The following is a 57,075-nucleotide window of genomic DNA, read 5'->3' as shown; positions in this document are numbered from 1 at the left end:
GTTTTGTCCTTTTTATAGCTTTTTTTAAAGAGGATAAACTAAAATAACGTATTCTTTTTCTTCCTCATTTTTTTCTACTTTAAATTGCTCAAAGCCACACGAAGCCAGAAATTGTAGCCAGCCTGTTCTTTCAACAGGACAAGCACAAAAAAAAGCTTTATGATTTCCCCGAAAATGCTCGGCAATTCTTGTAACAATTTCCTTTCCAATTCCTTGTCCTCTTCGTGATTCTTTGACAAGTAGTGTGCCAAGCCAAGGTTTTTCATTTGATGGTGCCCAAGGCAAGCTATAAGAGAGGCCTACCTTTTCTCCATCTTGTTCATATATCGTCCAATGGCCTTGAAGCATTTCATATTTTCTTAAGTAAACAGGGAGATTCTCTACGGAGCATTCTTCACTTTCCCATTCTTTGCTTGCCAAAACTAACTGCTGAAAAAACGGGAAGTCTTCATTTGTGTATGAACGAAACGACAGTTTTTCCATAGTTATCTCTTTTTATTAATGTACGTTTGAAGGACTTCTTTATGAAATGCTTTTTCACCAGCAAAAACACTATTTTTTTCTAAAATATTAAGTTCTTCTCCGTAAACATTAGTAACTACTCCTCCTACTTCTTCAATCAATACAAGACCACCGGCAAAATCCCATGGAGCAAGTCTCATCGTTATATACCCATCAAGACGTCCAGCGGCAATATAAGCAAGCTCTAGAGCAGCAGAACCATATGATCTCGTTCCTCTAACATCTTTTACAAGAGGAGAAAGAACCGCTGGATCAATGCGGTGATTATCTGTTACCCATGTAGCATTTAGGGAAAGGATAGCTTCTTTTACAGGTGATTCAGTAAGCATTGGAAGCTTTATATCATTCATATAGGCTCCGTTTCCACGAATTGTATGATAAAGCTCATCATGCATAACATCATAAATCAATCCAATTTTCCCTACGCCATTTTCAAATATACCAATGGAAATAGCAAAATTACGTTGCTGATGGACAAAATTCATTGTACCGTCAATAGGATCAATAACCCATAAGATCCCTTCTGCTGATGTAACATCTGTTCCATGTCCCTCTTCTCCTACAATACGGTGCGTTGGAAACGTCTCTTGAATTTTTTCGTATAAAAACGTTTCAACATCTTTGTCCATATTTGTAACAAGGTCATTTGGATTTGATTTTGTTTCAATAAGAAGCTCTTTACTAAACGAATCTTTAATCATTTCTCCCGCTTCTTTTACCCATGATGTAGCATATGTATAAATATCTTCCCAAAAATCTTCCATTTTGCAAACCCCCTTAAAAGTCAAACTAAAATTAAGTTATAAAAGTAGCTTATGAAAATCAGCGCCACAAATCAAGTTTCATCCTTTTTTATAGTTGTTATTCTAAAACCTTCATAACAAGAGACTATACAGACCTGTATAGTCTAAACAAGTTTTATTTTTTTATAACGCTCATACTATTGTTTTTTTTCGCTGTACTTCAATAGTTCTTGGCGAAGTTTTTCTAATTTTTGTTTACTTTTTAGTTTTTGTTCCTCATTTTCTTCAATCATTGCTTCGTACAAAGTGGCAAGCTCATAATCAAGTTCCATCCTCAACACTGCTAAACGGTTTGTATATTCGGTTTTTTTGTGAATATTTACTACTTGCTTCATTGTTGAAGCCCCCTCTCTTAACATAACAAGCTTGACGAAAAGTTTTAATATTCAGAATATATTATTTTTATATCGTATGTAGAACATTTATATCTTGTAACTACATTTGTAAGAAAGTTTTAAAAATAGGCTTTAAGGGTTTTAACTTCTATTGTTCAATCTAAGTTGTGATATGATTACTTATTAGTTACCCTCACCTATTCTAAAAAAAACATTCATCTGGAGGTACACCATGAAATTTGAGAGATTTACAAAAGAAGACTTTAATGTTTTTACAGTGGATGGTCTTGATGAGCGTATGGGCGAATTAAAAAAACAAGTACGTCCAAAGCTAGAAAGCTTAGGCGAAATATATGCTCCATTTCTATCTTCTCTATGTCAGGAAGAAATGTTTGCACATGTTGCAAAACACGCCAGACGCTCTGTCAATCCGCCGAAAGATACGTGGGTTGCTTTTGCAGCAAATAAGCGCGGATATAAAAGACATCCACATTTCCAAATCGGACTTTTTGAGTCTCACGTCTTTATTTGGTTTGCTGTTATTTATGAAGCAGATATTAAAACAGAGTATGGAAAAGTTTTAAAAACACATATTGAAGAAATCGAAAATAGGATCCCAGCTTATTTTGTTTGGTCAAAAGACCATACAAAGCCTGATACTATCTCAATGGAGGATTTATCAAGAGAAGATTTAATAGCTCTCTTTGACCGCTTAGAAAATATAAAAAAAGCAGAAATCCTTTGTGGTTTACGTATTCCACAAAAAGAGGCTATAGAGATGTCAAAAGATGAATGGGACCAAACGTTTAAAGATGCCTTTACAACACTACTTCCTCTATATAAATTAGGAGATACAATCTAAAAAAGAAGAGCAAATTGCTCTTCTTTTTTATCTCATACGAATAAAAGTTTCTTCTGGTGCATCTTTTGCTTTTTTGACCGTTCGATACGGTGAATAATGACTTTGTTCTTCAAATTCATTGCAAATTTGTTTTTCCTCTGATTTGCTTGGGACAATTTCTTTAAAGCGTCTATATGTGCTCATAAGCTGTTCACGTGAAATTCCTTTTTCATATGCTTTTTCAATTGCTTCAAAAAAGCGAACAACATCAACAATTTCATCTGTACTCCAATCAATTGAAATTGGATATTGATATTCCATATCTTTCATCTCCTATCATTTACTTCTCTTTTAACATTGTGCCTTACAATATAGAATAAACGCAACTTCTTTTCATTTTTTAGAACTTCTTTTTATTTTTCCTTTCAAAACGGAAAAGCTATGAAAAAGAGCTTTGCAAACCATTCTATAAGTGCTATAATTCATTTGTTTTTTAAGTTTGATAATTAAGGTGGGATTAGTATATTGTCTTCACAGTTTGAAACACCCCTTTTTACAGGTCTTATTGAGCACGCTAAAAAAGACCCGATTCAATTTCATATTCCAGGTCATAAAAAAGGTCGTGGAATGGATGAAGAATTTCGCTCGTTTATTGGGGAAAATGCCCTTTCTATAGATTTGATTAATATTGCACCGCTTGATGATCTCCATCAGCCAGGCGGAATGATTCAAGAAGCTCAAGAACTTGCTGCTCGCGCTTTTGGAGCTGATCATACATTTTTCTCTGTGCAAGGTACAAGCGGAGCCATTATAGCGATGGTAATGTCTGTTTGTGGACCTGGAGACAAAATTTTAGTTCCACGTAACGTTCATAAATCTGTTATGAGTGCTATTATATTTTCAGGAGCTACACCTGTTTTTATTCATCCTGAAATTGATCCTGATCTAGGAATTTCACACGGCATTACAACAGATGCAGTAGAAAAAGCACTTTATCAACATCCAGATGCAAAAGCTGTTCTTGTTATTAATCCAACGTATTTTGGAATTGCAGCAGATCTAAAGCGAATTGTTGAGCTTGCTCATTCATTCTCAATTCCTGTTCTTGTTGATGAAGCCCATGGAGTGCACATTCATTTTCATGATGATCTTCCCCTATCAGCTATGCAAGCAGGAGCAGACATGGCTGCTACAAGTGTGCATAAGTTAGGCGGATCTTTGACAGGAAGCTCTATTCTTAATATGAAAGAAGGACTTGTTTCACCAAAGCGTGTTCAGTCCATCTTGAGCATGTTAACAACAACATCAACATCTTATATTTTACTTGCTTCATTAGACGTTGCTCGTAAAAGACTTGCGACAGAAGGAAAAGAGCTTGCAGAGTATGCTATTGACCTTGCTGAGACAGCACGTAAAAGAATTAATGAAATTGGATATATTCGTTGTATTGGACGTGAAATCCTTGGCACGAAAGCAACGTATGATATGGATCCGACAAAGCTTATTATTTCAATTAAAGAGCTTGGCATTTCAGGCTATGATGCAGAAAAATGGTTGCGTGAACGCTTCAATATTGAAGTAGAACTTTCTGATCTTTATAACTTGCTTTGTATTATTACCCCAGGAGATACAATAGAGAATATTAACACGCTTATAGAAGCACTAACAGAACTTGTTAACGAGCGTAAGGACAACGTCCAAAGCTCTGAAGATATCTCTGTGCTCTTACCAGACATCCCTGTGCTCTCTCTAACACCTCGAGATGCTTTTTATGCAGAAACAGAGGTTGTTCCTTTTGAAGAGTCATCAGGACGTATTACAGCTGAATTTATCATGATTTATCCACCAGGGATTCCTATTTTTATTCCTGGAGAAATTATTATGGAAGAAAACCTCCAATATATTAAGAAAAATCTAGAAGAAGGTCTTCCTGTTCAAGGACCTGAGGATCACACATTAAAGACACTTCGAGTCATTAAAGAACATAAAGCAATAAAATAAAAAAAGCTCTGCAAATGCAGAGCTTTTTTATTTTATTATTCTATTATTCTATTTATCTTTTTCCTCACAATATTGGCACGTTCCGTAAAGCGTTGATACTTTCTCATCATCAAAATACTCAATTGTGTCACTGCATGTTTGACAAATAATTGTTCCCATCTTATAGCGCTCCTTTTTGCCTTTTGAGGTTATTTTTGAAAACGTTTTATCTTCTTGTTTTCTATAATATTATGTCACATTTAAAATGTCAACGCTTATTTGTATAACACATTAATAAATTTTATAAACCTTTTTCTTTTCATAACATCAGCCTAGAAAAAAGAAAACACTAAAGTTTGCATACTAAAAAAAGTGATCATAGAGACTGCAGTGAGAAAGAAAGCGCTTTTTTTATGTTTTAGATACATTTCAGCAATGAGGTATCCCAAGTATACGAAAACAATGAAGAGTAGCGCTTTGGCTCCAAGATGGTCTCGGTGAGAAAGATGCTCAACAAATGTAAATGTACACCATATAAAAAATTGTAAGATATAAATATGATACAGCACCTTAACCTTCTCCTCCTCTCTCACCAACAAAACCCTTGTCCTATATATATGCAAGCTTTCTTATTGTATACAAAAAAATCCCTTAGTCATTCGACTAAGGGATTTTCCTTCATCTATCTTATAGCATATGAATTGGAGTACCAAGAGCAACTTCAGCTGCTTCCATTGTAATCTCTCCAAGAGTTGGGTGAGCGTGAATTGTTAAAGCAACATCTTCAGCTGTCATACCAGACTCAATTGCAAGGCTAAGTTCTGAAATAATATCAGAAGCGCCACTACCTGCGATTTGAGCACCGATAATTACACCGTCTTCTTTACGAGTGATTAGTTTTAAGAAACCGTCTGTGCTGTTAAGAGAAAGAGCACGTCCATTTGCTGCGAATGGGAATTTCGCTGCTTTGATTTCAATGCCGTCTTCTTTTGCTTGTGCTTCTGTGTAACCAACAGATGCAAGTTCTGGATCTGTGAAGCATACAGCAGGAATTCCAAGATAATCAATCTCAGAAGGTTCACCGCTAATTGCTTCAGCAGCAATTTTTGCTTCATAAGAAGCTTTGTGTGCTAATGGTGGTCCTTCAACAATATCACCAATTGCGTACACGTTGTTGACGTTTGTACGACATTGTTTGTCAATTTTGATAAGACCGCGATCAGTCATTTCAATACCAAGTTGTTCAAGACCAAGCTCGTCAGTATTTGGACGACGACCAACTGTTACAAGAACATAGTCTGCTTCAACAGTTTCTTCTTTTCCGCCTACTTCAAACGTTACTTTTACGCCGTCTTTAGTTTCTTCAACGCCTTTAGCCATAGCTTTTGTATGAACTGTAACGTTTCCTTTTTTCTTAAGTTCACGTTTAACGATTGAAGTCATTTGTTTTTCGAAACCAGCTAAAATATCATCAGCAGCTTCAACAATTGTTACTTCTGTTCCGAAGTTAGCGTAAGCAGTTCCAAGCTCAGTACCGATGTAACCTCCACCGATTACAACAAGCTTTTTAGGAATTTCTTTAAGAGCAAGAGCTCCTGTTGAGTTGATTACGCGCTCAGAGAATTTGAATCCTGGAATTTCAACTGGGCGAGAACCTGTTGCAATGATTACATTTTTGAATGTATATGTTTGCGCAGAGTTTTCGTCCATAACTCGAAGTGTGTTTTGATCTACGAAATAAGCTTCACCTTTTACGATATCCACTTTATTTCCTTTAAGAAGACCTTCAACACCGCCAGTTAGTTTGTTAACAACGCCAGCTTTCCACTCTTGAACTTTTGTGAAGTCAACTTTTACGTTTTCAACTGTGATTCCCATATCTTCAGAATGCTTCGCATGCTCGATACGGTGACCTGCTGTGATAAGAGCTTTTGAAGGAATACAACCAACGTTTAAGCATACTCCACCAAGATTAGCTTTTTCGATAATTGTTACTTTTTGTCCTAATTGTGCTGCACGGATTGCTGCAACGTATCCACCAGGACCTGCTCCAACTACAATAGTATCTGTTTCAATCGGGAAATCTCCTACTACCATGATATTACGCCTCCATTAATAATAGTTCTGGATCGTTAAGTAAACGCTTGATGTTATTTAATGCATTTTGTGCTGTAGCACCATCAATCATACGGTGGTCAAAGCTTAGAGAAAGAGCTAATACTGGAGCGATAACAATCTCACCGTCCACTACAACTGGTTTCTCAGCAATACGACCAATACCTAAAATAGCTACTTCAGGATGGTTGATAACTGGAGTGAACCATTGTCCACCAGCTGAACCGATGTTTGTGATTGTGCAAGAAGCACCTTTCATTTCTGCACCAGAAAGTTTACCTTCACGCGCTTTAGTTGCTAGGCTGTTGATCTCATCTGAGATAGAGAAAACAGATTTGCGGTCAGCGTGTTTTACAACTGGAACAACAAGACCTTTTTCAGTGTCAGCTGCGATTCCGATGTTGTAGTAATGTTTTTGAACTACTTCATCTGTTGCATCATCAATAGATGTGTTAAGAGCTGGGAACTTCTTAAGAGCAGATGTTAAAGCTTTAACAACGTAAGGTAAGAACGTTAATTTTGTTCCTTGCTCAGCTGCAACTGCTTTGAACTTCTTACGGTGAGCCACAAGTTTTGTTACATCTACTTCGTCCATAAGTGTAACGTGTGGAGCCGTATGCTTAGAGTTCACCATTGCTTTTGCGATTGCACGACGCATGCCGCTCATTTTCTCGCGAGTTTCTGGGAAGTCGCCTTCTGGAGCTACTACTGGTGCACTTGGTGCTGCAGAAGCTGCTTCAGGAGCTTTTTCTTCTGTTTGTGCAGCAGGTTGTGCTCCACCAGATACAAAGCTATCAATATCTTCTTTTAGAATACGACCATTTTTACCGCTACCAGCTACTTGACGGATGTCAATGCCTTTTTCACGAGCATATTTACGTACAGATGGCATTGCGATAACGTTGCGATCAGTATCTACTGCTTCAGTACTAGCTGCTGGTGCATCTTGTACTTCTTCTTTTTTCTCTTCTTTTGGTTCTTCTTTGGAAGAGCTTTCACTATCGCTACCTTTAAATTGTAAGTCTTCGTAGCCAGGTGCGTCAAATGTTACGATAACTTGACCAACTGTCGCAACTTCACCTTCACTAACTTTTAACTCTTCAACTGTTCCGTCTACTGGAGATGGGATTTCAACAACAGCTTTGTCGTTTTGTACTTCTGCAAGTACATCATCCTCACTAATTTTGTCTCCTGGCTTTACGAACCACTTAACGATTTCACCTTCATGGATACCTTCACCGATATCTGGAAGTTTAAATTCAAATGACACGAGCATTCACCTTCCTGTAAGAAATTATGTTTTATGATTTAAAGTACATAGATAAGCACAACAGCTACCTTGGCTGCGCGAAGCAGTCAAGGAAAGCCATTTTGTGCTTTTTTTACTTTATTAACAATTAAAATTCAAGAACTTCTTTTGCTTTTTCTACGATGTCATTGTTGTTTGGTAACCAAACACCTTCAGCTTCTGAGAATGGGAATACAGTATCAGGAGCTGCAACACGTAGTACAGGCGCTTCAAGGCTAAGGATAGCGCGGTCGTTGATTTCAGCAACAACGTTAGCACCGATACCTGCTTGTTTTTGAGCTTCTTGAACAACAAGTGCACGACCTGTTTTCTCAACAGAAGCAATAATTGTGTCAATATCTAATGGGCTTACTGTACGAAGGTCAACAACCTCTACAGAGTAGCCTTCTTTTTCAAGTTCTTCAGCTGCTTTTAATGAAGAGTGAACCATTGCACCGTAAGTGATGATAGAAAGGTCTGTTCCTTCACGTTTAACATCAGCTTTTCCGATTTCAATTGTATATTCTTCTTCAGGTACTTCCGCACGGAAAGAACGATACAATTTCATGTGCTCAAGGAAAATAACAGGATCGTTATCGCGGATCGCTGCAATTAAAAGTCCTTTTGCATCATATGGAGTTGCTGGAATAACAACTTTAAGACCAGGTTGTTGAGCAACTAATCCTTCTAAGTTATCAGCGTGAAGTTCAGGCGTATGTACTCCACCACCGAATGGAGAACGGATTGTAACTGGAGAAGTCCAACGACCACCAGAACGGTAGCGCATACGAGCCATTTGACCAGAAATTGAATCCATTACTTCGTATACGAAACCGAAGAATTGAATTTCTGGAACTGGACGGAATCCTTCTAGACCAAGGCCAAGCGCAAGACCGCCGATACCAGATTCAGCAAGCGGTGTATCAAATACACGATCTTCGCCGAATTCTTTTTGAAGACCTTCAGTCGCACGGAAAACCCCACCGTTTACACCAACGTCTTCACCGAATACTAAGACGTTTTCATCGTTTTTCATCTCTGTGCGTAATGCATCAGTGATTGCTTGAATCATTGTCATTTGCGCCATGTCTTACTTCGACTCCTTCTCTTGATAAATTTCATATTGTTCCTCTAAATTGTAAGGCATTTTATCATACATGATAGACATTAAGTCTGTTACTTTTTGTTTTGGTTCAGCATCAGCTTTTTTGATTGCTTCTTTAATGTCTTCTTTAGCTTGATCAATTACTTCGTTTTCTTTTTCTTCATTCCATAAGCCTTTAGCTTCTAGGAACGCACGGAAACGAACTAGTGGATCTTTTTGCTCCCACTCAGAATCAAGCTCAGCTGTACGGTAGCGAGTTGGATCGTCACCAGCCATTGTATGTGGACCATAACGGTAGCAAAGTGTTTCAATTAATGTTGGACCTTCGCCACGAACAGCGCGCTCACGAGCTTCGCGAACAGCTGCATATACTGCTAAAGCATCCATTCCGTCTACTTGAATTCCAGGAATACCTGCTGCAACTGCTTTTTGAGCTACAGTGCTTGCTGCAGATTGCTTTTCAACAGGAGTTGAAATTGCGAAACGGTTATTTTGAACAACGAAGATTGCTGGAGCTTTGAATGCACCTGCAAAGTTAATACCTTCGTAGAAATCCCCTTGTGAAGCTCCGCCATCACCAGTGTAAGTGATTGCAACTGCTTCTTTACCGCGCTTTTTAAGTCCAAGAGCAACACCTGCTGTTTGGATATATTGAGCACCGATAATGATTTGTGGAGAAAGCGCATTAAGATCCTCAGGCATTTGGTTACCTTTAAAGTGACCACGAGAGAATAAGAACGCTTGATATAATGGAAGACCGTGCCAGATTAATTGTGGAACATCACGATATCCAGGTAAAATCCAGTCTTGTTTTTCTAATGCAAATTCAGATGCAAGTTGAGAAGCTTCTTGTCCAGCAGTTGGAGCGTAGAAACCTAAACGTCCTTGACGGTTTAAAGAAATTGAACGTTGATCTAAAATACGTGTATAAACCATACGACGCATTAATTCTACTAATTGTTCATCTGTTAAATTAGGCATTGCTGCTTCATTCACAACTTCGCCCTTCTCATTTAGAATTTGAAGCGTTTCAAATTGCTTTGAAATTGCCTCACGCTGCTTATCAAAATTTAAAACTGATTTCTTAGTTTTGGCAGCCATTCTCGTCACCTCTTCCTTTCGTTTTAAACGTTTGCAAATTTAGTGTAAAAAACTAGTGTTAAAATAGTTCCTGTCTTAGAGTAACCAAAAAAGGCAAGCTGAACTCATTTTGTTTTCTAGCTTCTCATTCTTTATGTATTCTTCCCCTATTTTTTTGACAAAAACAGCGTCAGAATGAAAACAAACATTTTGTTGTAACGTTTAACTGTATTAATTCCTACTGAAGAAATAGTAATACAATTTTTTCTTTCCGAGGACTAGTTTACAACAACTATAAAGAATTCGTCAATCTATTTACATCAACATTTTCTACCCTTTTTATTTCCAACTTCCTCTTTTAAAAAACACGTCCTTCTGTACTAATACAACATTGTTCACTGTACTATTATAGTAGTCTATTCAACAGACAATGCTCATTACACAGCGGAACGTAATCTCGGCAAAATTCAGGTTATAGCGACAAAATGTACTCTTGTGTATTGTTCACGTAGTTGTTTTTTCCTTTTTTTCCTCCGTGTTATATAAAAGGAAAATCCCTATTTTTAAGATATCTTTTCTTTTTAAAATTTTTTAATACTTATATTTTTTTAAAAATGCAAGCTTATTTTCTCTCCATAGGCAGCAACCTACACCACATAGAGCATTTGTCATAATGTATAGTAATCCGGTTTTTTTTAAAAGTCGGTAAAGGGATTTAAAAGGAGGAAACAAGATGTACGGTTATGGGGGACACGACTGCTGTGGTTATGAAGGATATAGTTATGGTGGAGAATGTGGAACAAACGATGGATTTGTTTTAATTGTTGTTCTATTCATTCTATTAATCATTGTTGGAGCTTCTATATTCTGTTAATTAAATTACAAAGGAGGATGTCTAAAACGACATTCTCCATTTTTATCGATTTTGAATGTATGCTTTAAAAGGAAGTTGTTACATAATTAAATTGTCAATGTTATAATAGTGTCTTGAGTAAAGGAGTGTGGAAAGATGATTACAATGAATGATATCGTTCGAGACGGACATCCAACGTTAAGACAAGTTGCTGAAGAAGTTCAGCTTCCAGCTTCAGAAGAAGATAAGCAAACGTTACAAAGTCTGTTGCAGTACGTTATTAATAGTCAAAACCCTGACACTGCTGAAAAATACGGACTTCGTCCTGGTATTGGACTAGCAGCGCCACAAATTAACGTTCCAAAGCGAATGATCGCTGTTCATGTGACAGATGAAAAAGATAAGCTTTACAGCTACGCATTGTTTAATCCAAAGATTGTAAGCCATTCTATTGAGCAGACTTATCTTTCAGGTGGAGAAGGCTGCCTTTCTGTTGATGAAGAGATTCCTGGATATGTTCCTCGTTACAAGCGTGTGACGATAACAGGAACAAATATTAATGGAGAAACGGTCAAGCTTCGACTTAAAGGGCTTCCTGCCGTCGTGTTTCAGCACGAAATCGACCATTTAAATGGTGTCATGTTTTATGACCATATTAATAAGGAAGAGCCATTCACTGCCCCTGATGGATCAACGCCTATTGAATAAAAAAACAGCGCTGCGTTTCAGCGCTGTTTCTCATTAAAGAAGGCCAATCATCTTCAGGCCGTGTAAAATTCCATCCTCACTTACATCTTTTGTTTCATATCGCGCTGCTTCTTTTGTCTCTGGCTCCGCATTTCCCATTGCTACTCCGTGCTCTACGTATCCAAGCATTTCAATATCATTTAATCCATCACCAAATGCGTAAACATCTTCTTTGGAAACTTTAAGAGCTTCAATTACTCGCTCAATCCCTTTCGCTTTTGAAGCTCCGCTTGGTAAAATATCTGTTGAAACAGGATGCCAACGTACAAATTTAAAAGCATCAAACTCTTCTTCATACTGTTTTTCTTCTCCAACTTCACAAAATAAAAGAGCTTGGTAAATCTCACGCGTTAAAAAATAGTCGGGGTCATGCTGTGGATGGGAGAATTTTAATGTGCTTATACTATCCTCAATATATTGGTGATGAGGAGTATTTGCTTTCATATCGTCATGATCCATATATACGACAGGATGTTCTAAGCTAAGAGCTTTGTCTGTCAGTTGACCTAGCGCTTCACGTTGAAGAGGATTCTTATAGAAAACTTCACCGTTTAATACAATGTATTGACCATTGAAGCTTATATAAGAATCAATCTCTAACTCTTCTCTTAATTCTTTAAACATAAATGGCGCTCTTCCTGTTGCAATAGCAACTATGTACCCTTTATCTTTCAGACTTTGCACAGCGCTTTTAGTTGTCTGTGGCAAATTTTTCTCATGGTCAAGTAAAGTTCCGTCAATATCAAAGAAGATAATTTTCTTACTCATTCATTCATCACCTTGCTCCCTTAGTATATGATTTACCTTATGCTTCTTCTAGCTTCTCACATTAGATATGTCTCTTTCAGTATAACAAAACGCCCTTTCTCAAACAAAATGAGATTGAGTTCTCCAATGTTGCTAAAATAATAAATTCCCAAGATCAACCATGCGAGAAACCGGACAACCTTGCATATAATAGAAATAAACATTTTTGTCATAAGGAGTTGAATCATCTTGCTAAAACGACTGAAGAAACGCCTTGTACGCCAATGGAACGACATGTGGCGTCAGAAAACCATTGCCTAATTTTTTTTATTTTACAGCTGCGACTTCTTCGAAGAAGTCGCATTTTTACTATAATTATTAAAACGCTTTACACGATAGATTGACTTCACGTCAAAAGACAACTAAAATATAGACACAGAGAAACTTTATGTAAGTAAGGGTATACGTTCCCTTCAGTACGGATCAATACATTCACAGAAGCTTTGAGTATTGCTTTTTCTAGAACGCCCTAGCGATATATCAAGCTTTTCATACCAGAAAATGAGCTATAATAGCCTTTTGATTTCCCTGCGATAGGGGTATACATAATTATAAAGTTCTTTGATAGATACTATAGCTATACCTAATAAAGATGCTTCCCATTCTGCTATAATGTATTTTCAGTTAGAAAAAACATTAGATATTAGCGGATTTTATAATATTATAATAAAAAAATGATTTGAATTACGGAATTAAGGAGAGATGAAACAATGATTTTCAAAGTGTATCACCAGCAAGATCGTTATGAAGTACCTGTACGTGAGAAAACACAAACTGTTTATGTAGAAGGTGATTCTGAGCGCGACGTACGCTATAAGCTCAAAGATCATAATATAAACATCGAATTTATCCAACGTATTGAAGGTGCACATCTAGAATATGAACAACAGAACGAAGATTTTAAAGTATTGGAGTTATGATAGAAATGAAATTTGTAAAAAACAATCAAACAGCAGTGTTCGCTTTAGGCGGACTAGGTGAAATCGGGAAAAACACCTATTGCATTCAATTCCAAGACGAAATTATCGTTGTTGATGCTGGAATTAAATTTCCAGAAGATGAATTATTAGGAATTGATTATGTTATTCCTGACTATACCTACTTAATTAAAAACGCAGATAAAATCCGTGGAGTTTTTATCACTCATGGTCATGAAGACCATATTGGAGGAATTCCATACTTATTAAGAGAGCTTAATGTTCCAATCTACGGCGGAAAACTTGCTCTAGGTCTTATTCGCAATAAACTTGAAGAACATGGTTTACTTCGCCGTGCAAAACTTCATGAAATTCATGAAGATGACGTTATTAAATTCCGTAAAACGTCTGTAACGTTCTTCCGCACAACACACAGTATTCCAGATTCTTATGGAATTGTTATTAAAACACCGAACGGCCAAATTGTTCACACAGGCGATTTTAAATTTGATTTTACTCCTGTAGGTGAGCCAGCAAACTTAACTAAGATGGCTGAAATCGGAAAAGACGGAGTTCTTTGCTTACTTTCTGACAGTACAAATAGTGAGGTCCCTAACTTCACAATGTCTGAACGTCGCGTAGGAGAGAGCATTCATGATATCTTCCGTAAAGTTGACGGACGTATTATATTTGCTACATTTGCCTCAAATATTCATCGTCTTCAGCAAGTAACGGAAGCAGCTGTTCAGCACAATCGTAAAATTGCTGTATTCGGCCGAAGCATGGAAGCAGCCATTCAAATTGGTCAAGATTTAGGCTATATTAGCTGCCCTAAAGATACGTTTATTGAACCAAATCAAATTAATCGCTTACCTGCAAACAAAGTAACCATTCTTTGTACAGGAAGCCAGGGAGAACCAATGGCAGCTCTTTCTAGAATCGCTAGCGGTACTCATCGTCAGATTCAAATTATCCCTGGAGATACTGTTGTTTTCTCTTCTTCACCAATCCCGGGAAATGCGATTAGCGTAAGCCGTATTATCGATAAGCTTTTCAGAGCAGGTGCTGAAGTTATTCACGGACCATTCAGCGATATTCATACATCAGGACACGGTGGACAAGAAGAACAAAAACTTATGCTTCGCTTAATTAAACCAAAGTTCTTTATGCCAATTCACGGGGAGTTTAGAATGCAACGCATGCATAACAAACTTGCTCAAGACTGCGGTGTAGAAGCTGAAAACTGCTTTATCATGGACAATGGTGAAGTACTTGCACTAAGTGAAAACGAAGCATCTGTTGCAGGAAAAGTACCATCTGGCTCTGTATATATTGACGGAAATGGTGTTGGCGACATTGGAAATATCGTTTTACGTGATCGCCGCATCCTATCTGAAGAAGGCCTTGTTATTGTCGTTGTAAGCATTAATATGAAAGAATTCCAAATTGCAGCAGGCCCTGATATTATTTCAAGAGGATTTGTATATATGCGTGAATCTGGAGATCTCATTAACGATGCTCAGTCACTTATCACAAAGCACCTTAGCAAAGTAATGGAGCGCCGTACAACACAATGGTCTGAAATTAAAAATGAAATTACGGACACGCTTTCTCCTTTCTTATATGAGAAAACAAAACGTCGTCCAATGATTTTACCAATTATTATGGAAGTGTAATAAAAAAAGACCCTGGATGTCCAGGGTCTTTTTTTATTAATCACTAACAAGACGGTTTTCAAAACGATTAATATCCACATCAGCTCCAATAACAATTAAAATGTCTCCTTGACGAATTGTTTCAGATGCTTGAGGAGATACAATGATGTCATGGTTGCGCTTGATAGCGACAATGTTAATTCCGTACTTGGCACGGATGTCTAAATCAATTAAAGAGTTTCCATCTATCTTCTGGCCTGCTACAAGTTCTACAATACTATGTTCTTCTGACAGCTCTAAGTAATCAAGAACAGTGTTTGACATAAGGCTATTGGCAATTCTTCTTCCCATGTCTCGCTCAGGATGCACGATTCGGTCTGCGCCAATTTTAGAAAGCACTTTTTCATGATATTCGTTTTGTGCTTTTACCGTAATATGCTCTACACCAAGCTCCTTTAAAATGAGTGTTGTTAAAATACTTGCTTGAATGTTATCTCCAATTGCCACTATGACATTTCCAAAATTACGAATTCCTAAACTTTTTAAGACATTCTCATCTAGAGAATCTCCAATAACAGCATGTGCAGCAATGTTGGCATATTCGTTTACTTTGTCTTCATCAATGTCAATTGCTAGAACTTCCATTCCTTGGTCACTTAATGTTTTACAAATGCTTCCTCCAAAGCGCCCAAGTCCAATAACGGCAAATTCTTTTTTCATTTTGACAACCTCCATTATGTACCGATGTTTCTCATATAAATTTAGCCTATGCTTATTTACTATAAGGGAAAATAGATTAGAAAGCAAAGAAGGAATCTTCAAAAAAAAAGCGTCCAATATGGACACTTTTTTTATTATTCACTTTTTTCTGTTTCGCCAAGCACGCGGTTTACGCGTTTTTCAAGCATCTTCATGCCACTTCCACCTGCTTGGAAATGACGAAGCTGACCTGTTTTATCGAAAACATAGTATGCTGGAACATATTGATTTTCAAACGAATCTGTTAGCTTATGCTCGCTGTCTACAAAAATAGGCTGCGTAATTTCATGTTCTTTAGCTACTTTTTCGATTTGTTCAACGTTAAGATCATCTTCAGAACGAGGCATATGTACAGCAACAACGTTAAGCTGATCTTTATATTCATCGCGAAACTCATTTACTTTTGGCATTGCTTCTTTGCACAGATGACAGCTGATGGACCAAAAGTGAATAAGTGTTGGTTTTTCACCAACTAAATCTTCTTTTGAAACTTGTCCATTTAACCAAGTTGTTGCACCTTCGAGTTCAGGCATTGGAGCACGTAATTTCATCGTTTATTTCCTCCCTATTAACAAGCAGTTCACTTGCAAATTAAGTTTAGAAAGAGGTCTAACGCTCTGTTAGACCTCCATGTCATCATGTATAAATTAAAGAGTTTTTTGACCTGGTTTCCAGTTTGCTGGGCAAAGACCACCAGTTTGAAGTGCTTGAAGAACACGAAGTGTTTCATCAACGTCACGACCAATGTTGTTGTGGTTAACAACCGCATATTGTAATTCACCTTCAGGGTTGATGATGAATAGACCGCGAAGTGCTACACCTTCTTCTTCAATTAACACACCATAGTCACGAGAAACTTGGTGGTTTGTATCAGCAGCTAATGGATAGTTAAGATCTCCAAGACCGTTATCTTTGCGATCTGTGTTAATCCACGCTAAGTGTGTATGGATTGTATCTGTAGAAACCCCTATCACTTCCGCATCAAGGTCTTCAAACTCATCGTAGCGATCAGATAAAGCCGTAATTTCTGTTGGACAAACGAAAGTAAAGTCCATTGGATAGAAAAACAATACTGTCCATTTGTCATTTTTCATGTTTTCTTCAAGACTTACTTTACCAAATTCTTTGTTAGCTAGTACTGCTTCCATTTCGAAACGTGGTGCTTGTTTACCTACCATGCGTTCTGCCATTAATAATCCCTCCAACAATATAGTTAAATGAGAATACATAGAAGTTATTCTCATTTACATCTCTTTTCAACAAGTTCAATTATAGAGTAGACAGGGTCACCAGTCAACTATTAATAGTTAATACTATTTTAAAATAAATTTAAATAACTGACGATTTTAATGAGCTTGTCCATATGAAACAAGCTTAGCTTCTCTCTCTTTATTTTAATACAACCCTACCCTAACTTTCCAATAATATGATTGATTCTTTTCATACTTATTATGCATGAAACTTTCGTTGACAATTCTACTTAGTAGTTTATCATGGACAAATGAGGGAAAAGGTTAAGAAGTAAATGCTGTGTCCCCTACTGTTTGGACGAGAAAGGATGATTTTATTGTTTGATGTAAATCAGTTTGATTGGGAAGGACTTTTAGTTAATGCAGGACTCATTGCCCTTAAGGTTATTGGGCTGTTGATTGCCTTTTATATCGTAAGAGCTATCGGTAGTCGCGTTATGAACAAAGCTTTTCAAGAAGTTGCAAAGCGTAGAAATATTTCAGAAGGCCGGTCCTTAACTTTACATAAGCTAGCCGAAAATATTTTTTCCTATGTTTTAATATTTATGCTTGTTGCCACGCTATTTGGTATTTTTGGTTTACCAATTGCAAGCTTAATCGCTGGAGCAGGTGTTGTTGGACTTGCCATTGGATTTGGAGCTCAGGGGCTTGTCAGTGACGTTGTGACTGGTTTCTTCTTACTGTTAGAGAAACAAATTGATGTGAATGATTATGTAACAGTTGGAAGCTTTGATGGAATTGTTGAATCTGTTGGACTTCGTACAACACAAATTAGAAGCTTTGACGGTACGCTAAACTATGTGCCAAACCGTGAAATTACAAGCGTTAGTAATCATTCTCGAGGAAATATGCGTGCGTTGGTTGATATCGGAATTTCTTATGATGATAACATTGATCATGCAATGGAAATTATGCAAGCTGTATGTGACCGTGTAGCCGCTTCTAACCCCCTTGTTGTTGAAGGCCCTAATGTTATAGGAGTTCAAGGTTTAGGAGCCTCTGATGTAGTGCTACGCGTTATTGCTAAAACAGAAAATATGGAACAATGGGGTGTTGAACGTCAGCTTCGTAAAGAAATTAAAGAAGCGTTTGACGAACATAATATTGAAATTCCTTTTCCACACCAGGTTTATATTCACAAAAACCAAGAAGGAACAGAAACATCTTCCTATTAATTAACAAAAAAGACGTCTTCAAGACGTCTTTTTTGTTTGATGATTATTGTTGGTTAATATGTTGGCTTACTTGCTGACAAAGCTCATCAGCTGTATATCCTGATGCCGTAAGGATTGGGTTTTTTGTTGTTGTATCCATAATTCCCATCACGTTTGATTCGCTTCCTGTGACAACACAGCAGTCACAGCCGTTTGCATCGTTTTCATTATGAAGCTCTACAACTTCATGTCCTTGCTGTCTTAGGGCTTCTGCCACATCTGTTAAGCCATTTTCAACACCAATTCTTGCCATCACTTTCCACCTCCTACATACACGTACTATTTCCTTAAGAGGGGAAAGTTATTCCAATATTTTAGTTTTTTCTCTTTCCTTTATAAGTTACGTAGCGGGATAGAAGAGAAATGGCTTTTTCAATTGCCTCCTCATTTGGCAGAAGCTTTGAATGATGAAGGCCATTTTCTGAATCAACACCAAGCCAAAACATAACTCCAGGAATTTCTTTTAACATATAACCAAAATCTTCTCCTGTCATTGCTTCCTTGCAGTGAACAAGGGACATTTCTTCATCTTTTTGAATGAAATCCATAAATTCTTTTGCAAGGTTTTCATCATTATATACTTGATGATACATCGCTCCGTAATCGATTGTTGCTTTGCACTCATAGCCAGTTTCTATACCTTTTACAATAGCTTCAATTCGGTGTTTTACCTTTTGCATTGCTTCTGGTGAAAGAGTACGAATTGTTCCTTCGATACGCGCATTTTCTGCAATTACGTTTTGAACTGTACCACCTGTAATTTTACCAACAGTAATAACTGCACTATCTAGTGGATCTACATTACGCGCGACAATGCTCTGCAACTGTGTTACTAAAGAACAAGAGGCAACAACCATATCATTTGTAAGATGTGGATATGCAGCATGTCCGCCGCGTCCCTTTAAATCAATAAAAAGCTCTGACGTGTTAGCAAACAAAAGGCCTGGTTTCGTTGCAACCGTTCCAACAGGATATTCAGGAGCGATATGAAGAGCAAGAATAATATCTGGTTTCCATTCTCGCATTTCTTCGCTCTTTAGCATTGGCTCCGCCCCACCTGGTCCTTCCTCTGCTGGTTGAAAAATAAATACCATATTATCCTCAATTGGATTTTCAACAACATATGTAAGAAGACCCAAACCAATGCTCATATGAAAGTCATGTCCGCATGCATGCATATTTCCTTCATGTTCTGAAGAAAATGGTAGATTGGTTTCTTCTGTAATTGGTAACCCATCAATATCTGCTCTGTATCCAATCGTTTTTGACGGATTTGATCCTTTAACACGTACGAAAAGCCCTGTTTTCCAAGGTTTGATTTCGACCCTTTCACCTGGAAGAGTTTGCAAATACGTCAGTAAGTAGCGCTGCGTTTTAAATTCTTGAAAGCCAAGCTCAGGGATTTTATGTAGATCACGACGAATTTTTATAAACTGATTCATGTCTCAACATCCTTTAATATAAAATGGCGATGAAAATAAACAGAAAGGAAAGCGTGGCAAATAAGCATACCACGCTTTCCTTCTTAAAATGAGCTTCTTCTAACTCTTATTTAGTTTTCTTCGTTAAGTTGACGAAGCTCTTGCTTGATCTCAGTTTTTGATTTTGTTTTTTCATCAATTTTCTTAATTACGCGTGCTGGAGTTCCAGCTACAACAGAAAATGGAGGAACATCTTCAACAACAACAGCTCCTGCTGCAACAACAGAACCTTCACCAACTGTTACGCCTTCAAGAACAACTGCATTTGCTCCGATTACAACGTCGTCTTCCACAATAACAGGTTTTGCTGAAGGAGGCTCAATAACGCCAGCTAAAACAGCGCCAGCTCCAATGTGACAGTTCTTACCTGTCGTAGCACGACCACCCATTACAACGTTCATGTCAATCATTGTACCTTCGCCGATTACACAACCGATATTAATAGAAGCACCCATCATAATAACGGCATTATCACCGATTTCAACTTGGTCACGAATAATTGCACCTGGCTCAATACGTGCTTTCACACCTTTAAGATCTAATAAAGGAATAGCAGAGTTGCGGCGATCGTTTTCTAATACGTAGTCTTCGATTTTTCCTTCATTGCTTTCAAGAACTGTTTTAATATCTTTCCATTCACCAAATACAACGCCTGTATTGCCTGTAATGAAAGCCTTTGAAGCACCAAAGTCAATTGACTCTAGCTCACCTTTCACATAAACTTTCACAGGTGTTGATTTTGTGCTGTTTTGAATAAATGAAATAATTTCATTTGCATCCATCATTTTCATCCTTAGTTCCTCCTTAAAATGCTTATGTATTTGTTTAATGTAACAAATCCGACCTAAGTTGACAAGCTTTATTCACTTCTCATAAACCTAGAATGTGTTAAGGTGAACATTCTTTCCCTTTGCTTAATGAAGAACAAACATATCTTTTTTGCATCCAACATATTTGCTTTCATACAACCCTGCAACCATGAAATCTTGTTCACCATTTGCCACACGGAATCCGTGTCCTTTAACAGTTTCACACTGATGAAGAGCACTGTTATAAACATCAACAGAATAAATATTAGAGAAGCCTTGTCTATTTTGAGTAGATGATGCATAAATTTCACCATTATGTTCTGATAAATCTAAATAGCAAGACTCTGTTCCAGGGCTCTTACATTCTTTAAAAATCCATCTCTTCATTGTAAGGATTGGCGTGTATTCAATTTTCCCCCGTCTTCCTTTACTTGATCCTTTTGCAGCTACTAAATAGCTATCATTTAAAGTAAGAAGAGATGAAATCATCGCTTTTTCCTCTTTGTTAATATGTGTGAGACTTCCTGTTTTTAAACTATACATCCATATACCACCATACAGGCTATGAATCTGTGTTCCAATAAATAAAAAATGACTTGTAATACAGAGTGAACGAATCGTTGGCTTGTTTTTCAGATTCTCAAAAGGCTTAATTGTTCGCCAAGAAGTACCCGCATTCTCTGAAAGATAGATCGTATGCTGACCATGAGTAGCGACGATGTTCTCGTCGCTACCTGTAACAGACCATACTCTTGCTTTTGTTGGTAAGTGCGCAAGGTTCCACCTTTCTCCACTATCCGTTCCTTTAATCATTGTGCCATCGTCACCAACTCCAAAGAGATTGCCACCGACTTTTTTTAAACTTAAAATACGATTTCCAATTGTTAGCACTTTCTTAAATTGACCGTTATAAAAACGATAAATTCCTTCTCCTTTTACGGCTAAGTAATAACTCCCTTCTCCATCGTATACAACAGAGGTAGCTCCTTTATGAAACATGGGAATCCACTTTTCCTTTCTCTACCCATTTCAAAAAGTTTCTAGCAAATGTTTGGCATTCTAAAATCTGCTCATCTGTTTCTGGATAAAGCTCGATCTTCAGCTTTTCAGAGAAGACGTCGCCACCCGCTTCTAAAGCTCGCTCGGCAAATAAATTTACAGCTTCACAATACTGAGGATAGTCTCGATCACCAGAGCCAAAGCAGCCAATTTTCTGACCTTGTAGCGTACCCTTCTCAAGCTCATCGTAAAAATCTTCTGCCTCATATGGTAAATCTCCATCTCCCCATGTATAAGAACCAATTAAAATATTGTCATAGTTTTCTATATCTTCAATAGATATCTCATCCATAAATGCGTAAGAAACATTTTGTCCTTCACTTTCCAATGTTTCTTTTAATATTGTTGCGATATCTTCTGTATTTCCCGACATACTTACAAATGTAATAAGCGTACGGCTCATTTCCATCACCTCTTGTAATTGATAATGATTATCATATGTTCATATTATTGAAAATGATTATCATTGTCAACATTATTTCTTTATTCTTTCTTCCTATAAAAAAAAGTTTGCCTGTTATTCAGGCAAACTTATACACCTTTATATTCTGATATTACTTCTAAAAAAGCTTGTACTTGCTTTAATTTAAAGGAAGAGTCATAGCCAAGAAGCCACGTATCTCTTGCGATAGGCTTTCCTTTTTCATCTAACAGTGGAAGCTTATAAACAGAGTCATCTTCTTCCTTTAGAGATACAGAAGGTAATATCGCATACCCAATTCCATGTAAAGCCATTTGTTTACACGTTTCAATCTGGTCTACCACAATTGTTCTCTTTGGACTCGTTTGAAATTGAGTATGCCACCAGTCCTGAATTTCTTGATAATACGTTGAGTCACTTTTAAACTGGATAAAAGGTTTCTCTGTTTTTAAAACATCTTGGAATTCTTGAATTTCTGTATCAACAAGATAGAGCTGATCTGTAAGAAGGTACTCTTTAACTCCTTTCCAATCAGGGTTCCCTCTGATAATCCCAAGGTGCACGCTATCATCATACACATATTGCAACATTTCACTACTCCAGCCTGTTACAAGCGATATTGTCACGTGCGGATATTTTCTTACAAACTCTTTTAGTACATTTGGAAGCCAGTGCTGACCGATAATAGATGCAACAGCAAGCTTCAATGTTCCATGGACTTCTGTTTGCAAAGAGCCGAGCTCTTCTTTTACTTTTTCTTCTTTCTCGACCATCTCAGTTGCAAACTCAATAATTTTTTCTCCTGCTGGTGTAAGGGCAAGTCCTTTTTGTGAGCGTATAAAAATTTGAGTTTCCCAAGCCTTTTCAATTGTTTGTAAACGCTGTGAGAGCGCCGGTTGTGAAACGAAAAGCCGCTGAGATGCTCTGCGCATATTAAGCTCTTGTGCTAACACAACGAGCATTTTACATTCAACAAGCTGCATAATTCCCCTCAATTTCTTTTGTTTTTATTTATTATAGTCTTTCAAATAATTTTTGAACATATAAAAGCAAAAAAGGCAAGCGAATATGTCTTATTCGCTTGCCTTTCTTCACTCTATTATTTTGTATTATATGTATTGCTATGATAATTCTCGTAAACGACTATATAAAGAAGCAATTTCTTGATATTGCTTTGTTTCTACTGTTTTTAATCCATGTTCAATATCTACAAGATGACTGCTTACAACTTCTAACGCATATCCTTGTTCAAATAATATATGAAGTAAAAGCTGCTCTTCTTCCTTTGCAAGCGAAGCTGTCGCCTTCATTCGTCTCCCCTCCTCTCTTATCCTATATATAAAAGTCTAAAAGGTCTATATCGCTCTGTCAATATAACATCTTGGCATTTCATTCCTCTTTTCCTGAGCTCTTTCTACATTTTTCGACGCATACAAAAAAGAGCCAAAACAAATGTTTTCGCTCTTTTTAAACTTTAGGAAAAAATATAACATATAACCTTTTTTTCACAAAAAGCTTTTTTAAAATATTTCTTATACAAGTTGAAGTAAATCAAAGATTTCAATTGTGATAATATCAATATTATCGAATTCATACGTTTTAGGCTTTTCACCTTTGTTGAATACTTTTAATTCAAAAAGGTCCCCTTTTGCTTCATATGTAACGCTACAGATGCGCTCTCCGTTTATTTCAAAAAAGCGCTGTGGCTTTTCAAGCGTTTCTGTTTGGTTTTTCAAGCTTTCTAATCGGCTAATAATCGCTTTTAATTGTGACATTTTTAAACTCCCTTATGTTTATTTATTGTTATTCATTATCGTTTGGCAGAATACGAACAGTCATTCTTCTTTTCATTCCACCTATAACGGTGCTAAGCTATGATAACATGTACCACATTAAAAATCACCTTAAGGAGGAACAAAAATGAAAAAAGTAGAATTATACACTCAACAAGATTGCCCACCATGTCACATTGTAAAACAGTTTTTAACACATCACAACATTTCATTTATAGAATTTGATATAAAACGTGATGCAAAAGCGCGAAAACACATGATAAATACGTTAGGCTCTTTTTCTACTCCAACCGTTGTTGTAGAAGATGAGATTGTGACTGGCTTTAATATTGAAAAACTTGAACAGCTTCTATTATAAACAGTATTACCCTTATTATGAAACAGAAGACTATAAAATATAAAATCCCCTTACCTAAAAAGGAAAGGGGGGACATTTATAAGAGCGCATCTTTTTCATATAAGTAATCATAAGACAAGTCTATAAACAAATACTGTGTTTGACCGAGCGGGAACGAAAACGTACGGACGGTTTCACCTACTTCAATGTCGCTGTACAAGTCTGAAAGAATTCCGCGCTGATTCAAGCTCATTTTCATTACATTTTCTAAGAAGTAAGGACGCCAGCTCCAGTTTTTATGAAGATATTCAGGCTGAAAAATCCATTCTCCTTCTCTTTTTAATCTGTTCCCTGAAAGCTGAAAACCATTTTCATCGCAAACGTACATTCGAAAGCACATTTTATCAAGCTCCTCACACATAAAAGCTAAAAGCTCGTCATATGTTTCGTAATGCTTATGCTTAGATAACACATCTTCGACTTTTCGATGAATTTTATTTGTTAATTCATGAAGAAAACGCAACTTCTTTTTTTCATGATTAATAAACATTTCAAATTGGTTTTTTAATTTTTCTTTTAAAATCCCTTGCTCAACTCGTTTTCTTTCTGGTTTATGTAAGTAAAACCCTTGAAAATACCTTCCTCCATTTCGCCATGCATATTGGAGCTGAAAAGAAGACTCAATATCTTCATAAAGAAGGGTTGCTCCTATCTTATGAGCAAGCATTGAAAGAGAATATAAAACATCGCGGTACGACTGTGGAACAGATGTTTTTAGAAGCATATGTAGATCAACTTTTAAAATATCTGGCTGAAGCAAACCAATACGATCTAAGTTACTTCCTTCTTTCCCAATATTATCCACAGCAAGTTTAATACCATATGTACGATAGTATAAAAGTAAATGCTGAAGATGCTCAATCTCTCCTTCAAAATTATGTTCTGTAATTTCCATCACAATACGAGAAAGGGAGAGTCCTTTTTCTTCATACGTTCTTAAAAGTGAAAGAAGCTCTTCCCCATGATCAAGCATTAGCAAGTTCGGGTTTTGATTAAAAAACAAAAGATAAGGCTCTTCACTTTCTACAGCATCTTCCAGAGCTTGCACAATAATTGATTTTTGTACTTCATTTCGATATTCTTCTGGAATTGTTTGGTCATAAAAAAAAGACCCTAAGCTTACAACCTCACCATTGTTATCAAAGCGAGCTAATGCTTCATAACCAACAACTCGGTGTTCATCCGCACTAAATATAGCTTGGTAATAAGGGAAAACTTTGTCCATGTTTGTTAGGATGTCAAGTGGATCCATTATGAACACCTCCTTTAGTTTTAATGTTAACAAATAGTATAATATGAGTTTTATATTTGCGCTAGTATATTATCTCACCATTTTTCATTTTTTAAGAAAAAAGTGAAAAATAAAAATAAACAATTATCTTCTCTATCCTTATTTAAATATCCTACATCTAAATAAATAAAAAACAAGGTGTGTTAGTAAAATGAAAAAGATAACGAGAAGAACCTTTTTAAAAGGAAGCGGTGCTCTTATACCATTTTTAATAAGTGGTTTTGGATATATGTACATTCGCTATATTGAACCTTTTTATGTGCACACGGTTTTTAAGACCCTAAGCTCAACAACACTCCCTAAGGAACTTAGTGGAAAAAGAATTGTTCAATTTAGCGACATTCACCTTAATTCAACATATACACTAAAAAAGCTTCGTAGACTTGTTAAACAAATAAATTCCCTCTCTCCTGATCTTGTCTTTTTTACAGGCGATTTAATAGATGCTCCACAGCAATACAAAGAAGCTGGAGAAATTCCCCCTATTCTAAAACAAATTAAAGCCCCTCTCGGTAAATTTGCTGTTTATGGTAATCATGATCATGGAGGGTTTGGAACTAATTTATACGAAGAAATTATGAAGAAAAGCCATTTTCAGCTTTTAAAAAACAGTTCTGTACGAATTGAAGGGAGTGATGAAAAAGCACTAGTAATCTATGGACTTGACGATGTGATGCTCGGTAAGCCAAATCTTACTCAAACGCTTCAGAATGCTTCTCAAGACTTTTTCTCTATTGTCCTTGTTCATGAACCAGATATCGCTCCAGAAGTAGCACGCTACCCAATTAACCTTCAATTATCGGGTCACACACATGGTGGACAGATACAACTGCCTTTTATAGGTCCTATTGTTACTCCTCCATATGGCACTAATTATGTAGAAGGTCTTTATACAGTTCAACATTCAGCAATGAAACTTTATGTAAATCGAGGCTTGGGAACAACTCGTCTTCCTTTTCGTCTACTTGCTCCACCAGAACTCACTATCTTTACACTAAATCATATACGTCCATAAAGAACAGGCTCATTATTCTTCATCTTGTCATACACTGCTAAGGACTAGAGTTTATGAGGAGGAATTTCACTATGCAATATTATCCACCACACTACTACCGTAATCAGCCAGATGAACGCTTTTTCTTTGGTGCTCCGTTTCTAGGCGGTCTTGCTGGAGGATTGTTAGGTGGATTGACTATTGGCGCAATTGGCGGAGCATATCGACCACCTTTCTATGGACCAGGACCTTTCTATGGACCAAGACCTTTCTATGGGCCACCTGTTCCATATTATGGAGGCTATCCTTACTATCGTTAACTAAACTTGTTGTTTTAAGATAAAAAGCCCCCAAACTTCCGTTTGGCGGCTTTTTTAGCTATTCCTCGTCTTCCCCTACACTATAGGCAAGCTGAAATAAGGTTTGCTGGCTATCTATAATTGGTTCATCTTCAGTTCTTTTTACATAATGGTACGTTCCATCTGGAGACTGTTCACGTGCTTTTACATTATCACTCATCATAATTTGCATCCATTGGGTGATACGTTGCTTCAAATACCCGCTAAAAATTGGAAACATAATTTCAACACGTTTTTCCATATTTCTCGTCATTAAATCCGCAGAAGATAAGAAAAACTTTTTCTCTCCGTTATGGTGAAAATAATAAATGCGTGTATGCTCCAAGAAACGCCCCACAATACTTCTCACTGTAATGTTTTCGCTTACGCCTTTAATACCAGGGCGAAGGCAACAAGTCCCTCGTACAATTAAATCTACTTTTACACCTGCATTTGAAGCTTCATAAAACTTCATAATAAGCATTTTATCTGTTAGAGAGTTCATTTTAGCAATAATATGTCCATTTTTGAACTGATGGTGATAACGAATCTCTTCTTCAATTAAATGAATAAAATCTTTACGAATGTCATATGGAGCGACAGAAAGGTGATTATAATTCGGTTTTTCGGTATAACCACTTAGGTAGTTAAAGAAGTTAGTCGCATCAATCCCAATGCGATGGTTCGATGTAATAAGACCCGCATCTGTATATATTTTAGCTGTAGCATCATTATAATTGCCTGTACCAAGGTGGACAAACCGTTCAATGCGATGATTTTTTTTACGTACAACAAGCGTAATTTTACTATGTGTTTTAAGGTATGTCATACCGTAAATTACATGACAGCCTGCCTTTTCGAGTTCCTTTGCCCATTGTACATTATTTTCTTCATCAAATCGAGCTTTGAGCTCTACAAGTACTGTAACCTGTTTGCCTTTTTCAGCTGCTCTTTTTAAAGCTTTAATAATTGGCGAGCCTCCGCTGACACGATACAGTGTTTGTTTAATTGCCAATACATCGTCATCATCTGCTGCATCGTTCACAAAATCGACTACAGGTTCAAATGATTCGTATGGATGATGAAGTAAAATATCACGTTCTAATGCTTTTTCAAAAATATTTTCATTATAATACAAATCACGAGGAGGTTGAGGAATGAGCGCTTCATAAATTAAATGATCATGCGTCATTGATACAGTTTTATAAAATGAGAATAAAAATGTTAAATCAAGCGGTGCATTAATGCTATAAATATCTTTATTGTGGACTTCAAGTTCTTTTTTCAAGTAATTTAAAACATGGTGATCATACTGTTCTCCTTTAACTTCTAATCGAACAGCAGCTCCCCACTTACGTTTCCGAAGCTCTTTTTCAATTTCCCGTAGAAGATCTCTTGCTCCCTCTTCATGAATGGTCATATCGGCATTACGGGTAATTCGAAATTGTGTAACACTCTTAACTGTAAAACCTGTAAAGAGCTTGTGAATATAAAAAGATATAACATCTTCTAAAAAAATAAATAAGCGCTTATGTTCAGATTGTGTAGGAAGTTCAATAAAACGATCTAGCACACTCGGAACTTGAACTAATGCAAGTTTTCCTGTTGGAAGAACCATTTCTTCATCCTCTGATTCTCCTTGTTCTAATACAATAGCTAGGTTTAGCGTTTTATTTAGAAGCATTGGAAAAGGTCTATAAGCATCAACAGCCATAGGAGTTAAAACAGGAAAAATTTGCTCATCAAAATGATTTTCTAAAAAAGCTCTCTGTTCTTTTGTTGCTTGATCCATTGAAATAAAGCTTATTCCTTCTTCTTCTAGTAATGGAATGAGCGAATTGTATGTTTCAGACTGGATACTTACTAATGACTGATTCTTCTCAGCAATTTTTGAAAGCTGCTTTTTAGGCGTGAGTCCTGCTTTATTCTCTGGTTTGTTGAAACCTGCTTTTACTTGATCTTTCAATCCTGCTACTCGAACCATAAAAAACTCATCAAGGTTAGAGCTGAAAATAGCAAGAAATTTCAAAGATTCTAGAAGAGGATTATATGTATCTATCGCTTCTTCTAATACCCGTTCGTTAAAAGCGAGCCAACTTAACTCACGGTTGTTGTAATACTCAGGATTCCCTAATCCTTCTACCTTGTTATTTGCACTTAATAGTTCCACAGTTTTTTACCACCCTTACTATTTCTCTATCTCTTTATATAAGGAGCGTAGAAAGAATTATCATCTTATTTCAAATTACCACTTAATTGTTAAGCTAATGTAAATTTTCTGTTAACATTCTTTAAAATTCAAAGAATAATTCCTTTTTTGTCACATAATGTTAAGTGAACATATTTCTTTTTGCGCATATAACAATAAATATTAATAAGGCCTTTAGGCCTGTAATCTCCTTTTGCAATTACAAAAAAAGCCTCTTTATCCAAAGAGGCTTTTTTAATATGTCTAAACTTCTGTTTTGTTTACAAATTCAAGCTTTAAATTTCTTTTAATTACTTTTTCTAAATGCTTTTTTTGTTTTTCTGCCTGATATTCTTCCGCTCGATATTCATCCCTACAGCTTATATAAAGCTCAACTGTATTGCTGTTGTCTTGTTTTACTTTTATCTCTTCAACAATATTTCGTTTTGTTGCATTTAAGCTATAAGAGAATTTAAGAAGAGCTCCTAAAAAGCGAAGTTTTCTTTGCTCGTCCTTTGTAAACCAGCCTCCATAAGGCTCCATATATTGTCTAAAAACACCCTTGCCTTTATATGATGAAACAAAAGCAAGTTTCAACCGATCTCGGTGACGTATCCCCTCAATCGTTCTATTAGCTATAATGTTAAATGTATGCTGACTGCTTGATTCAGAATCGATATATTGACCAAAGTGGAATAAGTAAGCGCCACGCTTAAGTAGCAGCCAATCTTCTTCTTCCCATGATAGTTGAAGCACTTCTTTTAAAGAGTCTAACATGCTCATTGCAATCGTAAGCACTTGCTTAGCGTGCTCTGTATCAATTTCAAAATCATAAATAAGGGCTTGGAAACTTTCACGGGCAACATGCGGAAAAGATTCAATATTAAGAGGTCTCATAATTTCATCAAAAAATACTCCTTCACGCAGCCCTTTTCTACTCAACATAAATAAAGGTGCATCTGAATATTCGCAAATTTGTCTAAATACCTCAATTGCTGGAAGGATCGTATCTGCTCGATCTTTTGAAAGCCCGTCCATTCCTTGTAACTGTTCATAAGAAAGTGGACAAAGTTTTTGGCTAACATATGTAATATCCTCAGGCTTCATTTCATACTGATGAAGTCCTCCTAGTGGATAATTTATAAAGCTTTGATGAAGCTGTGCAGCATTTCTTGCACTTCCTCCAATAGCTATTATCGGAAGTCTTCGAGAACGGAGCCATGGAATTTCTTCAAGCTGACTATGGAGATAATGTTTCATCTCTTCGTACTCAGCAATAGTTGGAACATCTCCTTGAACAAAATTTAACTTTAAGGAAAGAGCTCCAAACGGAAAACTATGAAACTCAACGAGCTTTCGATTTTGGAAATACGTAACTTCTGTACTTCCCCCTCCAATATCAATTGTAATACCTTCTGTAATTTCAGTTGAATTAATAACAGCTAAAAAACCATAGTATGCTTCCTCAAATTCCGTAATTACATTCATATGAAAGTCTGTTTCAAGCGCAACTCTCTTTTTTATTTCTTCAACATTCTTTGCTTGGCGAACAGTTGCTGTTGCTACACATTTTACATGGTTTAAATCATGATGTTTTGTAATCGATTCAAAGCTCTGCAGTGTATTCAACAAAACAGAAATGCCCTCTTCTGTTAACACGTTTTCTTTATTGAGATAATTTCGTAACCGAGCTACTATTTTTATATTTTCAATTTCTTTAAATCTTAAGCCTTTATTGTGCTCATAAATGACTAATCTCATTGTGTTTGATCCAATATCAATCATTCCATATTTTGTTTTCAACGTTTCTTCTACACCCTTTACCATTTGTTTTCTTTATCTTCCCTCGCTAAATCGTTCAATTGAAAAGAAACTTCCAAATCTGGAAGTTTCTTTTTTATTTATGTCCATTTTAGCTGAAGTTTTTAGAGGAGACAACTATATTATCCTTTACCAGCTTGGAAACCTGGATAAAGCGTCATGCCTCCATCTACGTGTAAAGTTACCCCTGTTACATACTTCGCTTCTTCTGAAGCAAGAAAAGCAGCAATTGAGGCTACTTCTTCTGATTCTGCTACATATCCCATGGGAATAAGCTCAATTACGCCTTTTTTCTCTTCTGGATCTGAGAATTTTTCAGCATTGATTGGCGTATTAATAGCTCCTGGACCAATAGCATTTACACGAATTCCTTTTGGTGCATACTCAAGTGCCAGCGTTTCCGTCATCATACGAATTCCGCCTTTACTTGATGCATAGTGAACAAAATGCGGCCAAGGAATTGTATCATGAACGCTTGACATGTTAATAACTGTACCTTTTTTGTCATTTTTAACCATGTGATCAATAGCATTGCGAGCGCACATAAACGTTCCAGTTAAGTTTACTGAAATAACTTTATTCCAATCTTCAAGCGACATCTCATGTGATGGAATTTCTTTTTGCACCCCAGCATTGTTCATCATAACGTCGAGTGTTCCGAATTCAGATATTGCCGTGTCGATCAGCTTTTTCACATCGTCTTCTTTAGAAATATCTGCTACAACACCTGTTGCTTCTCCACCCGCTTTTTTCACTTCTCCTACCACTTCTGCTAAAGCCTTTTCGTCATTTGGTCCATTTACGACAACTTTCATTCCTTCTTGTCCAAAACGAATAGCAATAGCTCGTCCAAGACCTGAAGTACTTCCTGTTACAACAGCTACTTTTCCTTTTAAGTCATTGTACATCATGATGTCCTCCTTCTATTTCGTAAATCCTAGCATAACTCCGCCAACGATAATTAAAATGGAGCCAATAATAACAAATACCATTTGTGTTTTAGTTTTCTTCTCTCCGAGGAAGAATATTCCTCCCAAAGTAGAAATAATAATTCCTGTTTGCGATAAAGAGAAACTGGTGGCTACACCAACAAGTGGAATGGACAATAGTAATGCAAGGTTTCCCGTACTCCACCATATTCCTGTGAAAATATTTCGTAATGTGTACTTATCATATGGTTTATGTTTAAGAGACATAATGAAAGCTCCTACAACCATTCCTATTGACTGAGGTAGAATAGCTGTCCACCCGTCAATTTCAAACCACCGGATAATAACAACATATGCGACATATCCCACTGTTGAAAGAAGGAGAATAAGCAGTCCTTTTGTGAAATTAGACTTCCCGTTTCCTTCACCACCATTTGCTGATTTATCATAAGAGTTACAAATGGCTCCAATGATAATCGCAACGAGGGCAATGATTCCTATTGTTAACTTTTTCCCTGTATCCCATTCCCCAAAAACAAGCACCCCAAACAATGATGTTCCAACAAGCTGCATTCCAGTTGAAAGTGGAACTGTTTTAGATACACCGAGATATTCAATGGAACGGAACTGATTCATCTGTCCAATTGACCAAAAAACTCCCGAAATAAAGCCAATAATAAAAATAAGCGTTGTAAAATCTGGAGTAGTGAAAAAATATACGACAATAGAAAATAAAAGGGCGCCTATTGTTGTCCCGAGAACCTGACTATAAGGTCCTCCTCCTAACTTTTCACTTAGGAAAACAAGGCTTCCCCACGTAATAGCTGGTATAAGAGCAACAAGAATATCTAACATAAGTTCACCTTCTTTTCTTAAGGTTTTAAAATTCAAGCTGAAATTATTATGTGAAGTGTGCTAACCTTTTATGTACAATGTTGCAAAATTAACAATAACGGCTATAATAGAGGAAAATGTTTAAAGGACAAGGAGTGAAAATATGTCTGCTCATGAACAAAAGACATTTTCAACATTGCAGCTTGCACAGGCTCTCTTTACTGTAAATCGCCATGCGAAAACAGCTACAGATCCTAAATATCTTTATATGCTGAAAAAACTTGGCTTGAAGAAGCTAATCTCTGAAAAGAAAGCCAAAAAAGAAGGCCTTCATTTTTCTCCCAACCCTAAAAATAGTCAACAGCGTTCAGATTTACTTGTTTCGGTTGCTGACTATTACTTTCATCTTCCTCCTCAGAAAGAAGACTTTGCTACCCTGCCACATCTAGGTTTACTAGATCAACAGTATCGAAATCCACCTACTAAAATGTCGCTATCTCATGCCAAAAAAATTCTTGTAGCCTATACAGGATATGAAGAAGAAAAGAAAAAGGACGAGCGCTCTCCTTACAAGAAAAAATATCAAAAGCCCGTATTCAAACCGCTCGGGAAATAAAACAAATGAAAGCTTGTTCGAAAAACAAGCTTTCATTTGTTTTTATCTGCTATTAAATTGGTTGAAAGGTTGGTGAGACGCTGAAGATCGAGAAACTGCACAATCCTATCTTCTACTATGCCTATACTTTTTGTTAGCGTATCTTCTCTTTTTCCGAATGATGGCATCTCCATAATATCTTCCTCTCTTATCTCCAATAAACCAACTACTTCATCTACTGTAAAAACAAGAGAATAATGCTCTTGTCGAGTAAATAAAACAGTATTTTCCTCTTCTCGTTTTTCACCAAGTCCAAGCAACTCTTTCCCACTATATAATTTCAGCTCTTTTTCTCGTTCTTCTGTAAGCTCTTTCTTATCTTTAATTTTACAAATGGACGATAAGGAAACTGCCATATGTAAATTTTCTATTTTAAATTCCAGCCAGTTATGTGTCATCATTTCTCCTCTTTTCCTTCTTCTCACTATCTCACGTATCGGCACTTTAAAAGCTTTATGAATAGAAAAAGAAAAAACCTCTTAATTCACAGAAAACTTTGGATATAGTTCAAACGGTAGACGAACAAGCAAAAATTTCTTATACTAACTAAAGCTTATGACGAAAGTAAGGTGTTGAGTTCAATGAAAGGCTCAATCGTTGTTTTTAATAAACAGAACGAGATGAGAGTTATTGAAGATATAGAAGAAACTTTGTTGGAGGACATTCGTCGTCAAACAAAACAAGAGCATTGTCTTGTTCAATTAGATGATGGAAAAGTTGATTTAGGATATATTTCAAATGCCTTTTTCCGTGAAGGAGAAATTCATACAGATTAATAAAAAGAGCTGTAGTCCATGGACTACAGCTCTTTCTTCTAGCGAAACCATCCTTTACGACGGAACCAGATTGTTAATACAATAGCAATAACCGCCATTACTCCCAGTAAAATAAAATAGTTGTATTTCCCTTTGAGTTCAGGCATAAAAACAAAGTTCATTCCATACAGTCCTGCAAGAAAGCTAAGAGGCATGAAGATAGTCGTAATGACGGTCAACGTCATCATAATGCTGTTCATTCGGTCTGAATTCATAGAAATATAGTTATCTCGTATATCGGAGGTGAAATCTCGGTTTACTTCAACAAGCTCCGTTAATTTAAGAAGGTGATCTGCAATATCTTGGAAATAAAGATGCTGTTCTTCTACATCCTTTATATGCTGAGTGCTAACAATTTTATATATTAACTCACGCATAGGAAAAATAGTTCGACGAATTTTCGTTAACTGTCTTCTTAACTCAAATACCTCATCAAGGATAGAGCTGCGGCTCTCTTCATCATCACTTCCCTCAATTTCATTGAGACGGTCTTCGATACGATAAAGAGGCGGGAAGTAATCATCCACAATTTGATCAATAATATCATGTGCAATTTCTGTTGCTCCTCTTTGTAGCCTCTCATTTTTTCTTAATTTTGCCCACGTATTATTTATAGCTCGCACGCTTTTCTTATGGAATGTAACAACATAATTTTTCCCAAGAAAAAAGTTAATTTCCTCTGCCTGTAAACTTTTTTGTTGAAGATAATGAACTGTAAGGAATGTGTACTTGTCATAGGAGTCCATTTTTGGACGCTGTACATGCTCTATACAGTCCTCAATTGATAAAGGATGGAACCGAAACTTTTTGGAAAGAAGCTTGATTTCCTCATCTGTTGGTTGATCAAAGTCAACCCAGTACCATGAAATACTCGCTCTTCCTGTATCACGAAGTGGTAGATTTTCTTTAAGCTCCCCTTCTTTCGTTATTCCATATACTCTTATCATAAAATGTCACGTCTTTCTTTTTTATGTATTCTAGTTTACATACCCCGCACAGACTTTTTTAAAACTCTTTTCTCTTTCTATCGTTTTTATATGGTACTCTATGTATAACATTATTTCTATAAAAATGGAGGACATCAAAGTGGAGCATCTTATCAATACTAGTGTACAAAACATAAAAATTTCAGGCATTCGCCAGTTTTTCAACATGGTTGCTCACTATGAGGACGTTATCTCATTTACAATTGGGCAACCTGATTTCCCGACACCATTACATGTTAAAGAAGCAGCTAAAAAAGCCATTGACGATAATGTAACATCCTATACACATAATGCAGGATTTATAGAACTTCGAGAAGCGGCTGCGAGCTTTGTTCGTTCACGCTACAATCTGCACTACAGAGCAGAAGATGAAGTACTTGTAACAGTTGGGGCAAGTCAAGCTATTGACATTGCTTTCCGTACCATTTTAAGTGCTGGAGATGAAGTCATTTTGCCCGCTCCTGTTTATCCAGGATATGAACCTGTTATCTCCCTTTGTGGTGCTCATCCTGTTCATGTTGATACAACAGAAACAGACTTTAAGCTTACTGCAGAATTACTTAAAAAGCATATTACGCCAAACACAAAAGCTATTATTTTACCTTATCCATCAAATCCTACAGGTGTGACTCTTTCACTTGAAGAATTACAAGAGATTGCAACTCTTTTAGAAAAGCACGATATCTTTGTGATTTCAGATGAAATTTATAGCGAACTTACTTTTTATGGCGATCATGTTTCAATTGCTTCTATTCCTTCAATGAGAGAAAAAACGATTGTCATAAATGGAGTTTCTAAATCACATTCAATGACAGGATGGCGCATTGGCTTTTTATTTGCTCCTGCTCAGATTACAAAACATATGATAAAAGTGCTGCAATACAACGTTTCATGTGCTTCTTCTATTTCTCAAAAAGGAGCACTTGCTGCCTTAACAGAGGGGAAAGATGATGCAGTGCCAATGAAGAAAGAATACAAAAAGCGGATGGAATACGCCTATGAAAGACTTGTTAAAATGGGCTTTACCGTTACAAAACCAAGCGGAGCATTTTATATTTTTCCATCTATTAAGCCTTTTCATCATGATTCACACGAGTTTGCTTTAAATCTTGTCAAAGAAGCTGGTGTTGCGCTCACACCAGGTACGGCCTTTTCAGATTATGGACAAGGATATGTACGCCTTTCTTATGCTTGTTCAATGGAACAGTTAAAAGAAGGACTAGATAGGATGGAATGTTACTTAAAATAAAAAGAAATCCTCCCGATTGAGGGAGGATTTCTTTTTATAATCCGCCTTTATATACTCCTGCATTTTTTGAAGCATTTTGCTTTTTCATATCTTCTTTATGCTTATGATTCGCCTTAGCACTTCCCATTTCACGGCTAAACTCAGTATCCGTTTTTGATGAGTCAAAACCTTTTTTATTTTTTTGATCTGCATCATGTTTCTTTGTGCGTTTTGCCATTGTCCTCAACTCCTTCACCACTTATTGTGGAGGAAAGCTGAGCTCTTTATCCTTGTTTATTCATACCATTTGTAAAGGACTTGAGTACCTTTATTTTCAAACCCTTGCTGTGCTAATTTTTCATACATTTCTTTCGCCATCTCAACTCCAGGCATTTTAAAATCCATCTTTTCCGCTTCATCAAGCGCGATTTTCAAATCTTTAATAAAATGTTTCACAAAAAAACCTGGTTCAAAGTCACCATTTATAATGCGCGGAGCTAAGTTACTTAATGACCAACTTCCAGCTGCTCCTGCTGAAATTGATTTTAATACATTTTCCTGATCTAAGCCTGCTTTTTTAGCGTATGCAACTGCCTCACAGATACCGAGCATATTAGAAGCAATAGCAATTTGATTGCACATTTTAGTATGCTGTCCTGCACCTGTTTGTCCTTGTAAAAGAACATTTTCCCCTAGCGTTTTCAGCATTGGAGAACATGTGTCAAAAACATCCTTATCTCCACCAACCATAATGGTTAACGTAGCATTTCGAGCACCGACGTCTCCTCCTGATACAGGTGCATCAAGTGTATAAATCCCTTTTTCTCTTGCACTTCTATAAATTTTTTGTGCTAAAGAAGGTGTTGAAGTTGTAAAATCAATGAGATATGTGCCAGCTTTAGCATTGTTTAATAAGCCTTGTTCATTAAAGTATACTTCTTCTACATCACTTGGATAGCCAACCATTGTCATTACAACATCGCATGTTTCTGCTATTTCTTTTATAGAGCACCATACGGCTCCTTCATCAATTAATGACTGCGCCTTTTCCTTTGTTCTTGTATACACAAAAAGTTCATGACCTTGATGCTGAAGATGGGAAGCCATGCTTTTTCCCATTACTCCTGTTCCAATAAATCCAACCTTATATAATTGACTCATTTTCCTCACCTCAAGTATTTTTTCTTTATCGAACACATACTAAAAACAAACTGTTTGACTTTTTGCTTGCTCCCCTTTACAATCTTTAACTTAGTTAACATTATAATTTGGAGGTTTCTCAATGGAACAAAACTTTTTTGAAGTTGTTGAAGCTCGTACATCAATTAGACATTATGATGCTTCACATAAAATATCAAAACAAGAACTAAAGGACATTTTAACCGCAACAGCAAAATCTCCATCTGCATGGAATCTTCAGCATTGGCATTTCATGGTATTCACAAGTGATGAAGCAAAACAGCGCCTTTTACCAATTGCTTATAATCAGAACCAAGTCACAGAGGCTTCAGCCGTTGTTGCTGTTTTAGGTGATTTAGAAGCAAACAAAAACGTAGATGATGTATATAATCCACTTGTAAATAGAGAAGCAATGACAGCGGAAGTAAAAGACATTTTAGCAGGTCAAATTAACCGTGCTTATGAAAATGATATTTTCGCTCGTGATGCAGCATTTACAAATGCTTCTTTAGCCGCTATGACTCTTATGCATGCCTCAAAAGCAAAAGGATATGATACATGTGCAATGGGCGGCTTCAATGCAAAAAACTTCGTGGAAGAATTTAAAGTGAGCGGTAGATATCTACCTGTTATGCTCATTTCAATCGGAAAAGCAGCAAAAGAAGCCCATCAAAGCGAACGCTTTGACCTTGACCGTTTAACAACGTGGTTATAATTAAAAACAGTTGGACATTAGTCCAACTGTTTTTAAATGGACTTCACTGCCCCACCATCGACTAAAAATGAACTTCCTGTCATATATGTATTTGCATCAGAGCTTAAAAACAAAACGACATTTGCAAATTCTCTAGGTTCTCCATAGCGGCCAAGCGGGATGCCAGCCTTTGCTTCCTGTCCTACTTGTTCGATACTTTTCCCCTGTTTTTCAGCTCTTATTTCATCAAGATGCTCAACGCGCGCTGTTGCGATTCTACCTGGTGCTACCGTGTTTACTAAAATGTTGTACGGGGCAAATTCACCTGCAATGGTTTTCGTTAATCCTACAACACCCGTGCGGAAAACATTTGATAGAAGAAGCCCTTCAATTGGTTCCTTAATAGAAGAAGAAGCGATGTTAATGATTTTTCCTCCTTTTTCTTTTAGAAGTGGAAAGAAAGCTCTAATTGACCTCACATAACTAAGAAGGTTGAGTTCAAAGGCATTGTAAAAATCTTCATCAGTTAGTTCATTAAGCGTACCTGCTTTCGGTCCTCCGCTGTTATTAATTAAAATGTCTAGTGAACCAAACTCCGTTTTCACCCGTTCTAGAAGGGCTTCAATATCTTCAGGTTTCGTAATATCTGTTTTCTGATATAGAACACGTGACTCCCCTTTTTTTGTTAGCTCCTTACACATTTGAGCTAGCTTGTCTTCTGAACGACTTGCAATAATAACATTTGTTCCCTCTTTCACAAATCCTTCAACAATAGCTTCCCCAAGACCTTGGCTTCCTGCAAGAACAACTGCATTTTTCCCTTTAAGTTGTAAATCCACTTTTCAACTTCCTTTCTCTTTACACATTGTCTACTTCAAATTACCATAGAAGAAAGAAATGAGCAAAATATTTTTATTATTCAATCTTTTCAAAAGGAGAATGAGAGAATGGAATATAAAAAACAGTTGCTTATGTTTCATAATAATAAGTTTGTAGAAGCAAAAATTCGCAGCTATAATGAGGATGATATTAATGCTTTAATAGCTGTCCAAAAATGTGCCTTTCCTCCGCCTTTTCCACCTGATCTTCTTTGGTCTGAACAACAGCTTACAGAACATATTAAGCATTTTAAAACAGGATGTTTATGTGTCGAAGTTGATGGGGAAATTGTCGGCTCCATCACCTCGCTTATTATCAAATACGATGAACATCAAGAAGAACACACGTGGGATAAAGTAACTGATCAAGGCTATATCCGTAATCACACTGAGCATGGTGATACTCTTTATGTTGTAGACATATGTGTTGCTCCTTCTTTTAGGAAGCTACAGCTTGGCAAATGGCTCATTCATTCACTTTATGAAGTTGCTGTACATTATAATTTAAAAAGATTGCTTGGTGGAGCTCGCATGCCCCATTATTCGAAATATAAACATCTTTATCCCCCTGAAAAATACATTGAGAAAATCATAAAAGGAGAAATAATCGATCCTGTTGTAACCTTTTTATTAAAAAGTGGACGCACTCCCCTCACCGTTGTTCCTAACTACTTAGAAGACGAACACTCTTGTCATTACGCTCTTTTAATGGAATGGAAAAACCCACTATACAAAAAAGACGCTCCATCTGAAGCGTCATCTTAGTAGATTAAATCCCACATATCATCTTTTCGAGAATAAATAAGCTTCGCTTTATAACTGCTTTCTTGCTTATAAAAAGATAAATCTTGCAGAAGTTCATCTATACTGAAAAAAGAACCTACAGTATAAAGCGGAATTTGCAAATCCTTGCGCGACCTTGTCATACTTTTAAAGTCGATTAACAGGCCGTCATGTGTTAAGGTTAGAATCGTATGTGCCAAAACGGGCGGCAGCGGTGGATAATCTAAATGTTTACGAAAAAGCGGAAGGCGTTTTTTTATTAGCATTGATGTCTTTAGTGGTACAATATGACTAATCATATGCTGAATATGGGCTACCTGCTTACAGTAAACTTTATTTAACCAGCCGTCCTCTTCTGTTAAATAAACATATTCATTATTAAGCTTACGGAAAAACGGAGAAGATAATGGTTTCTTATAATGTCCTAAGTAAAGCAATGCTGCCTTTTCTTCTGGTTCTAGGGAATCAAGCAAGCTTGTATCATCAATATCAATCCAGCAAAATTCACTGTATGTTCTGATGGGTTCTTTAACAAGCTCTGTAATCTGTTCCTTTTCAACATAATTCATAAACGTTCCCATATGAAAATCGCTATCTTCGTAATTATGTTTCAACAGAAGAAGATTTGACAGCTCTGTTGGGAGGGATGCAAGGAATTCCCTAAATTCAATGCCGTGCGTTAAGAAACACTTATCGTTTACGTTTCCGTTGATATAAACAAGCTCTTTTATATCATCTGGATGCGCCAATAGTAGATACCTGCCTTTTACATATATTAATTACTGAAGAGGAAAAGTGGTTATTGAACTTTCCTTATTATGATACACCGTTACTACTTTAGTTTATTTTATATAAACGACATCGATAAACGATTCATTATACTGTAAATTATTATATCGTTTCTTTCTTAATAAAGAAATGATAAATTAAAATTCTTAACCTATAAGTTAACGCACTAATTACAATATAAGCCTACATACAAAGTCTCATGTTTATACAATAAATACAGTCTACAGAAGACATTGTAAAGGAAGGAGTAAAAATGGATTTTAGACATTTACATTATTTTACAACAGTTGCTAAGCAACAAAGTTTTACAAAGGCTGCTCACAAACTCCATGTGTCTCAGCCGTCTTTAAGTAAAATGGTTAAAGCACTTGAAGATGAACTTGGAGTAACGTTAATCGACCGCTCTGGCAAACAAATTCAGCTTACAGATGCGGGGATGATTGTATATAAAGAAGCAACTACAATTTTGCATTCATTATATGATTTATCTAATTCTCTTTATGATCTGATGAATTTAAAAAAAGGAAAAATAAAAATAGGGATTCCTCCTATTGTTGGAACACTCTTCTTTCCAACTATTATTAAGTCGTTTCGAGATTCTTATCCCGATATCGTAATTGAAATGATTGAATTTGGGGGAGCTAAAGTAACGAAAATGGTTGAAGTTGGGGAAGTAGACGTCGGAGTTATAGTGCTTCCGATTGAAGAAAACATCTTTGACCTTACAAAACTAGCTGGAGAGCCTATGAAAGTCGTTATCCATGAAGAGCATCCCCTTTCAGATCAAGAATCGCTCAGCTTGCTTGATTTAAAAGATGATTCATTTATTATCTTTCATGAAGACTTTGCTATGCATGACCTTATTTATAAAGAATGTATCAAACACGGCTTTACACCTAATGTAGCGTATAAAAGTTCACAGTGGGATTTTATTGCTGAAATGGTTGCTGCGAATTTAGGGGTCGCTCTTTTTCCAACTTCCATTTGCCGAAAACTTTATCAACCCTCTCTAAAAATTAAAGAACTAAAAAATTATATTCCTTGGCAACTTGCTGTGATTACGAGAAAAAATCGTTATATTTCTTTTGCTACTAAGACATTTATTAAGCATACCGTTGAGGCATTTCAAACGGGTCATAACTAAAACGAATACAAACTATAACATTTATATATTTTACGGATAAGCAAAATCGGGCTAAACTTAAGTTGTAACATTCCTCACACTCCGTAAATAATACGGCAATTTGCGTTAACCCTGTTACGTAAAACATGAAAAGTTTTCTCTTCTCCCAATTGGAGTCGTCTTCCTCATAGGCGGCTCTCTTATTTATTTTGGAAGCTTTTTGTAACTTATGTAATTTTTAAAATCTGGAGGTGCTTAAAAATGAAATGGATAATTATGATTTTACAGATTGGTTTATTAACAGGCATCTATATGATTGGAACATTTATATCTGATTTCTTCCACCTTCCAGTACCAGGTAGTATTGTTGGTTTAGTTCTACTTTTTATTTTATTGCAGCTTAAAGTTGTTAAATTAAGCTGGGTAGAACTTGGTGGGAGCTTCTTGCTTGCAGAATTGCTGCTTTTTTTCGTTCCCGCTGTTGTTGGACTTGTTGACTATGGAGAGATGATGAAAACTTATGGCCTAAAAATTATTATTGTGGTTTCTATTAGCACATTGATTGTGATGTTTATCACAGGAGTCGTAGCGGAATATATTTCAAAAAGAAAGGAGCGCTCAATATGAGTGGATTAATCATTGCTTCAGCAATTGTTGGAACGCTTGCTGCTTATATGCTTTCCAAGGTTCTCTACAAGCGCTTTAAGACAATTATTTTTTCACCGATTGTTCTAGCTCCAGTTATTCTAATCGGAACGCTAGTTATCGGTGATATCCCGTATACTTCATATAAAGAAGGTGCAGATTCTATTAGCTATTTACTTGGTCCAGCAACCGTTGCTTTCGCTGTACCAATTTACAAAAACCTTCATTTACTAAAAAAACACGGTGTCGAAATTATTTTAAGTGTTGCAAGCGGAACGATGATTGCGATGTTCTCTTCCCTTTTATTAGCCTTTTTGTTCCACTTTGATCACTTATTAACAAACAGTCTTGTCCCTCGTTCAATTACAATTCCGATTGCTGTTAATGTTTCACAAACCCTTGGGGGAGACCCCAGCTTAACTATCCTTTTTGTCATTATTACAGGTATTGTTGGTGCCTATGCAGGACCTAAACTTATTAAGCTGTTAACACTCCGCTCTTCTGTAGCAAGAGGACTTTTACTTGGCGTATCAGCACATGGAACAGGAACGGCTCGTGCATTTGAGTTTGGAACTCTTGAAGGAACGTTTTCTAGTCTTGCTATGATTATGACAGCCCTTCTAACTCTCATTATCTCAACTGCACTACTTCCTTTCCTTTTATAAAAAAAGAACCGATCAAATCGATCGGTTCTTTTTTATTTCTCAATATGGAAGTTTTCTGTTACATATGAAATAACTTCTTCAGTTGTACTCATTTGTAGAATTGTTTCCATATGACCTTCTAATTCTTGTTTAGAAAGTTTTGAGATTTGTGAACGTGCTTTTAAGATAGAAGTGGCGCTCATTGAGAATTCATCAAGACCTAATCCTAAAAGGATTGGAATTGCAATTTCATCTCCTGCCATTTCACCGCACATTCCTACCCATTTGCCTTCTTTATGTGCCGCTAGGATTACCATGTGCACAAGACGAAGGATTGCTGGGTTATATGGCTGGTAAAGATATGACACGCGCTCATTCATACGGTCAGCTGCTAGTGTATACTGAATTAAGTCGTTTGTACCAACTGAGAAGAAATCAACTTCTTTAGCAAATACATCTGCCATAACAGCTGAAGATGGAATTTCAACCATCATCCCAATTTCGATACCTTCAGCAACTTCTACTCCTTTAGCTTGAAGTGCTTCTTTCTCTTCAAGAAGAATAGCTTTAGCTTGACGAAACTCATCTACTGTGGCAATCATCGGGAACATAATCTTTAAGTTTCCGTAAATGCTTGCGCGAAGCAGTGCACGAAGTTGAGTACGGAAAATATCTTGCTCTTCTAAGCAAAGACGGATAGCTCTGAATCCTAAGAATGGATTCATTTCTTTTGGTAAGCTTAAGTATGGAAGTTCTTTATCTCCGCCGATATCAAGCGTACGAACAACAACAGATTTACCTTTCATACGCTCAAGAACTTTCTTGTACGCATCAAACTGTTCTTCCTCTGTTGGAAGCTGGTCACGTCCCATATAAAGAAACTCTGTACGATAAAGCCCAACAGCTTCTCCACCATTTTCAAGAACGCCTGTTACATCCTCAGGTGTTCCAATGTTTGCTGCAAGCTCAACATGATGACCATCTTTTGAAACAGTTGGCTCATTTACAAGTTTTGCCCACTCTGCTTTTTTCTTTTCGAAATCAGCTTTCTTTGCTTCGTATTCAGCAATTACTTCTTGTGATGGATCTACAATTACTTTTCCATCTAAGCCATCTACGATTACAACGACATCATTTTCGATATCTGCTGTTACTGTTTTAGCTCCAACAACAGCTGGAATCTCCATTGAACGAGCCATGATAGCTGAGTGAGAAGTACGACCACCAATATCTGTTGTAAACCCTAGTACATACTGACGGTTTAGCTGTGCTGTATCTGAAGGTGTTAAATCTTCTCCGATGATGATAACTTCTTCCGAAATCATACTAGGATTTGTAATTGTTACTCCTAAAAGATGAGCAAGCACACGCTTTGTTACGTCGCGAATGTCTGCTGCACGTTCTTTCATATATTCGTTGTCCATAGACTCAAACATACTAACGAACATATTAGCCGTTTCCGTAAGCGCAAACTCAGCATTAACGCTTTCATTTTTCACTTTATCTTTAATTGGATTAATAAGTTCTGGATCACTAAGAACTAAAAGATGAGCTGCAAAGATATCTGCTTTATCTTCTCCAAGCTCTTTTCTAGCATGCTCTTTAATTCCTTCAAGTTCTTCTTTAGAAATTTGTAGCGCTTTCTCAAAACGCGCAGTTTCTTTTTCTACATTTGAAATCTTCTTCTGTTCAACATTCAACTCTGGTTCTTCGAGACGAAAAGCTTTGGCAATGGCAATGCCGCTTGACGCGGCAATGCCTGTAATTTCTTTAGCCATTATTCTGCTAAACCTTCTTTTTTCATTGTTTCTTCTAAAGCAGAAAGAGCTTCAGCTTCGTCAGAACCGTTTGTTACGATTTTGATTTCTGCTCCTTGTCCAATTCCAAGAGACATAACGCCCATGATTGACTTAAGGTTTACGCTTTTTCCGTTGTACTCTAAGTTAATGTCTGCCTCGAATTTGCTTGCTGTTTGAACTAGAGTTGTTGCTGGACGTGCATGAATTCCTGAATCACTTGTTACTGTAAATGTTTTTTCTGCCATTTTAATCATTCTCCTTTTTTCCTGTTACTTAGTAATGGTAATAATGTTCTGTTCACCGCTATCTACATGACCTTCTTTGTTGATCATTACTTTTTCGCCTTCTTGTAAATTTGTAAAAATGATTGGTGTAATAATGCTTGGCGCATTTTCTTTTACAAACTCCAAGTCAACTTTTAGAAGCGGATCACCTTTTTTGACGTCGTCACCTTGTGAAACAAGAGCTTCAAATCCTTCACCCTTAAGGTTCACTGTGTCAATTCCTACATGAATAAGGACTTCTCTTCCACCTACTGATTCAATTCCTAACGCATGTTTCGTCGGAAATAAGTTTACAACTTTTCCGTCTACTGGTGCAACTATTGTCCCTTTTTCGGGAATAATGGCGAATCCATCGCCCATTAATTTCTGCGAGAAAACTTGATCAGGTACCTCTGAAAGCGGGACAACTTCTCCAGTAATTGGAGAAACAATCTCTTCTGCTGAGTCAGCTACAGTTGGTTCACTAGCTGGCTTCTCATCGCTTTCCTTAGAAGGAACAGGTGTTTTTCCAGACATAATGTCTTGCATCTGCCCTTTCAATGTATCAGACTTCGGTCCAAAGATAGCTTGAATATTGTTACCAACTTCTAGTACACCAGAAGCGCCAAGTTTTTTCAAGCGTTCTTTATCAACATTTCCAATATCGTTAACCGAAACGCGTAAACGAGTGATACAAGCATCAAGATGAGCAATATTCTCGCGCCCTCCCATTGCTTGTAAAACATTATAAGGAAGTTCTTCTGCTGGTGTCGCAATTTCAGATCCTACATCTTCCTTCTCGCGTCCAGGCGTTGCCAAGTTGAATTTGCGAATGGCAAAGCGGAAACCGAAGTAGTAGATAACAGCTAAAATAAGACCGACGATAATAACATACCACCAAGCAGTTTTATTCGGCAAGACTCCAAATAAAATAAAATCAATAAATCCTCCAGAGAACGTCATTCCAATCTTAACATCAAGCCATGCCATAAGCATAAATGAAAGACCTGCAAACACAGCATGTATCGCGAAAAGAACTGGTGCAACGAATAAGAATGAGAACTCAAGCGGCTCTGTAATTCCTGTTAAAAATGACGTTAAAGCTGCAGAACCCATAATACCAGCTACGAATTTTTTACGTTCTGGACGTGCTTCATGATAAATAGCAAGCGCTGCTGCTGGTAAACCAAACATCATGAATACGTACTTACCAACCATGTATGTTCCTGCTGTAAATTGATCAACATTATCCTTTAACTGTGCCATAAAGATTCGCTGATCTCCACGCACTAAATTCCCTGCTTTATCAATATATTCTCCAAATTCATACCAAAACGGCGAATAGAAAATATGATGAAGACCAAACGGAATTAATGAACGTTCAATTACCCCGAAAATAAAGGCTGAAAGCATTGGATTTGCATTCAACATCGTTTGTGAAAATGTGTTTAAACCACTTTGAATTGGTGGCCATACTACCATCATAATTAATCCTAAGATTAAAGATGAAACAGCTGTAGCAATTGGTACAAATCGTTTTCCTGCAAAGAATCCTAAATATTGCGGAAGCGAAATTTGGTAAAAACGATTATACATTGAAGCAGCTAATACCCCAACGATAATACCACCAAATACCCCTGTTTGCATCGTAGGAATTCCTAAGACGCTTGCAAATGCCGGGTCTTTCTCTATAGTTGACCCAACATTAAACATTGCAGGATCTAATTGTCCTGTCCCAGTTAAAATCGTTCCCATTGTAACATTCAGGATTAAATATCCGATAATCGCAGCTAAACCTGCAACACCGTCTCCTCCTGCTAAACCAACCGCAACTCCCACAGCAAACAATAGTGGCAAGTTAGAAAAAACAATGTCCCCTGCTTGCGCCATTACTGTCGCTACTAGCTGAAACCAATCAGCTCCAAGTGCCGGAATATACTTTAATGTTTGCTCATTTTGGAATGCTGTACCAAATGCGAGCAGAAGACCTGCAGCAGGTAAAATCGCTACAGGAAGCATCAAAGCTTTCCCGATTTTTTGAAGAACCCCAAAAAGCTTCTTAAACATGAAGTAGCCCCCTTTTTTTCTGTCCTTTTATAGTGTGCAACAACGTTTTCAATCCATGCATAAACCATCTTTTGTTAAAACGCTTTCTTAGAAAATATAAAAAGGCATGAGTGGGCGGAAACGGTCTCATAAAAGGGTATACTTGTCCCTTAATTAGATTCGTTTCATCTCTCCACTCATGCCTGATCGTATCAGTAACACGTATTGAAATGAATGCTGTTATTTATATTTTTGTCATTAAACGCTGTAAATGCATTGTTAAGTAAACTGCCTCTGCCTCATCAACAGGGCGTGAAAGCGCTTGTTGCATCACTTTTACTACTTTCCAAGAAAGATTGTAGCATAAGGGATACTCTTTTTTCAATAGCTCTGATAATTTTTTTGGTTCTTCTACTTCTTCCCCTTTATTTGCACGTTCAATTGCGAAGTGAAGATGGCGGATAAGACGCATATAATTTAAAGATTCTTTATCTAATGTTATAGAAAAACCTTGCTCAATCATGCTAATAATTGTTTGAATAAGTTCTGAATGTCGGTTAATCTCAGACAAGTCACGCGCTGTAATTGCTGTGTGAATATGAAGCGCAACAAACCCTATTTCTCCTTCTGGAAGGGAAATACCCGTTTGTTCCTTAATCATCTCCAAAACGTGCCTTGCAAGCTCGTATTCGGTAGGATACAATACCTTTGTTTCAAGTAAAAAAGGATTGTTAATATCCATCCCTTGCTTCACCCGCTTAATAGCAAAAGAAATATGGTCTGTTAGGCTAATATGAATATGCTCATTTAAAGGCGTTTTCACATGCTTTTGAATATAAGAAATAATATCATTCATAATGACTACAATTTTCTCATCCACTTGAGTGAGCAACATTTTATATTGTTCTTGTTCCCGTTCATTGTGTAAAATAAATAACTTTTCAGCTGAAGTTTCTGTAATTTCCTCTCCGCCTTTTTTCCCAAAACCTATACCCTTGCCAATCATGACGGTCTCTTTATATTCATCATGAGTGGCAATTAATACATTATTGTTTAGTACCTTTTTCACTAAAAAGGTGCTTTTCACTCATTCCCCACTCCTTATAGCTTCTCTGTCATCTTTCCATATTACGAAACCATTTTCACAACGTCAACATATCGTTTTATGAAATCAATGGAAACGCTGTATTCTCTTTCTTCTAAGCCCAATATTCATTCTATAAGAAGAGAAGACGATTATGGATTGATTTAATAATAATTAAAACAATTACATTATACAAGCATATAGAAAGCAGTTTATATACAGCAGTTATTTCTAGAATATTGAGCATAACCAAACTGTAACTTACAGTACAGATAATACAAAGCAAACCATACGTATATAGCGAGTTTGTGCCATATACAACAGACGTGCTATAAAGGAAAATTACAATGCTTATATAAATGGTGGTTAGAATTATTTGCTCCCTTTCTCCATCACTGAAAAAGCCCGTACTTATCGTGTTTAAAGATGTGAAGACCGTAATTAATGAAAGGCCTATCCCACTGAGCACAAAGGCCGCAAAATAAAGAGTGAGAAAATTCCTCCATTTCGAATCATCTTCTCTGTTCATCAACTCATACCATTTCTTCGCAATAAGAAAACCGATAAACATAAAAATGCCTGTATAAAATGTCTTCCACCAAAAATGTTCATATATGCCGAGTGATAAAAAGAGCGTTTCAATTCCCATAAACAAAAAGGACAAAAGAAAAATCCTAAAAATAGACCAATTGTAAGCTATAACAATCAAAGCTGCTGTTGGATAAACAAATGTTTGGGAGACAAGAGAGCCCAGTATATTATCATAATAGTGGTTCTGAACAAAATGAGGCTTATATACGTAGCTATTTAAAATAACCATAATAAAAAAATCTAATAAGTGCGCTAATCCACCAATAAATAAGAATAAGAGTAACAGCCTCTTGTTCGATTTTCTCCACAGAATAAAAACAGTCAAAAGTAAACTTAAAACAAGAAGAATAAAAAAAGGCAGTGACTGCGACAAACTACCCCCTCCTTTCCGACACTTTTTAGCATGTATCAACGCTTAAAAGATATACGAAAAAGAGCGCTAAAGAAGATCTTTAGCGCTCTTTTTGGAGAAGCAATGAATTATTCAATACCTTTTAGGAGATTTGCCATTTCAATAGCTGAAATTGCTGCGTCCCATCCTTTGTTTCCTGCTTTTGTTCCTGCACGCTCAACGGCTTGTTCGATTGTTTCCGTTGTTAAAACTCCAAATATAACTGGAACGCCTGTTTCAAGACTTTGAGCAGATACTCCTTTAGCTACTTCATTGCATACATAATCAAAGTGTGGTGTTGATCCACGGATTACAGTACCAAGAGTAATAACCGCATCATATTTCTTAGATGCTGCTAATTTTTTTGCTACAAGCGGAATTTCAAATGCGCCTGGTACCCAAGCGATATCAATATCGTCAGGGTCCACTCCATGACGTTTCAATCCGTCTTCTGCTCCACCTAAAAGCTTGCCTGTAATAAACTCATTAAAACGACCTACAACGATTCCTACTTTTAATCCTGTTCCTACTAAATGTCCTTCAAATGTTTTTGCCATTTTTTTCTCCTCTTTCCTTTTAAAAGTGTAGTAAATGTCCTAATTTCTCAACTTTTGTATGAAGATAGTGCTCATTGTCTTTTAAGACAGGCATTTCAAGCGGGACACGCTCGACAATGTCTAAACCATATCCTTTTAACCCAGCAATTTTTCTTGGGTTATTTGTTAAAAGTTGCATTTTTTCAATTCCTAAATCACGAAGAATTTGAGCTCCTAATCCATATTCACGCAAGTCCGCTCCGAAACCTAGTTTTTCATTTGCTTCAACTGTGTCATATCCCTCTTCTTGAAGCTTGTACGCTTTTAGTTTATTTAAGAGTCCAATGCCACGTCCTTCTTGACGCATATAAAGTAGAATACCTTTCCCTGATTTCTCAATTTGAGAAAGAGCTGCATGGAGCTGTGGTCCACAATCGCAGCGATGTGAACCAAACACATCTCCTGTCAAACATTCAGAGTGAACACGAACAAGCGGGACATCCCCTTTATTTATATCTCCTTTTACAAGAGCGATATGTTCACGATCGTCCACAGAATTAGAATATCCAAATACCTTAAAGTGACCAAATGACGTTGGAAGTTCAATTTGCACTTCTCGTTTCACAAGCTTATCATGCTTACGACGGTATGCGATCAGTTCCTTGATTGTAATAAGCTTTACATCCAGCTTTTTCGCAAGCTCTATTAAGTCAGGAACACGCGCCATTGTGCCATCTTCCTTCATTACTTCACAAATTACAGCTACTTCTTGAGATCCGCAAAGCTTTGCCAAATCAACAGCAGCTTCAGTATGACCTGCTCTGCGAAGAACGCCTCCCTCTTTAGCAATTAGAGGGAAAACATGACCAGGTCGACGAAAATCAGCTGGCTTAGCCTCTTTATCTAAGAGAGCTTGAATTGTTTCAGAGCGTTCAAAAGCACTAATACCTGTTGTTGTTGTTTTATGATCAATGCTGACTGTAAATGCTGTTCCATGGGCATCTGTATTTTGAGAAACCATTGGTGAAAGCTCAAGCTCTTCAGCACGCTTTTCTGACAGCGGCGTACAAATAAGTCCACGCCCATGCACAGCCATTAGATTAACATTTTCAGGTGTAGCATGCTCTCCTAGAACAATAAAGTCTCCTTCATTTTCCCTGTCCTCGTCATCACATACAATAACGACTTTTCCTTTTTTTAAATCTTCTAATGCTTCTTTAATTGTGTTAAACATTTTGACACCTCTTTTTTAAAATCCATGATTTTTCAGAAACTCATAGCTTAGCTTATCCTCTGGTTTTGCTTCTTCTTTATGAACAAACTTATGAAGATATTTCCCAATCATATCGCACTCAATATTGACAGTGTCCCCACGTTTTTTAGCTCCTAAAATCGTATAATCCGTTGTATGCGGAATAAGTGAAACAACTAGTTCATCCCGCTCAAGCCCAAAAATAGTTAAGCTTGTTCCATCTAGAGCAACAGAGCCTTTTAATAACAGGGAACGAGTTAGATGCTCTGAAAGATGAATACGGTAATAAATCGCATTACCTTTTGGCGTTACTTCAATAATTTCTCCCGTACCATCAATATGACCTGAAACAAAATGTCCTCCAAATCGCCCATTCGCTGCCATTGCTCTTTCTAAATTCACTTTCACTCCTTGCTTGAAATCCTTTAAGTTTGTTGCTTTAATCGTTTCTGGCATAACATCGACAGTAAATCGATCTTTTGTAAAGCTTGTGACAGTTAAACAAACTCCATTTACTGAAATGCTATCACCAAGATTTACATCTTTTAAAATTTCATTTGCTCGAATTGAAAAAATAATGGCATCTGTCTTTTTTTCAACTCGTTCGATTTCTCCTATTTCTTCTATAATCCCTGTGAACATATTATTTCCCTTTCTTTCTAGAGACAATTTTAAGGTCTTCACCTAATACACTTGTTTCTATAATCTCAAGATGCTGCGTTTCAGCCATTGTAGAAAAACCAGCTCCACCAAATGCACTTGGAGCATCTTTCCCACCTATTAAAATAGGAGCAACGTAGGAAACTACTTCATCAAAAAATCTGCTCTGTAAAAAAGCTCCATGAACAGTTGCTCCTCCCTCAACTAACAGGGACTGAACTCCTTTTGCTGCTAAAAGTTCTAAAATATGCTCTATATTTTGAGGCTGCTCAAGTGAAAAAATAGAAACATGCTCTTTAGCAAAAGGAGCTTTCTTCTCTTCGCTAACATTTCCTGTAATAACCCACGTTTCAGCAGAATCATCTTGAAAAATCTTAGCCTCAGGTGAAACTTTAAGGTTTGTGTCTAGTACAATACGGATTGGATGACGCGCATGCCCCATAATTCTTGTTGTCAACAGTGGATTATCAGCTATCACTGTATTTGCTCCAACTAGAATTCCATCATGAGAATGTCGAAGACGATGACCATCAAGCCTTGCTTGTTCACCAGTAATCCACTTGCTTTCTCCAGTTTTTGTCGCAATTTTACCATCCAAACTCATGGCAGACTTTAATGTCACAAAGGGACGCTTTTCTCTCATAAAATGGAGAAAGAAAGGATTAAGTGCTTTGGCCTCTTTTTCAAGAACGCCAACTTTCACTTCGATGCCCGCCTTTTTCATCATTTCCATCCCTCGTCCACTTACAAGCGGATTTGAATCAAGAGATGCAACAACAGCTCGCTTAATGCCTTTTTGGATAATAAGCTCTGCACATGGAGGTGTTTTCCCATAATGGCTACAAGGTTCAAGAGTGACATAAATTGTCGCCCCATAAGCTTTATCTCCTGCCATATTTAAAGCATGAACTTCAGCATGTGGTTCACCTGCTTTTAAATGTGCACCCATTCCAACGATTGCTCCATCTTTTACAACAACAGCTCCAACTGCTGGATTCGGTTTAGTTTGTCCTATTGTCGCACTTGCCATTTGTATAGCAAGTTTCATATATGCTTGATCGTTCACTTTTCCCCCTCCATTACAAACCCCTTTATACGTAAAAACCCCTTTAGGATTGGGTCCTAAAGGGGTAGAGATGCTGAATCAGTATATTGACAAAATGAAAATAAGCGAAAACAAACTATCATATGTATGCTTAAAAAACGTTATGCACGCTTTAAAAAACACAAACTGATAGTGTCGCACCTGATCCTTCTCCCATCCAGACTTTAACTGTCGGCTCAAGATTCAAACTTGATCAACCGCATATCAGTAAAGATATGCGGGTCGCGGGCTTAGAATATAATCATTATTCACCACCGCCGGTTAGGATTTTCACCTGACCCCGAAGGATAACTATGAAATTTGACTTTATTATAGCAGAGGTTCTCACAAAAGTCATAACTTTTTGCTTCTTTTCTCGTACTTTCTAATTTTTCCCCTTTTAAATCCGAACATTATTCCTAAAATAAAGTTTAATATCCAAATTTACCCCTTCAGCTTTTTTAAAGTATGTTTCCCCTTAAAAAAAGAGAATTTTAAAAAAAGGGTTTAAAATGTTCAGAAATTATTGTATAATTTCAAAAATCAGATACACTTTCCAAGGAAAAGTAAAATTTATTATTAGTATATTTAAAAACTATCCAAATTCATACGCATATAAATATTTCTTATCACGAGAAGTGGAGGGACTGGCCCTATGAAACTTCAGCAACCAGTTACGTTTGTAACAAGGTGCTAAATCCAGTAAGCATATTTGCTTAGAAGATAAGAAGACAACTACAAGTCTTCTTTTCATAAAGAAGGCTTTTTTTATTAGGAAAGTGATGTTCACTAAAAGGGGGAGATGAAAATGGGTTTACTTGAGGATTTACAGTCAAAAATTCTAATTGGGGATGGGGCAATGGGAACACTGCTTCACGCTCACGGAATTGATAACTGTTTTGAAGAACTAAATATTACAAAGCCGGAAGATATTTTTAATATTCATAAAGCATATCAAAAAGCAGGTGCTTCTGTTATTCAAACAAATACATATGGAGCAAATTTCCCGAAGCTTAAAAGATATGGAGCGGAAGAAAAAGTAAAGGACATCAACGTTGAAGGAGTTCGTCTCGCTAAAAAAGCAGTTGGAGATTCTGGCTACGTTCTAGGTACAATTGGCGGGATTCGATCGTTCCAAAAAAGTATTATTTCTCTTGAAGAAATTAAAAGAAGCTTTAGAGAACAACTTTTTTGGCTTTTGTCTGAGGATGTTGACGGACTTCTTTTTGAAACATTTTATGACTTGGAAGAGCTGAAGACCGTTTTAGAAATCGCACGCCGTGAGACAGATAAACCTATTGTGACAAATGTCTCTCTCCATGAAAAAGGAGTTCTTCAAGACGGAACCCCGATTGTGAAAGCTTTAAAAATATTAGAAGAACTTGGAGCGGATGTTGTAGGTACAAACTGTCGTCAAGGTCCTTATCATATGCTTGAAATTTTAGAGGAAGTTCCTCTTTTAGATAAAAGTTTTCTATCAGCATATCCAAATGCTAGTTTACCTCAATATGTTGATGGTCGCCTTATTTATGAAACAGACCCAGACTATTTCTACAAAACAGCGCTTGCGTTTAAAGACCAAGGAGTTCGATTACTTGGAGGATGCTGCGGAACAACGCCTTCGCATATTGAAGCAATGGCAAAAGCGCTCACAAATGCTGTACCAATTACAGAAAAAACGGTAAAGGAAACTCCACCAATTGAGATTCTTAGTCAAGAGATTCAGGCACAACCCCATCTTCATGAAATTGTACAAGAAAATCACTCCATTATTGTTGAACTTGATCCACCTAAAAAACTTGGAGTTGATAAGTTTCTAAAGGGAGCTCATGCTCTTCAAGCAGCTGGAATTGATGCATTAACACTTGCAGATAACTCTCTAGCAAGTCCACGTATTAGTAACCTAGCGATGGCTTCACTTTTAAAAGATCAGTTAAAAACGCGCCCGCTTATTCACTTAACGTGTCGAGACCATAACTTGATTGGTCTTCAGTCACACTTAATGGGCATGCATACACTAGGATTCAATCAGGTTCTCGCTCTAACAGGCGATCCATCAAAGATTGGGGATTTCCCTGGTGCTACATCAGTATATGATCTCTCTTCTTTTGACTTGATTCGCCTTATTAAACAGTTTAATGAGGGAGTTTCATTTTCAGGTAAGCCTCTTGGCCAAAAAACAAACTTTTCAATTGCTGGAGCTTTCAATCCTAATGTCCGCCACCTTGACAGAGCCGTACAACGCCTTGAGAAAAAAGTTGATTGTGGAGCAGATTACTTTATCTCTCAGCCTATTTATTCAATTGAGCAGCTTGAAGATGTCTATGAAGCAACTAAAAATTTAAAAGCTCCTATCTATATCGGTATTATGCCGCTTACAGGTGCTAAAAATGCTCGCTTCTTACATCATGAAGTGCCTGGCATTAAACTATCAGAAAATATTCTAACTCGTATGGAGAAAATTGAACACAATAAAGAACAAAGCGCTAAAGAAGGAATTCTACTTGCAAAAGAGCTCATTGATAGAGCATATGAGCTTTTCAACGGCTTGTATTTAATTACTCCATTTATGCGCTATGAGATGACAGTTGAGCTCGCTAACTATATTAAAGCAAAAGAACTTGTTTCAATAGAAAGGAAGATTTAAATGGCTTTCACGAACATCACAGAACAATTACAGAAACGCATTCTAATTGTTGATGGCGCAATGGGTACAATGATTCAAAATGCCAACTTAACAGCAGATGATTTTGGTGGCGAAGAATATGAAGGATGTAATGAGTATTTATCTCAAACAAAACCAGAACTCATTCAATCTATTCATGAGCAATATTTAGAAGCTGGAGCAGACATTATTGAAACAAATACGTTCGGGGGAACAGCCCTTGTTCTAGATGAATATGATCTTGGCTCGCTTGCTTTTGAGCTTAATGTTGCTTCAGCAAAACTTGCGCGCGCTGCTTGTGATAAATATTCAACACCTGACTGGCCCCGCTATGTTGCAGGTGCAATGGGGCCTACAACAAAAACCCTTTCTGTAACAGGCGGAACAACGTTTGATGCTCTTGTTGAAGATTATTTTGAACAAGCGAAAGGCCTTCTAACAGGTGGCGTTGACTTACTTTTACTTGAAACATGTCAAGATATGCTGAATGTAAAAGCAGGGTTCCTCGGTATTCAGAAAGCTTTTGAACATTTTAATAAAGAAGTGCCGCTTATGGTGTCAGGTACGATTGAACCAATGGGTACAACGCTTGCTGGGCAGGATATCGAATCTTTCTACCTTTCTCTTGAGCATATGAAACCTATTTCTGTTGGATTAAACTGTGCAACAGGTCCTGAGTTTATGACAGATCATATTCGCTCTCTATCAGGGCTTGCTACAACCGCAGTAAGCTGTTATCCAAATGCAGGACTTCCTGATGAAGAAGGACAATATCATGAATCTCCTGAACTTTTAGCTAAAAAAATCGGTGGTTTTGCTGAAAAAGGTTGGTTAAACCTTGTTGGGGGATGCTGTGGAACAACTCCTGCTCATATTAAAGCTCTTCGGGAAACTGTGGAACAGATTCCTCCTCGTTCTCTCCCTGAAAAAGACCACGCTCATGCTGTGTCAGGAATTGAATCTTTTGTGTACGAAGACACGATGAGACCTCTTTTTGTTGGGGAACGAACAAACGTAATTGGCTCTCGCAAATTCAAACGCCTTATTGCTGAAGGGAAATTTGAAGAAGCTTCTGAAGTTGCTCGTGCTCAAGTTAAAAATGGCGCTCATGTCATTGACATTTGCTTGGCAGACCCTGATCGTGATGAAATGGAAGACATGGAAACTTTTATTCAAGAAGTTGTAAAAAAAGTAAAAGTCCCTCTTGTGATTGACTCAACAGATGAAGCAGTCATTGAACGTGCGCTAAAGTATTCTCAAGGTAAAGCAATTATTAACTCCATCAATTTAGAGGATGGGGAAGAACGCTTTGAAGCAATCACCCCCCTTCTTCATAAATATGGAGGAGCAATTGTTGTCGGGACAATTGATGAAGTTGGAATGGGCGTAACAGCACAGCGCAAGCTTGAAATTGCTAAGCGATCTTACGAGTTACTCACAACAAAGTATGGCATTAAACCTGATGATATTATTTTTGATCCACTCGTCTTCCCTGTTGGAACAGGTGATGAACAATATATTGGTTCAGCAGAAGCAACAGTAGAAGGAATTCGACTCATTAAGCAGCATTTTCCACGCTGTCTTACAATGCTTGGTGTTAGTAACGTTTCGTTTGGTTTACCTCCTGTTGGACGTGAAATTCTAAATGCTGTCTTTCTC

At 36.9% G+C, this 57,075-nt stretch carries 61 protein-coding genes and 2 riboswitches (1 of these 63 cut by a window edge); of the genes, 20 read left to right on the top strand and 41 right to left on the bottom strand.

What is annotated here, in order from left to right; genetic code table 11:
- Positions 1–24: 24 nt before the first annotated feature.
- From ACK3CR_RS12170 to ACK3CR_RS12160, 3 genes are all read right to left on the bottom strand, one after another.
- Positions 25–483: a GNAT family N-acetyltransferase gene (locus ACK3CR_RS12170; RefSeq protein ID WP_328123383.1), complete on the bottom strand. Its 459-nt coding sequence runs from the start codon at positions 481–483 to the stop codon at positions 25–27.
- Between the two features lie 2 nt (positions 484–485).
- Positions 486–1,286 carry an inositol monophosphatase family protein gene (locus ACK3CR_RS12165; protein ID WP_328123381.1) on the bottom strand — a complete coding sequence of 267 codons (801 nt, stop codon included), beginning with the start codon at positions 1,284–1,286 and terminating at the stop codon, positions 486–488.
- 176 nt (positions 1,287–1,462) lie between these two features.
- Entirely contained in the window at positions 1,463–1,660 is a 198-nt protein-coding gene (locus ACK3CR_RS12160; protein ID WP_243513776.1) for a hypothetical protein, read from the bottom strand.
- A gap of 232 nt (positions 1,661–1,892) precedes the next feature.
- Here ACK3CR_RS12160 and ACK3CR_RS12155 point away from each other — a divergent pair, with 232 nt between their 5' ends.
- Positions 1,893–2,522 (top strand): YktB family protein, encoded by a 630-nt coding sequence (locus ACK3CR_RS12155; RefSeq protein WP_488975490.1) that lies wholly within the window; start codon positions 1,893–1,895, stop codon positions 2,520–2,522.
- A 27-nt stretch (positions 2,523–2,549) separates the two neighbouring features.
- On the opposite strand, the gene ACK3CR_RS12150 is transcribed toward ACK3CR_RS12155, so the two are convergent.
- Complete coding sequence (locus ACK3CR_RS12150; protein WP_019393001.1) at positions 2,550–2,822, bottom strand: UPF0223 family protein; 273 nt, start codon at positions 2,820–2,822, stop codon at positions 2,550–2,552.
- Positions 2,823–3,026: 204 nt separating this feature from the next.
- Here ACK3CR_RS12150 and ACK3CR_RS12145 point away from each other — a divergent pair, with 204 nt between their 5' ends.
- Complete coding sequence (locus ACK3CR_RS12145) at positions 3,027–4,502, top strand: aminotransferase class I/II-fold pyridoxal phosphate-dependent enzyme (RefSeq protein WP_243513785.1); 1,476 nt, start codon at positions 3,027–3,029, stop codon at positions 4,500–4,502.
- Positions 4,503–4,550: 48 nt separating this feature from the next.
- Here ACK3CR_RS12145 and ACK3CR_RS12140 read toward each other — a convergent pair whose 3' ends face one another.
- The 5 genes from ACK3CR_RS12140 to pdhA all read right to left on the bottom strand — a co-directional run bounded on the left by ACK3CR_RS12140 (position 4,551) and on the right by pdhA (position 10,090).
- Positions 4,551–4,661, bottom strand: coding sequence for a GapA-binding peptide SR1P (locus tag ACK3CR_RS12140; protein ID WP_019392999.1), 111 nt, complete (start codon positions 4,659–4,661; stop codon positions 4,551–4,553).
- Positions 4,662–5,168: 507 nt separating this feature from the next.
- Positions 5,169–6,578 (bottom strand): dihydrolipoyl dehydrogenase, encoded by a 1,410-nt coding sequence (gene lpdA, locus ACK3CR_RS12135; RefSeq protein ID WP_243513790.1) that lies wholly within the window; start codon positions 6,576–6,578, stop codon positions 5,169–5,171.
- Positions 6,579–6,582: 4 nt separating this feature from the next.
- Positions 6,583–7,866, bottom strand: a complete 1,284-nt coding sequence (locus tag ACK3CR_RS12130) for a dihydrolipoamide acetyltransferase family protein (RefSeq protein WP_243513792.1) — start codon at positions 7,864–7,866, stop codon at positions 6,583–6,585.
- A 127-nt stretch (positions 7,867–7,993) separates the two neighbouring features.
- Positions 7,994–8,971: an alpha-ketoacid dehydrogenase subunit beta gene (locus ACK3CR_RS12125; RefSeq protein WP_243513804.1), complete on the bottom strand. Its 978-nt coding sequence runs from the start codon at positions 8,969–8,971 to the stop codon at positions 7,994–7,996.
- A 3-nt stretch (positions 8,972–8,974) separates the two neighbouring features.
- Complete coding sequence (pdhA, locus tag ACK3CR_RS12120; protein WP_061803546.1) at positions 8,975–10,090, bottom strand: pyruvate dehydrogenase (acetyl-transferring) E1 component subunit alpha; 1,116 nt, start codon at positions 10,088–10,090, stop codon at positions 8,975–8,977.
- A 712-nt stretch (positions 10,091–10,802) separates the two neighbouring features.
- On the opposite strand from pdhA, the gene ACK3CR_RS12115 reads away from it, so the two are divergent.
- Together ACK3CR_RS12115 and def are read left to right on the top strand one after the other, a co-directional pair.
- Positions 10,803–10,943, top strand: a complete 141-nt coding sequence (locus ACK3CR_RS12115; protein WP_019392993.1) for a YjcZ family sporulation protein — start codon at positions 10,803–10,805, stop codon at positions 10,941–10,943.
- A gap of 135 nt (positions 10,944–11,078) precedes the next feature.
- Positions 11,079–11,630 (top strand): peptide deformylase, encoded by a 552-nt coding sequence (gene def / locus ACK3CR_RS12110; protein ID WP_019392992.1) that lies wholly within the window; start codon positions 11,079–11,081, stop codon positions 11,628–11,630.
- 33 nt (positions 11,631–11,663) lie between these two features.
- On the opposite strand, the gene ACK3CR_RS12105 is transcribed toward def, so the two are convergent.
- Complete coding sequence (locus ACK3CR_RS12105; protein WP_488975489.1) at positions 11,664–12,437, bottom strand: Cof-type HAD-IIB family hydrolase; 774 nt, start codon at positions 12,435–12,437, stop codon at positions 11,664–11,666.
- A gap of 749 nt (positions 12,438–13,186) precedes the next feature.
- Between ACK3CR_RS12105 and ACK3CR_RS12100 the strand changes: the two genes are divergently transcribed.
- On the top strand, positions 13,187–13,396 hold the full coding sequence (locus ACK3CR_RS12100; protein WP_061803542.1) for a DNA-dependent RNA polymerase subunit epsilon: 210 nt from the start codon (positions 13,187–13,189) through the stop codon (positions 13,394–13,396).
- 5 nt (positions 13,397–13,401) lie between these two features.
- Positions 13,402–15,069 carry a ribonuclease J1 gene (gene rnjA, locus ACK3CR_RS12095; protein ID WP_243513809.1) on the top strand — a complete coding sequence of 556 codons (1,668 nt, stop codon included), beginning with the start codon at positions 13,402–13,404 and terminating at the stop codon, positions 15,067–15,069.
- 36 nt (positions 15,070–15,105) lie between these two features.
- Here rnjA and ACK3CR_RS12090 read toward each other — a convergent pair whose 3' ends face one another.
- The 3 genes from ACK3CR_RS12090 to ahpA form a co-directional block, all read right to left on the bottom strand.
- Positions 15,106–15,768 (bottom strand): potassium channel family protein, encoded by a 663-nt coding sequence (locus tag ACK3CR_RS12090; protein ID WP_488975488.1) that lies wholly within the window; start codon positions 15,766–15,768, stop codon positions 15,106–15,108.
- 134 nt (positions 15,769–15,902) lie between these two features.
- On the bottom strand, positions 15,903–16,358 hold the full coding sequence (locus ACK3CR_RS12085) for a TlpA family protein disulfide reductase (protein ID WP_243513811.1): 456 nt from the start codon (positions 16,356–16,358) through the stop codon (positions 15,903–15,905).
- Between the two features lie 96 nt (positions 16,359–16,454).
- Positions 16,455–16,997: a biofilm-specific peroxidase AhpA gene (gene ahpA, locus ACK3CR_RS12080; protein ID WP_234962136.1), complete on the bottom strand. Its 543-nt coding sequence runs from the start codon at positions 16,995–16,997 to the stop codon at positions 16,455–16,457.
- Positions 16,998–17,374: 377 nt separating this feature from the next.
- On the opposite strand from ahpA, the gene ACK3CR_RS12075 reads away from it, so the two are divergent.
- Positions 17,375–18,232: a mechanosensitive ion channel family protein gene (locus ACK3CR_RS12075; protein ID WP_243520939.1), complete on the top strand. Its 858-nt coding sequence runs from the start codon at positions 17,375–17,377 to the stop codon at positions 18,230–18,232.
- Positions 18,233–18,275: 43 nt separating this feature from the next.
- On the opposite strand, the gene ACK3CR_RS12070 is transcribed toward ACK3CR_RS12075, so the two are convergent.
- The 8 genes from ACK3CR_RS12070 to ACK3CR_RS12035 all read right to left on the bottom strand — a co-directional run bounded on the left by ACK3CR_RS12070 (position 18,276) and on the right by ACK3CR_RS12035 (position 23,816).
- A complete protein-coding gene (locus ACK3CR_RS12070) occupies positions 18,276–18,524 on the bottom strand; it encodes a YkuS family protein (RefSeq protein WP_268582550.1) in 249 nt (82 codons plus the stop codon).
- Between the two features lie 61 nt (positions 18,525–18,585).
- Complete coding sequence (locus tag ACK3CR_RS12065; RefSeq protein ID WP_328123374.1) at positions 18,586–19,713, bottom strand: N-acetyldiaminopimelate deacetylase; 1,128 nt, start codon at positions 19,711–19,713, stop codon at positions 18,586–18,588.
- A gap of 110 nt (positions 19,714–19,823) precedes the next feature.
- Positions 19,824–20,543, bottom strand: a complete 720-nt coding sequence (dapD, locus tag ACK3CR_RS12060; protein ID WP_019392982.1) for a 2,3,4,5-tetrahydropyridine-2,6-dicarboxylate N-acetyltransferase — start codon at positions 20,541–20,543, stop codon at positions 19,824–19,826.
- Positions 20,544–20,666: 123 nt separating this feature from the next.
- Positions 20,667–21,560, bottom strand: coding sequence for a WD40/YVTN/BNR-like repeat-containing protein (locus ACK3CR_RS12055; protein WP_243513820.1), 894 nt, complete (start codon positions 21,558–21,560; stop codon positions 20,667–20,669).
- Positions 21,550–22,023 carry a flavodoxin gene (locus tag ACK3CR_RS12050; protein ID WP_243513822.1) on the bottom strand — a complete coding sequence of 158 codons (474 nt, stop codon included), beginning with the start codon at positions 22,021–22,023 and terminating at the stop codon, positions 21,550–21,552. The genes ACK3CR_RS12055 and ACK3CR_RS12050 overlap by 11 nt, the downstream gene beginning before the upstream one ends.
- A gap of 128 nt (positions 22,024–22,151) precedes the next feature.
- Positions 22,152–23,024 (bottom strand): transcriptional regulator CcpC, encoded by an 873-nt coding sequence (gene ccpC / locus ACK3CR_RS12045; RefSeq protein WP_243513824.1) that lies wholly within the window; start codon positions 23,022–23,024, stop codon positions 22,152–22,154.
- Between the two features lie 138 nt (positions 23,025–23,162).
- Positions 23,163–23,351 (bottom strand): antirepressor AbbA, encoded by a 189-nt coding sequence (gene abbA, locus ACK3CR_RS12040; RefSeq protein WP_019392978.1) that lies wholly within the window; start codon positions 23,349–23,351, stop codon positions 23,163–23,165.
- Between the two features lie 222 nt (positions 23,352–23,573).
- On the bottom strand, positions 23,574–23,816 hold the full coding sequence (locus ACK3CR_RS12035) for a DUF1797 family protein (RefSeq protein ID WP_019392977.1): 243 nt from the start codon (positions 23,814–23,816) through the stop codon (positions 23,574–23,576).
- 145 nt (positions 23,817–23,961) lie between these two features.
- Here ACK3CR_RS12035 and ACK3CR_RS12030 point away from each other — a divergent pair, with 145 nt between their 5' ends.
- On the top strand, positions 23,962–24,192 hold the full coding sequence (locus tag ACK3CR_RS12030; protein ID WP_243513828.1) for a glutaredoxin domain-containing protein: 231 nt from the start codon (positions 23,962–23,964) through the stop codon (positions 24,190–24,192).
- 76 nt (positions 24,193–24,268) lie between these two features.
- On the opposite strand, the gene ACK3CR_RS12025 is transcribed toward ACK3CR_RS12030, so the two are convergent.
- Positions 24,269–25,486 (bottom strand): EAL domain-containing protein, encoded by a 1,218-nt coding sequence (locus tag ACK3CR_RS12025; protein WP_243520941.1) that lies wholly within the window; start codon positions 25,484–25,486, stop codon positions 24,269–24,271.
- A gap of 187 nt (positions 25,487–25,673) precedes the next feature.
- Here ACK3CR_RS12025 and ACK3CR_RS12020 point away from each other — a divergent pair, with 187 nt between their 5' ends.
- Together ACK3CR_RS12020 and ACK3CR_RS12015 are read left to right on the top strand one after the other, a co-directional pair.
- Positions 25,674–26,537 carry a metallophosphoesterase gene (locus ACK3CR_RS12020; RefSeq protein ID WP_243513835.1) on the top strand — a complete coding sequence of 288 codons (864 nt, stop codon included), beginning with the start codon at positions 25,674–25,676 and terminating at the stop codon, positions 26,535–26,537.
- 71 nt (positions 26,538–26,608) lie between these two features.
- Positions 26,609–26,836, top strand: coding sequence for a hypothetical protein (locus ACK3CR_RS12015; protein WP_243513836.1), 228 nt, complete (start codon positions 26,609–26,611; stop codon positions 26,834–26,836).
- A 58-nt stretch (positions 26,837–26,894) separates the two neighbouring features.
- Here the strand turns inward: ACK3CR_RS12015 and ACK3CR_RS12010 are convergent, their stop codons facing one another.
- From ACK3CR_RS12010 to ACK3CR_RS11995, 4 genes are all read right to left on the bottom strand, one after another.
- Positions 26,895–29,024: an RNA degradosome polyphosphate kinase gene (locus ACK3CR_RS12010; protein WP_243513837.1), complete on the bottom strand. Its 2,130-nt coding sequence runs from the start codon at positions 29,022–29,024 to the stop codon at positions 26,895–26,897.
- 282 nt (positions 29,025–29,306) lie between these two features.
- On the bottom strand, positions 29,307–30,869 hold the full coding sequence (locus ACK3CR_RS12005; protein ID WP_480380872.1) for a Ppx/GppA phosphatase family protein: 1,563 nt from the start codon (positions 30,867–30,869) through the stop codon (positions 29,307–29,309).
- A gap of 116 nt (positions 30,870–30,985) precedes the next feature.
- On the bottom strand, positions 30,986–31,771 hold the full coding sequence (locus ACK3CR_RS12000) for a glucose-1-dehydrogenase (protein ID WP_243513840.1): 786 nt from the start codon (positions 31,769–31,771) through the stop codon (positions 30,986–30,988).
- Positions 31,772–31,786: 15 nt separating this feature from the next.
- Complete coding sequence (locus tag ACK3CR_RS11995; RefSeq protein ID WP_243513844.1) at positions 31,787–32,647, bottom strand: GRP family sugar transporter; 861 nt, start codon at positions 32,645–32,647, stop codon at positions 31,787–31,789.
- A 142-nt stretch (positions 32,648–32,789) separates the two neighbouring features.
- Between ACK3CR_RS11995 and ACK3CR_RS11990 the strand changes: the two genes are divergently transcribed.
- The gene (locus ACK3CR_RS11990) at positions 32,790–33,242 is read left to right on the top strand and encodes a YkyB family protein (RefSeq protein ID WP_243513846.1); all 453 of its coding nucleotides are present in this window, start codon (positions 32,790–32,792) and stop codon (positions 33,240–33,242) included.
- 32 nt (positions 33,243–33,274) lie between these two features.
- Here the strand turns inward: ACK3CR_RS11990 and ACK3CR_RS11985 are convergent, their stop codons facing one another.
- Positions 33,275–33,682 (bottom strand): chemotaxis protein CheW, encoded by a 408-nt coding sequence (locus ACK3CR_RS11985; protein WP_488975485.1) that lies wholly within the window; start codon positions 33,680–33,682, stop codon positions 33,275–33,277.
- A 180-nt stretch (positions 33,683–33,862) separates the two neighbouring features.
- Here ACK3CR_RS11985 and ACK3CR_RS11980 point away from each other — a divergent pair, with 180 nt between their 5' ends.
- Positions 33,863–34,057, top strand: coding sequence for a hypothetical protein (locus ACK3CR_RS11980; RefSeq protein WP_268582539.1), 195 nt, complete (start codon positions 33,863–33,865; stop codon positions 34,055–34,057).
- 38 nt (positions 34,058–34,095) lie between these two features.
- On the opposite strand, the gene corA is transcribed toward ACK3CR_RS11980, so the two are convergent.
- A complete protein-coding gene (corA, locus tag ACK3CR_RS11975; RefSeq protein ID WP_243513853.1) occupies positions 34,096–35,043 on the bottom strand; it encodes a magnesium/cobalt transporter CorA in 948 nt (315 codons plus the stop codon).
- A 139-nt stretch (positions 35,044–35,182) separates the two neighbouring features.
- On the opposite strand from corA, the gene ACK3CR_RS11970 reads away from it, so the two are divergent.
- Positions 35,183–36,331, top strand: a complete 1,149-nt coding sequence (locus ACK3CR_RS11970) for an aminotransferase A (protein WP_488975484.1) — start codon at positions 35,183–35,185, stop codon at positions 36,329–36,331.
- Positions 36,332–36,365: 34 nt separating this feature from the next.
- Here the strand turns inward: ACK3CR_RS11970 and ACK3CR_RS11965 are convergent, their stop codons facing one another.
- Positions 36,366–36,548 (bottom strand): hypothetical protein, encoded by a 183-nt coding sequence (locus tag ACK3CR_RS11965; RefSeq protein WP_061803520.1) that lies wholly within the window; start codon positions 36,546–36,548, stop codon positions 36,366–36,368.
- Between the two features lie 56 nt (positions 36,549–36,604).
- The gene (locus ACK3CR_RS11960; RefSeq protein WP_243513857.1) at positions 36,605–37,471 is read right to left on the bottom strand and encodes an NAD(P)-dependent oxidoreductase; all 867 of its coding nucleotides are present in this window, start codon (positions 37,469–37,471) and stop codon (positions 36,605–36,607) included.
- Positions 37,472–37,592: 121 nt separating this feature from the next.
- Between ACK3CR_RS11960 and ACK3CR_RS11955 the strand changes: the two genes are divergently transcribed.
- On the top strand, positions 37,593–38,204 hold the full coding sequence (locus tag ACK3CR_RS11955) for a nitroreductase family protein (RefSeq protein WP_243513860.1): 612 nt from the start codon (positions 37,593–37,595) through the stop codon (positions 38,202–38,204).
- A 32-nt stretch (positions 38,205–38,236) separates the two neighbouring features.
- Here the strand turns inward: ACK3CR_RS11955 and ACK3CR_RS11950 are convergent, their stop codons facing one another.
- Positions 38,237–39,022: an SDR family oxidoreductase gene (locus ACK3CR_RS11950; RefSeq protein WP_410914391.1), complete on the bottom strand. Its 786-nt coding sequence runs from the start codon at positions 39,020–39,022 to the stop codon at positions 38,237–38,239.
- A 108-nt stretch (positions 39,023–39,130) separates the two neighbouring features.
- Here ACK3CR_RS11950 and ACK3CR_RS11945 point away from each other — a divergent pair, with 108 nt between their 5' ends.
- Positions 39,131–39,826 carry a GNAT family N-acetyltransferase gene (locus ACK3CR_RS11945; protein WP_430239485.1) on the top strand — a complete coding sequence of 232 codons (696 nt, stop codon included), beginning with the start codon at positions 39,131–39,133 and terminating at the stop codon, positions 39,824–39,826.
- Here ACK3CR_RS11945 and ACK3CR_RS11940 read toward each other — a convergent pair.
- Positions 39,823–40,593, bottom strand: coding sequence for a hypothetical protein (locus tag ACK3CR_RS11940; RefSeq protein WP_019392958.1), 771 nt, complete (start codon positions 40,591–40,593; stop codon positions 39,823–39,825). The two genes, ACK3CR_RS11945 and ACK3CR_RS11940, sit on opposite strands and share 4 nt — an antisense overlap.
- Before the next feature lie 293 nt (positions 40,594–40,886).
- On the opposite strand from ACK3CR_RS11940, the gene ACK3CR_RS11935 reads away from it, so the two are divergent.
- The 3 genes from ACK3CR_RS11935 to ACK3CR_RS11925 all read left to right on the top strand — a co-directional run bounded on the left by ACK3CR_RS11935 (position 40,887) and on the right by ACK3CR_RS11925 (position 43,066).
- Positions 40,887–41,777 carry a LysR family transcriptional regulator gene (locus tag ACK3CR_RS11935; RefSeq protein ID WP_243513864.1) on the top strand — a complete coding sequence of 297 codons (891 nt, stop codon included), beginning with the start codon at positions 40,887–40,889 and terminating at the stop codon, positions 41,775–41,777.
- Between the two features lie 240 nt (positions 41,778–42,017).
- Positions 42,018–42,383, top strand: a complete 366-nt coding sequence (locus ACK3CR_RS11930; protein WP_019392956.1) for a CidA/LrgA family protein — start codon at positions 42,018–42,020, stop codon at positions 42,381–42,383.
- Complete coding sequence (locus ACK3CR_RS11925; protein WP_124050263.1) at positions 42,380–43,066, top strand: LrgB family protein; 687 nt, start codon at positions 42,380–42,382, stop codon at positions 43,064–43,066. Before ACK3CR_RS11930 ends, ACK3CR_RS11925 begins: the two co-directional genes overlap by 4 nt.
- 32 nt (positions 43,067–43,098) lie before the next feature.
- Here the strand turns inward: ACK3CR_RS11925 and ptsP are convergent, their stop codons facing one another.
- The 9 genes from ptsP to ribD form a co-directional block, all read right to left on the bottom strand.
- Complete coding sequence (gene ptsP / locus ACK3CR_RS11920; protein ID WP_488975483.1) at positions 43,099–44,823, bottom strand: phosphoenolpyruvate--protein phosphotransferase; 1,725 nt, start codon at positions 44,821–44,823, stop codon at positions 43,099–43,101.
- Positions 44,823–45,089: a phosphocarrier protein HPr gene (locus ACK3CR_RS11915; RefSeq protein WP_019392953.1), complete on the bottom strand. Its 267-nt coding sequence runs from the start codon at positions 45,087–45,089 to the stop codon at positions 44,823–44,825. The genes ptsP and ACK3CR_RS11915 overlap by 1 nt, the downstream gene beginning before the upstream one ends.
- 24 nt (positions 45,090–45,113) lie before the next feature.
- A complete protein-coding gene (ptsG, locus tag ACK3CR_RS11910) occupies positions 45,114–47,174 on the bottom strand; it encodes a glucose-specific PTS transporter subunit IIBC (protein WP_243513865.1) in 2,061 nt (686 codons plus the stop codon).
- Positions 47,175–47,397: 223 nt separating this feature from the next.
- Positions 47,398–48,240 carry a glucose PTS transporter transcription antiterminator GlcT gene (gene glcT / locus ACK3CR_RS11905; protein ID WP_243513866.1) on the bottom strand — a complete coding sequence of 281 codons (843 nt, stop codon included), beginning with the start codon at positions 48,238–48,240 and terminating at the stop codon, positions 47,398–47,400.
- A gap of 130 nt (positions 48,241–48,370) precedes the next feature.
- Entirely contained in the window at positions 48,371–49,201 is an 831-nt protein-coding gene (locus ACK3CR_RS11900) for a hypothetical protein (RefSeq protein ID WP_488975482.1), read from the bottom strand.
- A 107-nt stretch (positions 49,202–49,308) separates the two neighbouring features.
- Positions 49,309–49,776: a 6,7-dimethyl-8-ribityllumazine synthase gene (gene ribH, locus ACK3CR_RS11895; RefSeq protein WP_019392949.1), complete on the bottom strand. Its 468-nt coding sequence runs from the start codon at positions 49,774–49,776 to the stop codon at positions 49,309–49,311.
- A 19-nt stretch (positions 49,777–49,795) separates the two neighbouring features.
- Positions 49,796–50,989 carry a bifunctional 3,4-dihydroxy-2-butanone-4-phosphate synthase/GTP cyclohydrolase II gene (locus ACK3CR_RS11890; protein ID WP_488975481.1) on the bottom strand — a complete coding sequence of 398 codons (1,194 nt, stop codon included), beginning with the start codon at positions 50,987–50,989 and terminating at the stop codon, positions 49,796–49,798.
- A gap of 15 nt (positions 50,990–51,004) precedes the next feature.
- Positions 51,005–51,649 carry a riboflavin synthase gene (gene ribE / locus ACK3CR_RS11885; protein WP_328123349.1) on the bottom strand — a complete coding sequence of 215 codons (645 nt, stop codon included), beginning with the start codon at positions 51,647–51,649 and terminating at the stop codon, positions 51,005–51,007.
- Between the two features lies 1 nt (position 51,650).
- Complete coding sequence (gene ribD, locus ACK3CR_RS11880; protein ID WP_488975480.1) at positions 51,651–52,733, bottom strand: bifunctional diaminohydroxyphosphoribosylaminopyrimidine deaminase/5-amino-6-(5-phosphoribosylamino)uracil reductase RibD; 1,083 nt, start codon at positions 52,731–52,733, stop codon at positions 51,651–51,653.
- A 180-nt stretch (positions 52,734–52,913) separates the two neighbouring features.
- A riboswitch (FMN riboswitch) is annotated at positions 52,914–53,064 on the bottom strand.
- A gap of 310 nt (positions 53,065–53,374) precedes the next feature.
- A riboswitch (SAM riboswitch) is annotated at positions 53,375–53,481 on the top strand.
- A gap of 78 nt (positions 53,482–53,559) precedes the next feature.
- Here ribD and ACK3CR_RS11875 point away from each other — a divergent pair.
- Complete coding sequence (locus ACK3CR_RS11875) at positions 53,560–55,398, top strand: bifunctional homocysteine S-methyltransferase/methylenetetrahydrofolate reductase (protein ID WP_243513876.1); 1,839 nt, start codon at positions 53,560–53,562, stop codon at positions 55,396–55,398.
- Positions 55,399–57,075: the 5' portion of a methionine synthase gene (gene metH / locus ACK3CR_RS11870; RefSeq protein ID WP_243513884.1), read on the top strand. The gene runs 1,767 nt beyond the window's last position; 1,677 of the gene's 3,444 nt are visible here — the first part of the coding sequence; it begins with the start codon at positions 55,399–55,401; its stop codon lies off the right edge, out of view.

This window comes from Priestia sp. TRM10 (assembly GCF_057808375.1).
The sequence above is the reverse complement of the archived record's forward strand: the minus strand, read 5'-3'. Positions and strand labels throughout refer to the sequence as shown.

Coding starts and splice junctions, on each gene's coding strand:
- abbA (WP_019392978.1), bottom strand. CDS start 23,351: ATGAAGGCGACAGCTTCGCTTGCAAAGGAAGAAGAGCAGCTTTTACTT.
- ptsP (WP_488975483.1), bottom strand. CDS start 44,823: ATGGCTAAAGAAATTACAGGCATTGCCGCGTCAAGCGGCATTGCCATT.
- ACK3CR_RS11930 (WP_019392956.1), top strand. CDS start 42,018: ATGAAATGGATAATTATGATTTTACAGATTGGTTTATTAACAGGCATC.
- ACK3CR_RS12085 (WP_243513811.1), bottom strand. CDS start 16,358: ATGAAATTACGTGCTCCAATGCCTGAACTCGAAGGTGCAACAACTTGG.
- ACK3CR_RS12070 (WP_268582550.1), bottom strand. CDS start 18,524: ATGGCAAGAATTGGTGTTGAAAATGGCTTAACAGATGTGGCAGAAGCC.
- ACK3CR_RS12015 (WP_243513836.1), top strand. CDS start 26,609: ATGCAATATTATCCACCACACTACTACCGTAATCAGCCAGATGAACGC.
- ACK3CR_RS12155 (WP_488975490.1), top strand. CDS start 1,893: ATGAAATTTGAGAGATTTACAAAAGAAGACTTTAATGTTTTTACAGTG.
- ACK3CR_RS11890 (WP_488975481.1), bottom strand. CDS start 50,989: ATGTTTAACACAATTAAAGAAGCATTAGAAGATTTAAAAAAAGGAAAA.
- ACK3CR_RS12020 (WP_243513835.1), top strand. CDS start 25,674: ATGAAAAAGATAACGAGAAGAACCTTTTTAAAAGGAAGCGGTGCTCTT.
- rnjA (WP_243513809.1), top strand. CDS start 13,402: ATGAAATTTGTAAAAAACAATCAAACAGCAGTGTTCGCTTTAGGCGGA.
- ribE (WP_328123349.1), bottom strand. CDS start 51,649: ATGTTCACAGGGATTATAGAAGAAATAGGAGAAATCGAACGAGTTGAA.
- ACK3CR_RS11965 (WP_061803520.1), bottom strand. CDS start 36,548: ATGGCAAAACGCACAAAGAAACATGATGCAGATCAAAAAAATAAAAAA.
- ACK3CR_RS11955 (WP_243513860.1), top strand. CDS start 37,593: ATGGAACAAAACTTTTTTGAAGTTGTTGAAGCTCGTACATCAATTAGA.
- ACK3CR_RS11960 (WP_243513857.1), bottom strand. CDS start 37,471: ATGAGTCAATTATATAAGGTTGGATTTATTGGAACAGGAGTAATGGGA.
- ribH (WP_019392949.1), bottom strand. CDS start 49,776: ATGGCAAAAACATTTGAAGGACATTTAGTAGGAACAGGATTAAAAGTA.
- pdhA (WP_061803546.1), bottom strand. CDS start 10,090: ATGGCTGCCAAAACTAAGAAATCAGTTTTAAATTTTGATAAGCAGCGT.
- ACK3CR_RS12125 (WP_243513804.1), bottom strand. CDS start 8,971: ATGGCGCAAATGACAATGATTCAAGCAATCACTGATGCATTACGCACA.
- lpdA (WP_243513790.1), bottom strand. CDS start 6,578: ATGGTAGTAGGAGATTTCCCGATTGAAACAGATACTATTGTAGTTGGA.
- ACK3CR_RS11945 (WP_430239485.1), top strand. CDS start 39,131: ATGGAATATAAAAAACAGTTGCTTATGTTTCATAATAATAAGTTTGTA.
- ACK3CR_RS11980 (WP_268582539.1), top strand. CDS start 33,863: ATGAAAGGCTCAATCGTTGTTTTTAATAAACAGAACGAGATGAGAGTT.
- ACK3CR_RS11925 (WP_124050263.1), top strand. CDS start 42,380: ATGAGTGGATTAATCATTGCTTCAGCAATTGTTGGAACGCTTGCTGCT.
- def (WP_019392992.1), top strand. CDS start 11,079: ATGATTACAATGAATGATATCGTTCGAGACGGACATCCAACGTTAAGA.
- ACK3CR_RS11915 (WP_019392953.1), bottom strand. CDS start 45,089: ATGGCAGAAAAAACATTTACAGTAACAAGTGATTCAGGAATTCATGCA.
- ACK3CR_RS12065 (WP_328123374.1), bottom strand. CDS start 19,713: ATGAATCAGTTTATAAAAATTCGTCGTGATCTACATAAAATCCCTGAG.
- corA (WP_243513853.1), bottom strand. CDS start 35,043: ATGATAAGAGTATATGGAATAACGAAAGAAGGGGAGCTTAAAGAAAAT.
- ACK3CR_RS12050 (WP_243513822.1), bottom strand. CDS start 22,023: ATGAGCCGTACGCTTATTACATTTGTAAGTATGTCGGGAAATACAGAA.
- ACK3CR_RS11935 (WP_243513864.1), top strand. CDS start 40,887: ATGGATTTTAGACATTTACATTATTTTACAACAGTTGCTAAGCAACAA.
- ACK3CR_RS12140 (WP_019392999.1), bottom strand. CDS start 4,661: ATGGGAACAATTATTTGTCAAACATGCAGTGACACAATTGAGTATTTT.
- ACK3CR_RS12090 (WP_488975488.1), bottom strand. CDS start 15,768: ATGAAAAAAGAATTTGCCGTTATTGGACTTGGGCGCTTTGGAGGAAGC.
- ACK3CR_RS12105 (WP_488975489.1), bottom strand. CDS start 12,437: ATGAGTAAGAAAATTATCTTCTTTGATATTGACGGAACTTTACTTGAC.
- ACK3CR_RS12030 (WP_243513828.1), top strand. CDS start 23,962: ATGAAAAAAGTAGAATTATACACTCAACAAGATTGCCCACCATGTCAC.
- ACK3CR_RS12035 (WP_019392977.1), bottom strand. CDS start 23,816: ATGTCACAATTAAAAGCGATTATTAGCCGATTAGAAAGCTTGAAAAAC.
- ACK3CR_RS11995 (WP_243513844.1), bottom strand. CDS start 32,647: ATGTTAGATATTCTTGTTGCTCTTATACCAGCTATTACGTGGGGAAGC.
- ACK3CR_RS12000 (WP_243513840.1), bottom strand. CDS start 31,771: ATGTACAATGACTTAAAAGGAAAAGTAGCTGTTGTAACAGGAAGTACT.
- ACK3CR_RS12115 (WP_019392993.1), top strand. CDS start 10,803: ATGTACGGTTATGGGGGACACGACTGCTGTGGTTATGAAGGATATAGT.
- ACK3CR_RS12165 (WP_328123381.1), bottom strand. CDS start 1,286: ATGGAAGATTTTTGGGAAGATATTTATACATATGCTACATCATGGGTA.
- ACK3CR_RS11875 (WP_243513876.1), top strand. CDS start 53,560: ATGGGTTTACTTGAGGATTTACAGTCAAAAATTCTAATTGGGGATGGG.
- ACK3CR_RS12160 (WP_243513776.1), bottom strand. CDS start 1,660: ATGAAGCAAGTAGTAAATATTCACAAAAAAACCGAATATACAAACCGT.
- ACK3CR_RS12170 (WP_328123383.1), bottom strand. CDS start 483: ATGGAAAAACTGTCGTTTCGTTCATACACAAATGAAGACTTCCCGTTT.
- ptsG (WP_243513865.1), bottom strand. CDS start 47,174: ATGTTTAAGAAGCTTTTTGGGGTTCTTCAAAAAATCGGGAAAGCTTTG.
- ACK3CR_RS11985 (WP_488975485.1), bottom strand. CDS start 33,682: ATGATGACACATAACTGGCTGGAATTTAAAATAGAAAATTTACATATG.
- ACK3CR_RS12150 (WP_019393001.1), bottom strand. CDS start 2,822: ATGGAATATCAATATCCAATTTCAATTGATTGGAGTACAGATGAAATT.
- ACK3CR_RS11990 (WP_243513846.1), top strand. CDS start 32,790: ATGTCTGCTCATGAACAAAAGACATTTTCAACATTGCAGCTTGCACAG.
- ahpA (WP_234962136.1), bottom strand. CDS start 16,997: ATGGCAGAACGCATGGTAGGTAAACAAGCACCACGTTTCGAAATGGAA.
- ccpC (WP_243513824.1), bottom strand. CDS start 23,024: ATGCAGCTTGTTGAATGTAAAATGCTCGTTGTGTTAGCACAAGAGCTT.
- ACK3CR_RS12055 (WP_243513820.1), bottom strand. CDS start 21,560: ATGTTTCATAAAGGAGCTACCTCTGTTGTATACGATGGAGAAGGGAGT.
- ACK3CR_RS12100 (WP_061803542.1), top strand. CDS start 13,187: ATGATTTTCAAAGTGTATCACCAGCAAGATCGTTATGAAGTACCTGTA.
- ACK3CR_RS12005 (WP_480380872.1), bottom strand. CDS start 30,869: ATGGTAAAGGGTGTAGAAGAAACGTTGAAAACAAAATATGGAATGATT.
- dapD (WP_019392982.1), bottom strand. CDS start 20,543: ATGAAAATGATGGATGCAAATGAAATTATTTCATTTATTCAAAACAGC.